Genomic DNA, 57,671 nt, shown 5'->3' on the forward strand with positions numbered 1-57,671 from the left:
TACACTCGACGATAACATGTTCGCCACGGTAGCAAAATATCAAGTTCCGTATATTCTCATGCATATGCGCGGTATTCCCGAAAATATGCAGGAAAAAACCGATTACAACGATATTGTAACTGACGTAGCCACCTTTTTAGGTGACCGCATTGCGACGCTAAGAAGTATGGGGGTGAAAGATATTATTCTTGATCCGGGATTTGGTTTTGCAAAGACAGTGGAACAAAACTATGAGTTACTCTATCGTGTCAATGAACTTCATTACTTTGAATTACCAATTTTGGGCGGAATATCCCGTAAATCCATGATTTATAAAAAAATCGGAATCACTGCCCAGGAAGCTTTAAACGGCACCACTGCTTTAAATACGCTACTTCTCGAAAGAGGTGTACAAATTCTCCGCGTACATGATGTAAAGGAAGCGAAGCAATTGGTTGATCTCTTCTATTCGTAAATCAGCATTATTTGCCTACAAATTTCGGATCACTTAATGTTTTAATAAAAGCGATGATCGCTTCCTTTTCTTCTTCTGTCATAGGAATTCTTTTTCCATTTTCTTTCAAAATCGGATCAAGGTTAGCTGCATCCAAAACACCCTTGTCGAAATAATCCAGCACAGATTTCAACGTTGGGAACTGCCCAAAACTTCCATAAGGCGCTGTATACTCCGCATTTCTTAAAGAAGGTACCCGAAAAGCCATATAGTCTGTATCAATACCTGTGATACGTGCTCGCCCGGCCTCATCTGGATGTTTGTTTAACGGAAACCCGACATTTCTAAAACTCTGATCGGTAAATAATTCTGATGCATGGCAGCTTTCACATTTCAATTTAAACAGCTGATACCCCCGTTCTTCCTCAATAGTGAATTGCTCCCCTTCACCTCGTTTTACCTTGTCATATTTACTGTCGGCTGAAATTAGGGTATACTCATATTGTCCAATGCTTTTATAAATTCGTTCAGGTGTAATATTCTCATCGCCAAAAGCCTTCTTGAACAATACTTTGTAGTCAAAATCCCCATTAATTTTGCCGATAACCTCCAAGATAGAAGAGTTCATCTCTTCATGCGTGATAATTGGAACTAAAGGTTGCTTTTCCAGTTCGAGTATATTGCCATCCCAATTATAAAATTTCATAAAAGCCAAATTCTGCAAAGGCGGCGTATTCCGAAATCCAACACGATCATCTATCCCTACCGCCTGCATTTTTCCATCGGAAAAAGCCAATGCGGGGTTATGGCAGCTGGCACATGATATCGTATTATTTCCACTGAATCTTTTCTCATGAAACAGCTTTTCCCCCAATTCAACACCATATTTTGTTGGCTTATTGCTCTTAAACGCATTATTTAGACTCGGAAAATCCGCAGGAATATTGAAAGTGACTATAGGGTTATCTTCCAGCTTAGAACCAACAATATCATCCCTACTACAGGATAAAGCAATCACTATAATGGTCAGGATTAAGATGACTTTTTTCATCCTATTAATTTTATCAAGGGTTGATGAATATTCAAAATGCAAACAAGAGTCTAATGCAGAAAGCATCCGTTCGCTTTTATGCCTAATGTATTTTCCATAAATGGCTACAATCGCATTCCAGATCATAGCCATTTATATCATATTTAGTTAGAAACACCTTCAACAGTGAACATCCCTGCTGTATCGCTGCTTCCGTTGCCGCCAAGATTATCAACAAACTTCACCATTTCCACTGCTGAATGAATACTAGGTGTAGCATTATTGGCCCCCAAGGTGATGGTATTCGTTTTACCGCTTAGGAGTTTATCGAAATCTGCCCTGATGTTAATCTGTGGTATACTTTTTCCAACAGTAACTATGGAAGGTAAATTCAAGGTAATGTCCCGGTAAGCATCTACGCCCTGTTTATAAGTGGATTCATCGCCGTTTGTACCGTTGACCGTACTCCCTGTGTGAATAGACAACTCTTTATGATCAACACCATAAAAGCCCTCCAATTTCGTAAATCGGTAACCTGTCCCCCATTCCCAATGCATTTTAGTATCATTCGCTCCTGCTGTTGCATAGAAAACTGGGAATCTCAGTTGATCCAGCGTATTTATTTCCTGTTTTACCCCCAAACCGAATTTGATCTGTTTATACTCGCCAACAGGTATATTACTCAGTACATAATTTAAAGTTGCTGCTTTCGCCTGATCAATTACTGTAGCCCCTTTATCCAGGTCATTTACATTATAAGGGATCTCAGACCCATCGGCTTTAATAAGTCTGATATTGCTAATTACATACTTTAGCTCAGAAAACTGATACAGTTGTCCGCTGGCGGATGTATTTGTCGTGGCAGCTGGGGAATCTGCACTACCCAGCACAATTGTTGTATTTTTAAATGTATTGTTGAAATGTAAGTTAACACTGTTAGCGACGTCTTCACTTTTGCTACAAGAAACCATAACCAAAGAGATCATCAGGAGTTTAATTGCATTGTTTTTCATTTTATTTTTAAGTTTTAAGGTATTTAAAAATTGATTTTTAAGGATGTAAAAATATTCCTACCCATGCGTGGTATATTTCCCCAATCCGCATAGGTACTATAGTATTCATTGAAAAGGTTCTCCGCACCGACCTGAAACGCGGCATTTAATTTCCCAATATTGAAGTTATAATCTGCCGAAACATTCCAAATCTTATAGGATGCAGTTTGGTCCTCTCCGTATTCAGGACTAAAATTGACTTGACTAAAGTCCCCGTTCATTGAAGTTTGCACGCCGATCATTTTGTATCGGTAATGCAGTGATGTTTGATAACTTAAGGGACGTATAAAGGGCAGGTTTCCGCCCATATTGTCTTGCCCTCTGGCATAGGTAAGTATAGCTTTCCAATCTAGACCTGGCAAAATTTGATATTGCGCATTGAGTGCCAGATTAAACAGCGTCGCATGATCTAAAGAGGTATAGCCTTTTACGCCTACCGATTGATAGTTCATGGGGCTACCCAAACTCAAAATCCGGCCAATAATGTAGTCTTGTATAAAGAAATAATTGGCCTTGGCCCCAATGCTTAGCTTTCCGGTCTTAAATCCGGCACTGGCATTGGCTTCATAAGAAACTTCATTTTTTAAATTTGGATTTCCGATATAGTCATAACGATCGAAACTGTTATAGATGTAGTAACCATACGCTTCCGAAACAGAAGGAGCACGATGCCCAAACCCTGTTCCTAGAGAAAAGTCAAACTGACCAATATTTAACTGATAGCTAGCATGTAGGCTCGGCAGAATTCTATTTTTCTTCTGTGGAGAACCCGGATGGAAGATCCAGTTGAATTCAACGTATTTCGAATAGTTATAGTTCAAACCCAATGAACCCCCAAAGACAAGTCTACTGATATCAGAAAGATCTAACGAGTTATTAATGGCTACACTCGCGAATCGTGTGGTCACCCATGGCCAGCTATAGGCAAACATGGTCTGTTTGGATCGATCTTGCGGATACATACGCATCTCAGCTATCGATAGATTATCGTAAGCATTTACCTGTATTTCCGAAGAATAACGATCTTTCTGCAGATTAATTTTAGATAAAAGACCGTAGGTCGTACTCCAGCCTGGCATATCCATATGGACCAAATTCTCCGGACGGGTTGTATCATCCATATAGTGCTCAACAGCATTAAAATAAACTTTGGTGTCCCATACTTTTACCAAGCCCTCTTCAAACAACTGTTTGTATGTAGCGGAAGTGATGATCGCTCTGGATAAGGATAGGTCCATTGGTAAAGCTGGAAATCCCACATCTTTTGCCCGATCAAAAATAGCATCCACCCTAACGGCAGAGAGCGGACTTGTTTTATAGGCCAAGCCCAAAGACGCATTGAATTTATTATATTGCGAATGCCGTACTTCATCGTCATTTCCATCATAATAATTTCCAGCCTTCCGGAAGGCAATACTTCCATCTGCCACAAATTTGTCGCTCGAGTAATATAAATTTCCAAGATTGAACGTCTGCTTATTATTGAATTCAAAACCTGTCTGATAGGCTCCGCCAATTTTTTTCTGCAGCCCAAACGAGGTATTCCTTCTTTTTAGATCTATACTGCCCGCGACCGTAGCGCCATGCAGATTACCCTCCTGCCCCGATTTAATATCGATGGCAGCAAGATTATTACTTTCTACATAAGAGGTTATCGGGTCCATTTTATCCGTACATGCTCCAAAGACATGCATCCCGTCGATCGTAATTATCGAACGCTCGCTACTCATATTATTGAGTAGGGGTTCCCAAGCGTAGGCACCACGTTTGATGAAGCTGATATTACTTGCAGAAGCCAAATATTCATCCACGGAGACTGTCATCTTTAGATCGTTTTCGATCCTCCTTTTAGTAGCTGCGGTGACTGTAACCTCCGCTAGACGTCTCGTGGTATCGCGCGTAATAGGATTGTTTTGTCCGTGTACGTTCCATCCCAAAGACAACATAAAGAGCATAACACTTATTTTCTTCATAGCCTCTAAAATAGAATGTCGATGTATAACTCACTTTTACGCCCTTCTACCCCAGGTGTAAAGTCTTTGGGTACCTCAGTTCCTGCTATTACCCTTCCATTTTGGTTGACCAAAATAAAATTCAACGTCCAGTTGCCTGTCATGGTGTAATTCACAACACCTTGGTACAATCCGTTGGCCTGTTGGACCAAGTCCTTATTATTGGGGGAAGAATGGTTACCCATCGAAGGTTCTGGCATACGCGGATCTAACTGCAAGGTGTATCCGTTGACTCTTGTATAAGACAATTGCGCAGTGTCTAATTTATAAATACCTGCGACCAGTTTATTTTCAGCAACATTTGGTTTCCAAGGAGCAATCAAGGCGATTAAATAGTGTTCGCCATCTTTCCCGGTAAAGGTGGTTATATTACGATTTTTATTGGTCTGCGGCATTACAGTTACATGCTGTGCAGCAGAGAAAGTCTGATCGCCAATTTTAAAATCGATTTCCAAACTCCAGTTTGCTGCTGCAGAACTTTCATCTGTAAACACACTGTAACCCGAAAAGTAGCTCCCATCCAACGTATGGTCCATTACGGACTGGTTTGGACAAACAATTTTCATTCCTTGCATATTGGTTTGGATGGGCAGCAATTTGACTGCGGAAACGGCTACAGATTCATTATTTTGCTGCTTATTGATTTTCACGCGGATATCATTATAACCGCGGTACAATACCCCTCCCGGGGCTTCAATATGAATATTGTACCCTGAAGAAATAAGGCTTGTAACCTCTTTAAACTCCATATTCTCTTCAACAGTATTTCCTCGTTCGGCCTCATAGTCTGTTTTCGCCTTGGTACAGCCGACTACAAGAAGACCTATAATCGCGATATAAAAACCCGCTTTTTTTATAAATAAATCTCTCATCTATAATATTTCATGTATAAGGAAGCTTTCCGATTTACTTCGTGAACTCGCAAGCCCGGTTTAAATAAATCATGCTGGCATCCTATATGACAAATGGATATATTTTTGTAGCGAAATGAAATCATCCTGTTGATTTTAAGTAGATTACTAACCACGATCAACATTATAATGATTCAGAGCCACATCGAAATGTAGTCCAAATAACCATATTGGTTTCTTTGAAATAAATACTGAATAAGTAGTTTAATCGGAGGATTGATTACTTTGACAAGACATCGCTAAACGCATTTTCACAACGCAATTATAAAGCGATACTAGCCCTAGCTTACACTGTAAACCATCATCAGCGATCGATTACTTATTCAAATAAATTACTAGCTGGATTTAAACCAAAGGGGGGTGAAATATTGTAAAGATGGGATTATAGGAATAATCTTCTTTATATACTGGAAGCAGGCGCTCCACAGTGTCTTCATAAAGAGCCGTGTTTTTAAACGTAAAATCTTGCGTATTATTTATAAAAACAACATCAATAATACGTAATTCAAGATTTTTTTGTTCCTTTTCCTCATGTTCGCGCATTTTCTTCATCAAAATACACTGGCCTCGACAGGCAAGCGCATTATCGTTAAAACGATTGATACATTCGTAACGTGCGATATAATCTCGATTCAACTCGAAGACTGTCCATAGCCATACCGTTGAGAAGCTCTGTAGGAGCATCAAGGGTAATAGAATCCATATAAACAGTCTGATTTTCATTCGAATATTTTATTCTCAATAGCAGCTTACATCAGGAAGATTACTTCATTATCTTGTAAACTGGTCAACTCATGATAATCCGTGTGAGTTTGGGCAAATATAACAAATGAAACTTGGAATAAACAAATTCCATTCGAAAGAAAAAGTCCCAGATAGCAAACTACCTGGGACTTGGAAAAAATCAATCTTTATTATTTTGTCGCAATCGTCAAGACAGCTTTCTTATTACCTGCAGTTAAATCCAATGTAAAAACATAGGTTTTACCGATCTCTAATACTTTACCGGTTTTGATGCCAAGATTGCCTGAGTCGCGTCCATTCTTTCCATCCCCCACAAAAACGATATCACTTGTCGTTGTCAGGTCTGTGCCACCAAATTCACCGCCCCATCCCTTTTGATGGAAAAATTTGAAATTGATGTTATCAGAATTTATAGACTCTCCTGCCTTAACAGTTATCTGGTATTTCTTGTTGCCTAGCGGCACCAGACAAAGCGCTTTATCTGTGTTCCAGCCTACCTGATTACTAGATACCTTAGGTTTTCCGATTCCTTCACCAATAATCCAAACCGCCCCACTTCCGTCATCTTGTAATTTTGCTAAATCATTACCTGTCATCGCTTCAACCACAAAATATTTTAAGGTAAAGTCCGCAGTAACGCGATACTTACCGTTCATTCCGTTGAAAGCGATTGATCCGTCAGGAGCTTGTGTAAAATAGTCCGGATCAATCCACCAATTCTTCAGATCTTCTATTCCGTCAATAACCACCTTCTCGCCTTTTACCATATTCAACTCTGCCTTAAAGTGCTCATCATCAAGGCGACTGAATACCGTTCCATTAATGGCATAAGCAATAATAAACGGTGAAGCTTGATAAGTTGAGGTATTAAATGCGATGCTATAGGTTCCAGAAGTTGAATTTGAAAATGGGATTTCAGCCGTAGACCCTAGGTTTATAACATTATTGACCCAACCAAAATTCATCAGATTGCCTTGTGCGCCCACTTTTGGTGCTTGAATATAGCCCTTTACCGAAAATGGAAAATTCTCTTTTGCCGCATATTGATTACGCCCTACCCTTTCCATACGATAGGACTTAGATGCTGTGACTAAAGTTAAATATGGAAAGTCGGGTCTGCTCAGATTAATATCAAAAGATTGTTCCGTTATTTTTTGGCTAATATTCTGTAAGACAAACTTAAGGGTTGCTTTTCCATCGGGAATATCTTTCAGGAACGGAACATAAATTTTTCCAGTATAATCTCCATTTTGTTTGGTACGAATGACGGTTTCTGTTACCTTGTCGTCTGTAAAATACAATTGTGCTTTAACCGTAGACAGCGCTACTTCACTATCCGACACGTGCAGCTGAAATTCGAGACTGTCCCCAAAGTTTGCGGCTGAAATAGGTGATTTCAATTCGATTTTAGGATCCCCTATTTGATAGGTATATTTTTCATCCTTTTTACAGGAACTGACTGCGGTAATTGCAGCAGTTCCCAATAGTATATTGATGAGATATCTTTTCATTTGTTCATAATTTATGCGCTATCCATGTGATAGCGCTTAAGGTTTATCATCCTCCAATTAATAGGTCCAGCGGTAAGAAACAACCGACTTAGCTGGTACATCATAGCTAAAATGATGTTTACCATCTGCCAAGGTAATTTTACGACTATCGCCCGATTCGTTTAACAGAACAACAGCATAGGTTCCGTCTGTATTTTGGAATGCAGTATAAACCAACCCTTCCGCTGTATATCCAGAAGCGCCAATCCGTGTGGCCCCTGATTTGACCACTGAGGAAAGATGACCAACAATATAATAGTGCGAATTACGTGTTATATTCTTATAATTTGCCTTACTGATATCCACGGCGCCATAACATGTCTGACAGCCACCTTCGCGATTTGGCCCTTTGTCTGTATCAAGCATCAGGTTCCATACAATGACGCCCTTGCTCCAATTGTTGACGGTGCCCAATGCAACTTCACGCATATCCTCCATCAAACGTTTTTCAAGATTGCGTCCATCATTCCATTCCCCAATAGATGTTTCTGTAAATACCAGTTCCTTATCTGGGCGTTGATTATGAATATCGATAAGTTCAGCCTTATCCCCACCATAATTATGGTACGCCGCTCCGGCGAAGAATGAAGCCGCTCCGGCATCGTTATAGATCTTTACAGGGTAATCAGCCTGATCAGCAATGTTATCATAGTTATAATTATGATCAAATGCATAGATCTTTGTTGATAAGTTAGCCGCTTTTAACTGTGGGCCTAGCGCTTGTTTGACAAAAGCTTGTTGCTCTTGCCATGACATATAAAGCGAAGCGGAATTCTTTCTGTTCAATGGTTCATTTTGAACAGTAATCGAATAAATATGAATGCCTTCTTTCTTCATTGCTTGGATCCATTGAACGAAATACCAACCATAGTCCTGATAATACTTTGGATTTAACTGACCACTGGTCCACGAATCAAAGGGCTTTAAATCAGTCAAGTTGTTAACTTTCATCCATTTCGGTGGAGTCCATGGGGAGCCCATGATTTTTATGGATGGATTGATGGCAAGTATTTCTTTCAGCACTGGAATGATATATTGTGTTTCTTCCGACTGTAGTCCAAAATTTTCCTTTCCTTCCTTATCCCAGCAGGTATATTCACTCAAAGAGAAGTCGGAACATCCAATAGCAATACGGATGTAATTCATTCCCATTCCATCTTTATCTGAGAAAGTCTCCGTAAGAAATTTTGTTCGATCTTCCTTACTCATCTTCATCAGATTATAGCAGGTAGACCCTGTAACTGCTGCACCGAAGCCGTCCATTGTCTGAAATTTCTTAGCTGGATCTAGCGTAATTGTATTGGGCGACATGTTAAATTTGGAACTGAAATCAACAAAGCGTTTTCCAAAATCCAAAGACCGACTGCCTGTCGTCGTATAAATGGTAACATCACCACTTTTTTTAATTTCATCACCTTGTGAAGGTGTATAGCTGTCACGGTTACAAGATGTTGCCGTCACTAGACAGGACAACAAGAATGTATATATCATAGTTTTTTTATTATTGCGTTTCATCTGTTAATAAATTTTTCGCCATCCATCAAATGAGGATTTCCGTTGTTAAATCAGTTAATACCCCGGATTCTGAACTAGATTAGGATTCTGATCAATTTTTGGTTGCGGAATTGGTAAACGGTAAGAGTTCTTCGTGAAGGGATACACCTGTGCCTTTCTTCCAGCATCTTTAGCATAAACAGCATTCATGACAGATTCCACCTTATCTAAGCGCACGAGATCAAACCATCGTTGTCCTTCGAAGGCCAATTCAAGACGACGTTCTTTCAAATAAGCGTCTAATAAAGCATCCTTATTTGAACGTACGGCAGCGGATATTTTAGGCAATTTAGCACGGGTGCGAATTTTGTCAATAATGTCTGCCGCTCCAGATAGATCTGATCCCTGCTGAATTAATGCTTCCGCTTTTAACAATAAAAGGTCTGCGTAACGAAGCTTGACAATACTATTAAATGCAGAACGTAATTTAAACATGAATGGATAATGGTTTGACGGATAATAGTTGCTCCAAGTAGTGGAATAATAAACAATAGATTGCCCCAAACGAACCTGGTCCCCTTCATTCGTATACGCTTGAATCAAGTCCCGAGATGGGGTTATCCATTTGGCCCATGTGAAGTTATTATCATAATTGGACAAATCCCTTCCAAACATCCAAGTCGCCCAATTACCTCCACCCGAAGTAAACTGTGCTTCCAAAATCGATTCTTTCGTATTCCGCTGTGCAAGATCTGTGTTGCTTGCATTCATTGCATATAGATCTGAGTAATTGGTATTCAGATCAAATCCATCCGCAGTCAATGCGTCAACATATTGGATAACTTTAGCGTAATCGCGAATTGGTTTTTCGGCATAGATCTTTGCCAGCATCGCTCGTGCGACGGATTTGGTAAATAAAGTCTTATTCCCATTATTGTTGGCTGGTGCATCAGCCAATCCGTCCATCAAGTCTTTTTCGATCTGCTTATAGGCTTCTTCTTCTGTGGCTTGTTTTGGAAAATATTGCGGATAAACTTCATTGACATTGTCACCTGTAATATCGGGTGCAATTGTGGTAATGACAGGGATAGATCCGAATATACGGACCATATCAAACATCGCCAATGCTCTGAATAGTTTAGCTTGTGCCTTATACGTTCTAATATCCGTATCGCTCAAGGATTTATCAGCAACACTATCAACGTAAATGATCAATCGATTTGCACGTCCAACATCTTCCAGATATCTTCCCCAATCCCGGTCAACAACCGAGTTAGACCCTTCAATAGAATTATTTTCGAAAGGTACAACTTCCGCTCCCGTCGTTCCCGCATAGGAATTATCGGCATGGGAATCTCCGATTAGGAGCAGATCGAGATACCAATGTTCCTGCCGATCTTTCATTTGCTGATAAATCCCCGCCAAATAGGTCTCAACCTCAGCTCTATTCTTAAAAACAATCTGCGTTCCTGTCTCGGTCTTCCCTTGACTCACATCCGAATAATCTGAAAGTGGATCACGGTTCAAAGAGCAAGAAAATAAAAACAAAGAGCCGGTTAGCAAAGAAAGAGCATTACTTATATATTTTTTCATGATACAGACAATTAAAACTCAATATTAAGACCTAAAACAAATGAACGATTCTGTGGATAGGTACCCCAATCTATACCTTGGATTCTGGAATCGGATCCGCCCGAATATTGGTTTACTTCCGGATCCATACCCGAATACTTAGTCAAGGTAAACAGATTGCTTACAGATAGATAAGGCTGAATTTTATGGATACCAATACGCTTCAGTCTTTCCGGAGAAATGGAATAGCCCAAGGACACATTTTTCATCCGCAAATAACTACCATCTTCAACAAAATAGGTTGAATTCTTCATGTCAAACCCAGCTTTAGGAACATGGGTAATCTGTCCCGGTACCCGCCAACGATCCAATACAACTGTCGTTTGATTTCGACCATCATACATCCCTTCTGTTTCCATACGGCTGGCATTGAAGATGTCGTTTCCATAAGTTCCCTGAATGAATACGCTTAGATCGAAATTTTTCCAGGAGAAACTATTTGTCATACCATACACAAACTTTGGCAGGGGATTGCCGATATACGTACGGTCGCTTGACGAGATCTTGCCATCTCCGTTCAGGTCGCGATACATGAGCTCACCGGTTTCAGGGTTTACGCCATCTGAAATATAACCGAAGAATCCTGCAAGCGATCTTCCGGGCTCATTTTTCACCACAAAATCATTGACATAATCGTTCGTTTTGACATCATAATACACCTGTTGTAAGTCGAGCTGCTGAAGCTTATTTCTGTTGAAAGAGATATTAAAATCTGTGTTCCAAGTCAAGTTACCGGTCAGATTTTTCGAATTTACCGCAAATTCAAAACCATGATTATTCAACCTTCCACCATTTCTTTGGATTGTAGTTGCTTGCTGTCCTGCAGGCAAGCTCGCATTCATTAAAAGATTCTTGGTATCCTTGTTGTAGTAATCGGCGCTGATGCTGAGTCGATTATTCAACATCGTGACATCAAAACCGATACTGGTTGTGCTTGTCGTTTCCCAAGTTAAATCCTTCGCTCTTAAGATTGTTGGTTTATTGATATTTGGTACAGCATTGTCTTTTCCCTCAACAAACCATTGTTGACGTTGGATACCGCTCAATTGCAGGTAAGCATAATCGCCTAATCCGTATTGATTACCTGTCTGTCCCCATCCCCCCCGGATTTTTAAGTCGTTTATCCAGGTTACATCTTTCATAAAATCTTCAGCAGAGATTCTCCAAGCAGCCGATACCGATGGAAAATAGCCCCAGCGTCGTTCTGGACTTAGCTTGGAAGAACCATCGGCACGCATATTTGCGGTCAATAAATACTTGCCATCATAATTGTACATTGCGCGTGCGAAATAGGACATAATCCCCCAATTGGATGCTGTAGATCCTGTTCTATCCCAAGAGATCTTATTTGCAGCATTAAGTGTCTCAATGATTCCATTTGCATAGTTTGAACCATAGATATAGCTTCTGGAGTACTTAGAATCCGTCCATGACGAACCGCCCATTACTTCCAAATTATGCTTTCCGAAGCTCTTCGTGTACGTCAAGAAATTGTCCCACGTTAACACGGTATTTGTATTACGAATATCCGAAGCTTCCCCGAATTGATTTCTTCCCCACGCTGTCGTCCAAGGATCCAAAAAGGTGGTCATCACCCCGGATCTTCGATCTAATGAAAATGAAGTTTTCCATGTTAAGTTAGGCATAAAGGAAATCAATGCACTTCCTGTGGCAACAAGACGGTTTTCGCGGTTATTGTTATTCCTTGTCCGGGCTAAGTTTTCCAATGGACTTGTAATGTTGTTGATCCCATAAAAATTATTATAGAATCGATCTGGATTTGTTGGATCCCATACAGGGGCGTAAGTAGGTGTTGTGATTACAGATGTAACTACTCCACCACGGTTAGAACCCAATCCGGAGGTAATTCCATTATCATTGTTATCGGAATAATTGATATTCGCATTCACCTTTAGCCATTTTCGAACTTGGTTATCAATATTAGCACGAAAATTATATCGTCTAAAAAAGGATCCTTGTAATGTTCCTTTTTCGTTCAAGTACCCTCCACCTAAATAGTAACGAAGCTTCTCATTACCATCCGAGATGGATATTTGATGATTTTGTTGAATACCTGTCTTGTAGGTTTCTTTGAACCAATCCGTTTGATCCAACAATCCCTCCGGCAGATTGATCATACCTATTTCATCCTGTAAGTCTTTGTATTGACTGGTATTTAAAACTTTAACCGTGTTATTGACAACATTGGCCGTCCACTGTGTTCCAAGCGTAATTTTTGCTTCGCCGGCTTTTCCTGATTTTGTCGTAACCAAGATGACACCGTTTGAACCACGCGAGCCGTAGATCGCTGCCGATGAGGCGTCCTTTAGAATTTGAATGTCCGTGATGTCATTGGGAGACAAGAACTTAATATCTTCCACAGGAACTCCATCAACAACATATAAAGGAGTGGTATTACTATTAAAAGACGTTATCCCCCGAATTTGTATCTGAGGTGCTGCACCAGGCTGGCCACTCGGTTGAATAACAGTGACGCCGGCAGCCTTACCTTGAATGGCTTGTCCAAAATTAGTCACAGGTCGCTTTTCAAGGTCTTTCGTGGAAACAGAAGAGATTGCAGTCGTGACATCTTTTCTTTTAACACTACCATAACCGATTACAATGACATCCTCCAGCATATTGGTTGATGAATTCAATTGGACGACCATGGTACTGTTGGCAGGTAATTCTTTGCTGTCGTAGCCAACAAACGTAAATTGGAGTATACTGCCGATGCTAGCAGAAATTTGAAAACGCCCATCTGCATTACTGGAGACTGCATTATTACTTCCTTTTTGTGTAATGGTTACTCCAGAGAGTGGTTTCTGATCTTGAGCATCCAAGATACGTCCACTGACTTGAACTCGGTCTTGGGCAAATACCAAATTCACCAAAGTAAACAAGAAAGCTAGCCCCATTGAAAAGGCAACTTTTCGTGTAAAGTAAATCATATGAAATAAAAAAATTGGTTATTGTTTAATCTTTTGGTTATTCCAAAATGGCAATGAGTTTCCCCTGCTTCATTGCTCAAAACAAAACTAAGATCACCAAGACGGAGAAAAAAGAGCTAGTACTGAAAAAGTACCAGAAAAAAAATGCAAACAGCTAACATAAAGATTATTACAAATTAAATACAGCATTAAAAAGTACCTACAGGAGCGTACAATCGTCTTTAAAACAGCCAATTTTCGGGTATTACCCTACATTTTAGGCCCGGTCGATCACCGCAATCTGACACACAGCAGCTTCAAAAGCATCGCGGTTTCCCGCAGCCTTATTACGCACTTTTGTTCTATAATTATAAACTGTCCGAAGAGAATATCGAAGGAAACTTGCAATCTTCACAGAATCATCGATCCCTAATCGAATCAATGCGAAAATCCGAAGTTCAGTATTTAACAATTCAGTTTTTTTGGGATAGATTTTCTCGTCCTCCTGAAGTAAGGCATTGAATTCATCAACAAAGGTTGGATATAGATTTAAAAAGATACGGTCAAAATTAACATAGAGTTGCTGCACCTCTCTTTCTTCCATTTGCGTTGACTTTAACTGTTCGCGTAAGGCATCCCACTGCTGATTCGTCGCTTTTTTCAACAGTGCTTTTCTGATATCTTCCATTTTATCGATATAACTCGAACACATATCAAAGAATTGCGCAATATATTCTTCTTTAATATGATTGGATTCAGATAATTTAAGGTTAGTCTGGTTTATTTCATCATTCAATGATCGAAGTTGTTGGTTTGTAGCCGATAATTCCGATCGTATCCTTCTCAAATGTTGCACTTGTCTATAAATAATGACAAGTCCAATGATTACACCAATCAATAAAATACTGACGATAATGACCAAGCCTACCAGTTGCCGATTTTGGCTACTGATTTTCTGCTGATAGGCGGCATTGATTATAGGATAAGAAGAGGTACCTTCAATAATGCGATACCGCACTTTACATAACATCGCATCGTCTATGGCTTTTTCAATAAACTGAAAAGCGCGATCGAAATCCTGTTGGTCGTAATACGTTAGCGCCAGATCATGAAAAGATGCGTTGTCGCGATTAGCCATTTCAATATCTGCACTGGCTGATATGGAAAGATAGTAAATTTGACTTTTTGTATCCTTTTCATATTTGTAAATGAGCCCCATAAAATAGGCTATCAGCGCGCGCTGCTCAATATCCTTTTTGTTCTCATTCCAGAGGACCAACAATTGCTTTTTAGCATCCTCACGATTACCATTAAAAAGTGTTTTTATAGCAATGGTTGTACGATACTCCAAGGAAGACTTTGGTAGTACAGTTAACAGAGAATCACGATACTTTTCACTTGCCTGGTAATATTCCGATCGATTATTGCTCTGACCGTAATGACTATAAAAGGAGCTGTAGGTATCGTAATATTTCGCCAAGAGATCCCGGCCAAGATGAGCGGGCTCAACTTGCTTTAACAATTGTGAAGCTTCTATATACCGTCCAATGGTGGAATACACCCAGGCCAAATCGAGATGAATAACCGCCTGTAAGGAGTCATTATTCGGTGGAGCGAGCTTTTGACACAGTAAAATATAAGTAAGTGCTGCGTCAGAATCAAACTTCTTATAATTTTCAAAGATTTCGTAGTTCTTCTTCAAAAATTGAACAGGATTACTTTCTAATGCTTTGGCCTCCTGTTTTAATTTCTCCAATTTATCTTCACGGTTCTTGATGTAAATTTTCTGATTTTCCATCAAATATTCCAATCGTTGCAAAACCCGGGTACTATCGGAATCTACTTGCGCAGATAGGTAAAGACTAAAATGAGCAAAAAGAATAAAAAGAAAAATGCGCTGCAACATAATAAACTCGGTTCAACATCGTGTAGACTAAACTACATAAAAATAACAACAAAAAAGAGGACGTCTCCCGACGGCCTCTTCCCCCGACCCAGTTAAGGGTCCAAGAATTAACAAGTTAATTCTTTATCGCATGAAAAATAGTTTTCTTTTTAATGTATGGCAACCTATTGCCAACCTCCTCCCAAGGCTTTGTATAGTAGAATCTGGTTTAACGTGTTTTCTTTCTCCAATTCTACTTTTCCGATTTGGGCTTCCAGCGACTCCTTCTGGGCTGTAACGACGTCCAAAGAGGTCACCCGTCCAGCAATAAATAGTTCCTGTGCGGCCTCGATAGAGAGCTTTAATGCTTGAACATGCTCATCGACAAAACCACGTCGTCTGCCTATTGCCTCTTGCGTCATAATCACATTAGAAACCTCATTATAAGCATTCAGAACCATTTTTTCATAATCCAAAAAAGCAATCCCATAGTCCGCTTTTGCAATCTCGTACTGCGTTTTCAGTTGCCTTTGGTTAAATATCGGAAGCGTAATACCGCCAAATAAGTTATAAGCAATAGATTTATCCAAATTAAATAACTTGTTAAAGCTAAAGCTCTGCAATCCGATAAATGGACTTATTGCTACAGAAGGCAGAAAAGCCAAACGTGATGCTTCCTGATTATTCGAAGAGGCAATCACTTTCAAATAAGCAGCCTTGATATCGGGACGTTGGTTGACAAGATCATCCGGTGTACCAAAATGCATTGCATGATATAAATCCGCATTTTCAGCATATGTACTTCGTACAATAGGTTGATAAAAACGTCCTAATAAACCGTTTATATGGTGTTCCCAAAGTGCTATCTCTTGGATCAATTGTTCTTTAGCAGCTTTAGAATTGGCCAAAAGCGCTTTAAACTGTTGTACAGAAAGCTCAGTCGCATAACCAGCATCTTTTTTTACTTCAACAACTTCCAGTGCATTCTTATGCAATTCAATATTCCGATTATATACTTTTATCTTTTGATCCAAAGCAATTAGTTCATAATAAGCTGTTGCAATATTAGAGACTAATTCCGTTTCCAAGAGACGCTTTCCCTCCTGCTCTGCTAGGAAGCTAAAATAAGCAGCTTGTTTTTGGCTCTTTAACTTTCCCCAAAGATCAATCTCCCAAGATGAACGAAGTCCGATAAAATAATCTGGGATAAATGGTTCGGGTAATTTTTCATCATTTTTCAAATTCTCCGAGAAATTTGAATCGTAATTACCGATCCCTGACTCAGTATAGTGGCCATACTTCCGTATTCCTCCTTCTACTGTGGCCTCGACCCTAGGACCTAAAGCGGCTTTCCGTTGCTTAAAATAAGCTTGCGCAGATTCCAAACGTAGGATGGATTGACGAATATCCAAATTGTTCTGCAACGCCGAATCAATTAAGGAAACCAACTGCGAATCTTTAAAAATTTCCTTCCAAGGCCGGCTTCCCACATTTAAACTATCTGGCGAAAGATGTTTAGAAAAGGAATTCGGTACGTTTACTTTCTCCGGTTGGAGAGCTTTTTTGGGAACCGAACAACTTCCAAATAAAATAAGTGCGGCAATAACCAAAGAGGCTTGTTTCACAACTTGTTTCTTATTCTCTTTTTTTGAAAATAAGATCACTAAGCCTGGGATGACAATTACCCCCAGTATGGTTCCAATGAGCATTCCACCCACAGCAGCAGTACCGATACTTCGATTACCCAATGCTCCCGCTCCACTGGCCATCATCAAGGGTATCAAACCTGCAATAAAAGCAAAGGAAGTCATTAATATCGGGCGTAAGCGGGCAACTGCTCCTTCGATCGAAGCTGTCACGATATCCATTCCTTGCTTATATTTCAAATTGGCATATTCCACAATCAGAATCGCATTTTTACCTAACAAACCAATCAGCATGACCAATGCGACCTGCGCGTAGATATTGTTTTCCAATCCAAAGACCTTCAAGAAAATGAAAGCACCAAAGATCCCCGCCGGAAGACAGAGCAGAACTGGTAACGGCAATAAGAAGCTTTCGTACTGTGCACATAACAACAGATAAACAAACAGAAGACAAAGTGCGAAAATATACAAAGCCTGATTTCCAGAGATTTTCTGTTCCCGAGTCATACCAGACCATTCGATACTATAACCTTGAGGAAGAGATGACGCTATTTTTTCCACTTCTTCGATCGCTTGTCCAGAACTAAAGCCTGCTGAGGATTGTCCTGTAATCATGGCCGAACTAAACATATTGTAACGGGTAATTTGTTCAGGACCATAAATTCTTTCCATCGAAATAAAGGCATTGTATGGTACCATCTCACCCGTCTCATTCTTCACATATAAACGTAATACATCTTCTGGTCTTTGGCGATATTCGGGACCAGCCTGTACCATGACCTTATACATCTGTCCGTAACGGATGAAATTTGTCGCATAAAGACTTCCCATTAAGGTCTGCAGCGTATTCATGGCATTCTCCACCGATATTCCTTTTTTTGCAGCCATATCGTAGTCCACCTTCAGCATATACTGTGGAAAGTTCACATCAAAACTGGAGTTGATATCCTGAAGAACATCACTTTTTTCCATATCGTCCATAAACTTCCGCAGCACTTCGGCCGTCTTATTGAGATCTTCATTACCACTACGGTCCAATAGACGTAGTTCAAAACCTGATGAGTTACCAAAGCCTGGAACTGTTGGTGGAGGAAAGAAATCAATTTCCGCATCGGCAAAGTCCTTGGTTCTCTCGCGTAAATCTTTAATGACATCATCTACTGTCTGATCTCGCTCTTTCCAGGGCTTCAGATTGATCATCCCCATCCCGTAGGAAGCGCCGGACACTTCGGTAATAATACTATATCCCGATAATGTAGAAACGGTTTCCACAATATCAAGCTGACGTGATACAGAGTCAATTTTATCCAAAACACGTTCGGTACGGTCCACCGTTGCTCCAGGAGGTGTGGTTACAGCGACATAAATCATTCCCTGATCCTCGGTTGGAATAAAGCCCGAAGGTAAGATCGCGCTACTTCCCCAGGTGGCGACAAAGAAAACGCCAAGTAAAAGCAAGGTCAATCCGCGCCGTGCACTTGTTTTTACCAAAATCCCCTTGTAACCAAAGGCTGTCTTATCATAAACTGCGTTGAATTTTTTAAAGAAACGATCGAGCCAATTATTCGATGGTTTGCGATCGTGAGGCGATTTCAAGAAAAGCGCACATAAAGCGGGTGTCAATGTCAACGCGTTGATACCTGAAATAACAATGGCAGCCGCGAGCGTCAATGAAAATTGACGATAAAAAATCCCTACTGGCCCCGATAGAAAGGCAACCGGAACAAATACCGCAGACATGACAAGTGTAATAGCCACAACAGCGCCACCGACTTCTTTCATTGCTTCCAATGTAGCTTCCATAGGCTGCAAATGTTCTTCTTCCATCTTTGCGTATACAGCTTCGACGACCACAATACCATTATCGACCACAATACCTATTGCCAGTACCAGTGCAAATAAGGTCAGTAAGTTGATCGAGAAACCGAGCATCTGCATAAAAAATAAAGCCCCAATTAAACAGACCGGGACAGCCAAAATAGGAATAATAGTCGCCCTAAAATCCTGTAAAAAGATAAATACAACAATAAAAACCAAAAGAAAGGCTTCCAGTAAGGTCTTGATAACGGAAGAAATCGAAGCATCTAAGAAACGTGATACGTCATAGCCCATTGTATAGGTCATTCCGCTTGGAAATTGTGTCTGTTTCAATTCTGCCATGCGATCTTTCACACGTTGAATAACCTCCTGTGCATTTGACCCTGGTAATTGCTTCAACATAATGGAAGCTGAAGGCCGACCATCGGTTTTGGAAACCATTTCATAGTCCAACGAGCCAAATTCGACATCTGCAACGTCTTTAATACGGATAATGGAACCATTGGAATTCGCCCGAATAGGAATATTAGCATATTCCTCTATTTCGGTGAATTTACCAGGATAACGTAACACATATTGTTGCATATTGCGCATCTTATCCGAGCTAATCCCTGTTTGCCCCGGTGCAGCCTCAATATTCTGCTTTCGCAATGCTGCCACCACATCTTCGGTGGAAATATTATACGCTGCCATACGATCAGGTTTAACCCAAACACGCATAGCGTAATCCCGCATTCCCATAATCTGAGCGAGACCGACGCCTTCGATCCGTTTCAGTTCCTTTAGAATGTTGATATCTGCGAAATTGTAAATGAATCTTTCATCCGCAGTTTCATCATCGGTAAAAACATTCAGATACATCAGCATGGAGTTGACCTCTTTTTCGGTGGTTACCCCTGCTTTGATGACCTCTTCAGGGAGTTCATCCAATACCGTTGTTACCCTATTCTGTACGTTTACAGCCGCAATATCTGGATCTGTACCAACTTCAAAAAAGATTTGAATAACCGTGCTGCCGTTATTGGTAGACACTGAATTCATGTAAGTCATCCCAGCTACACCGTTGATTGCTTTTTCCAAAGGAATAGCGACAGCATTTGTACTCACCTCAGCATTGGCACCTGTATAATTGGCATTGACGACGACCGAAGGTGGTACAATGTCCGGAAATTGCGTGATGGGCAATGTAAATAAGGCCAACAACCCTAAAAGTGTAATAAACACCGAAATAACCAACGACAATATGGGTCGTTTTATAAATGTTTCAAACATAATTTATCCTCCCCTACAGTTTCCTCATTTTTGGATTAATCTTCATTCCACTCCGCAGTCCCTGTACTCCCTCATAGACAATCTTGGCGTTGGGATCTAAACCTCCATCCACAATGTAATAATGCCCCACACGTGGGCCCGCTGTAAAAGGTGTCATTTTTACGGTACTATCTGCCTGTACAGTATAAACGTATGTTTTGTCCTGAATTTCAAATACTGATTTTTGGTGTACAAAGGTATGTTGCCCTGTCTGCATTGGCACTGCAATCTTACCTGTTGCACCATGCTTTAGGATATGCTCGGCATTGGGAAATTGAACCCGAAGGGCAATGGATCCAGTATTGGCTTCAAATTCACTTTCTACCAAATGGGCAATTCCCTCGTGTGGATACAGTTCACCATTAGCCAAAATTAACTTGACCGATTTTTGCGTCTCCTTACCGTCCAACTTATCACGCATAAGTGTCAGATACTCCCTTTCAGAAATATCAAAATAAACGTTCACTTTGCTTAAATCGGAGATCGTCGTAATTAAGCTACCCTCGGTCAATAAAGAGCCTTCTCTCAATAAGATACGGTCTATACGACCGTCAAAAGGAGCCTGTATAACAGTATAGTCCAATCTTGTCTGTGCCTGATTTACCAAAGCTCGGGCTTCTTCGATTTTAGAATTGGCCGCTTTTAATTGAATTTTCAATAAATTATATTCGGAAGAGCTCACAATATTCTTGTCAACCAATTTTTGAGTTCGTTCCATTTCCAGCTTGATCTTTTGTGCTTCGGCAATGGCATTATCATACTGTGCTTTGGCCTTGGCTAATTCCGAACGATATTCCTCATTATTATATTTAAATAAAATCTGTCCTTTCTTTACCCAAGCACCTTCATCGACATAAATTTTATCCAGAAAACCATTTAATTTCGAGCGAATCTCGACGTTTTTCAAGGCCTGGATATCTGCAATATATTCTTGATAAACAGTTGTGTCCATCACCATCAAAGAGGCGACGGGTATATTTTTGAGTTCTTCTTTTTGGTCAGCATTAGCATTTGTGGAGCGGCATGAGGCCAACATCCCGACCGCGCCAAGCAAAAGGCACAGTATTCGTAATTTGTTCATATGGGAATAATCTTTTTTTAAAGGTCATATGGAATACCCAGTTGTTTTTCATCCACGTTGGTGTTTGCCAAACATTGGTATTTCATAAACGATAAAAAATGTAAAATGTTAAACCCTCCTACGGCATTTTAAAGTCAGTCGTTAGGAGAATGTATTAGATAGGAGCTACAGCAATTGTATAGGGCAAAGAGCGGCCTAAGGCCTTCCAAACCATAGATAGAAATAAAATAAAACTATTGCAGCCTCCGATAGAAAATTATTGGAGGTAACTAGAATGGCCTAAAGCGGGATAGGAATCGATAATACCCTGGTAAGCATAGGGTTTTAGATCGATAAAAAGGATGTTCATCATCTTTTGCAAAACATAATGCCGTAAAGACGATTCCAAAAACAAAAATAAAAATTGGTAGTACTTGACTATTGAGCGAAAATATACGATAATCATCTTGCAATAGTACTTTTTCTTCTTGGGAAGAATGAATGGGTTCCAAATCCAATACGTCATCCAAAAAATACTCCACAATGGTCTCACCAGCATGCAACACCTGTCCAGTTGCCGAGGAGAAAGACTCATAGGTCAACAGATTAAGGTATGCAAAGAGTGTTAAAAAATGAAATATTTTGCCTAACATATCGAAATTTCGAATCACAAAGGTATGACTTTAAATAGCTAAGATTATTTTATTCATGTAAAAAAACCATGACAGCCTAAAAAATTAGCTGTCATGTCCTTAAATATCTCTAGTTTATTAGATTAAAGTCGATAAATTTCAAATGTTACAATTTGATTTTCACCACTAATGGAAAATGATCCGATGGTAATCTTGTCTCGTACTGTTTAAAAGAAAGTTCTTTAGGGAAATCCCCCTTTTTAACCTCTTCACTATTTTCTTTAGCACTACGATAAGATTCTGTTAAAACAGCATAATGCTTTACTTTAATCCGAGGAGTTACGAATACATGATCTATACGGCTGTCTGTCCAAAGATTATTATCGAAAGCATTAAATGTACCGTTCCATGTAAATTTAGTCGGAGCAAGATCAAAACTATCTTCTATAAAATCGGATTCTTGTAGGATGTTATAAATTTCATTATTTTGATCGACATTGAAATCACCGGTCAATATAGCTAGTTCCCCTTTTACAAACTCTTTCATTTTTTTGACAACCAACCGACTACTTTTTTCCCGGGCTTTGACACCAACATGATCCATATGCAAATTAAAGTACCAAAATTTCTTCCCAGAATTAATTTCCTGCAACTGCACCCAAGTACAAATACGAGGTAAGGCAGCATCCCAACCTTTTGAAGGGCGATCTGGCGTCTCAGAAAGCCAGAAGACGCCACTTTTTAATTTCTTAAATTTCTTCTTTTTGAAAAATATAGGCGCAAACTCTCCCGCAACTTTACCGTCATCCCGACCAACACCAACATAATCATAATCAGTAAGACGTTTTTTCAAATCTACCAATTGATTTACCAAAACCTCCTGTGCTCCAAAAACATCGTAATCCACAAAATCAATTAAAGAAGTGATTACTGGAAATCGCTGATCCCAACCGTTACCATTTTTACGATCTCCGTCATTGTCATAACGGATGTTGTAGCTTCCTACTGTAAGACCTATTGAATTTTGTGAAAAGGCATTTAAAACAAATAAATTGATTACAAAAATAAGACTTAGCGATATAATACGTAATTGCTTCATAATATATTATTTTATTTTTTCGTTACTAAAGGAATATGGAGCATCTTCTTTTTTTGTACCTCTATTTTTATTCGGTTCTTCGCTCATTTTGAAATCAAGTTTGGCACCCTGCAATAAATCTTTATAACGGATATAATTATGATTATAAGGCTTTCCATTCCAAGTTAGTTGATCTACGTAGACCTGATTTGCTCCCTGTTGTTTAGCTTGGATATTCACTTTTTTCCCATTTTCGAGATTTAGTGTCACCTTATCGAATTGTGGTGAACCAATCACATATTCGCCCGAGGCAGGAGAAACTGGATAAAATCCCAGCGAAGAGAAGACATACCAGGCTGAAGTCTGCCCGTTATCTTCATCACCACAATAGCCATCTGGTGTAGGCAAATAAAGTTTATCCATTATTTTGCGTACCCAATATTGTGCTTTCCAGGGCTCTGCAGCATAATTATACAGATAAGGCATATGTTGGATAGGCTGATTTCCATGCGCATACTGTCCCATATTCATCACCTGCATTTCACGCATTTCGTGGATCATTCCGCGACTTTTCATACCCTCATAACTCGGAATAACAAACACCGTATCCAACATGGACACAAATGATTTATTACCACCCATCAAATTAATTAAACCTTGAGGGTCATGGAACACACAAAAACTCCAATGCCAAGCATTTCCCTCCGTATATTCTCTTGACCAGGCACTTGGATCAAAATCTGAGACGAACGATCCGTCTGCTTTTTTCCCACGCATAAGTTTTGTACTTGGGTCAAACAGATTTTTATAGTTCATCGCGCGTGTTGCATAAATAGCTGTTTCAGCTTCCGGTTTGCCCAATGCTTTGCCAAATTCATAAATACACCAGTCATTGTATGCATATTCCAATGAACGTGCTACATTTTGGTCTACTTTTACATCAGCAGGTATATAGCCCAATTTATTGTAATATTCATAACCGAAGCGTCCCGTCGAAGAGTGTTTCGGATAGGCACTATTGGCCCCATGCTTGAGCGCTTCCCATAATAGGTCTTTATCATAGCCTTTCCGATCAGTGATCAAGGCATCTGCGACAATAGAAGCGGAATTGTTTCCAATCATCGATGCACGATGTCCTGGCGAAGCCCACTCCGGAAGGTAACCACTCTCCTTATAAGCATTGACCAAACCTTCTTGCATGCGATTGTTCATGGATGGATATAATAAATTCAACAGCGGAAACAAACTTCTGAATGTGTCCCAAAAACCTGTATCTGTAAACATTTCGCCAGGCAGGACCTGCCCATTGTAGGGGCTATAATGCATACGCTTGCCTGTTCCATCAATTTCAGAAAAATCCCTTGGAAAAAGTGTTGAACGATAGAGGCTGGAATAAAATGTACGTAACCGGTCAATATTATGGTCTTCAACCTGTACACGTCCGAGGATTTCGTTCCACTGTGCTTTACCTTCGTCAACAACCTGTTGAAATGTTTTGGACTTCACTTCTTTTAAATTAAGTTCTGCCTGCTCAAAACTTATAAAGGAAGAAGCAATACGGGCTGTGACCTTCTCCCCTCTTTTCAAGGAAGAGAAGCCCACAACTGCTCCGGCGTGATTGTCCTGAATTTCCAATTCATCTTTACTTATCGCTCCGCTTTTAACAGCAGCTTTGTAGGAGAATGGTCTATCGAAAGTAATGACGAAGTAATTCTTGAAATTCTCCGGAACACCACCGCTATTTTTTGTTGAATACCCGATAATCTTATTTTCCTGCGGAATTACTTTAATATAAGACCCCTTATCAAATGCATCAATAATAACATAAGCACTGTCTGTTTTGGGGAAGGTGAACTGAAAGATTGCTGCCCGTTGTGATGGAGACAATTCTGTTGTCACATCGTGATCCGCAAGGTAGACGCTATAATAATAAGGTTTTGCAATTTCCGCCTTATGTGAAAACCAGCTCGCTCGTTTTTCCTGATCAAATTGAGGTGTACCTGTAACGGGCATAATTGAAAACTGTCCATAATCATTGTTCCAAGGACTTGGCTGATGCGTTTGCTTAAACCCCTTTATTTTATCCGCCGTGTAAGTATATACCCAACCATCGCCCATATTTCCAGTCTGCGGGGTCCAAAAATTCATACCCCAAGGCCGAGCGATCGCAGGATAAGTATTGCCATTAGACAATTCATACTTCGATTCTGTACCGATCAACGGGTTAACGAAATCAACAGGTGAGGTTTGTTGCGCCATTCCAGCATGCGTCGCGAATAGAAAAAGAATACTACCTGTTAGTTTTTTAATATTAAACATAAATGAAGCGTTTGGTTAAGCTTAAAATTATTAGCAAAAAAGCTAAAACGTATTAGTAAATATAGGTAAGAAATTTAAATATAGTAGATTACCCAGGTCTTTTTCACAAGATGGTTACAAAAAAAACCGCAATCAAATGATTGCGGTTTTTATATCACACTAATACTACCACCCAGGGTTCTGCCCTAATGAGGGCGATTTTTGGATCTCTGAGTTTAAAATAGGAAATAAGTAATGAGTTGGAGCAGTAAAAACTCTACTTTCAACAAAGAAACGTTCCATTTTATAACGTTTATCACCGATTTGGATTTTACCATTTACATCTTCAACAGCTCTCATACCATTAATCATATTTTGAAGTTTCGGATAAGCTGTATTATTATTCTTCCAGTAGTTTATACTTCGTTCATTATTTGTACTACCTGATGCAGTAAAGGTCTGGTATTTAGTTTTCTCCACCGAGCTACTGGGCTCTAGATATAGGCGACTATCAAAAGCTCTCTTATTCTCATAGAAGAATTCGACCCTTCTTTCACGGTAAATGTACTCACGCATCAAATTTTTATCAGCAAGCGTTGTCATAGGCATTGGTGCCATAAAGGATCTAGATCTTACCTGATTAATTAAATCATAGATCTCTTGTGTTGGTCCATCAACTTCGTTAACCGCCTCAGCATAAATGTAAATAAAGTCTGGCAAACGCCAAACTGGAGGCGCACTAATGATAACACTGCCATTCTTATTCCAGGCTTCCTGCAAAAATTTCCTCAGATAATATCCCGTGCGCGTTGCATTATTCGCTCCGATCTGATCGGCACCACTCGCAATATTTGTCTGGGATGGATTATTGTTACCGCCGCGGAATGCTGCACCATGAAATATAATGTCGCGATAAAAACGTGGATCCCTTTTTACTGAAGTATAAGGATTTGCGTCATCATACCCGTCCTGTTTAGCCTTGGTACTATAAATCGGGTAACCAAAGCCATCTGGCGACAAGTACTCATACTCATCTACTTGTTCTTGAACGGGCATCTGACGAGCTCCACCACCGCGGCTTGGCGGATATACATCACCAAACCACCCTTCACCCTTATAGCGCGTAAAAAACAAAACATACTCATTTTTGAACGCCTCCATATCATAAAACATCTGCCATAAGCGTGTATAAACTGTTGAGTTACTCGTGTTTTGACCACCACTATCTCCAAAATCGGTATTTGAGTATTTCTGGTAAAGACTATAACGTTTTCCACCTGCAACCTTACTTTCAAGAACTGCCTTAGCAGCCTCTTTAGCTTTCACCCAACGCTGAGGATCATATGTAGCGTATTCGGACTCAAACTTACGTGTCCCATTATAACCTTTTGCGGCAGCTCCATTCCAAAGTGGTGTAGCGGCCATCCACCGTGCTTCTGCTATCAGCCCAAGACATGCCCCTTTATCGATACGTCCAAAATTCTGCCCCTCCCATTTTTCCGGGACAGCATTATATGCTGTTGTTGCATCAGCTACAATTTTGTCAATAACTTTATGAACTGACTCACGCTCGAAATTCATGTTCTCTGTTGCCGTAACAACATGATCTATGTAAGGTATCTCACCATATATACGAACAGCCATTAAATGAAAGTAAGCTCTTAAAAAGTAGACCTCACCCACGCGCATAGGCAGTGAACCTGGTTCTAGGATATCATCTGGTGTACTATATTTTTTTATTCCTTCCAAAATAACGTTTGTTCTACGGATCCCGTCAAACATACTATTCCAGAATTGACCATTGTCTCCGGGTAGTTCATTGATATTCCAATCACCTGTATTATATCTATTCGTAATATTTCCCTCTACTGTAGAGCCTTCGGCCTCATCGGTTATCGCAGCACTCGAAAAATGATAAAACCACGAAATCGGTTGATTGACATTCTTCGCTTTAGTATATACATCCGTAACGAGCTGATTTACTTTTTCATAACGAGTAAAAACCTCATCTTCCCGGATCTGATCGTCGGGTAATTTGTCCAAATATTTGTTGCAACTTGCGATCATAAAAGCAACCACACCTGCCATAAAAAAAAGTATTTTTTTCATCTTCAATACATTCATAAGGTTAGAAATTAAGATTTATTCCAAAATTGTAGACTTTTAGAATCGGGTACCAATAACCGCTCGTATTTCCCATCTCAGGATCTATACTTAAATCCTTCAAACCTGACCAGGTAAATAGGTTCATTCCTTGCGCATAAACGCGCAATTGATTTAAACCAATTCTTTTAATAAGATCTTTCGGCAAATTATAACCGATCTCTATATTTTTAAGTCTTAAATATTTAGCATCATATAAAAACAGACTACTATTGCTATTTTTATTATTTTCAGAATTACCTATATGTAAAGCGGGGTAAGTTGCAGTTTCGGCCGTTTCCGGGGTCCAACGTCCCATATGAATTGGTCTAACCGAGCCGAGTTTATCTTGATCAAAAGTTGGGAAATCCCATACAGCCGCATCTTTCAATAAAATTGAAGAATTTAACGCTCCTTGAAACAAAAGACTAAAATCAAAGCCCTTATATTGGAGTGATATTGGTAAGCCAAATTGAATCTCTGGGCTCCTAGGATTTCCCATAACTGTACGATCCCCTAAATCTGTAATTTTACCATCACCGTTCAAATCCTTATATACGACATCGCCTGGTCCTACTGTTCCCCAAGGTTGAAAATTACTCTGATTTAATTTGTCCGCCTCGGCTTGATCCCTAACGAAGTGATCGAAAACATAGACAAAATTTTCATAAAGTCGTTTACCTGTTGCTTGCCTGTATTCATATAGTCGCGGAACCTCTTGTCGGTAGATCAACTTATTTCTGGAAAAGGTGAAATTAGGTTTTAGAGAGAATCTGAAATTATCCCCGATCATATCTGAATAACTCATTTCAATATCGATACCACGGTTGCGGACCTTTCCAATATTGATCAGCGGAGAACCTTTACCAACTACGCCTGGAAAACCAATGTCATCCGCCCCAAGTTCGGTAATAATGTCATAACGATAATCCTCAAAAACATCAATGCTAAAGTTCATCTTGTTTTTTAAAAAGCCCATATCGAGACCTACATTAGTTTTTCTAGATTTCTCCCATGTTATATTTTCATTTGCTAGGCGCCCTTCACGAAGGCCACTTAGTCCATTGTTAAAATTCTGTTCGCCAAAACTATAACCGTCTCCTCGCTGAAAAAATGCCAGATATCCGAATCGAGCATCACCTGGCATTTTATCATTGCCCACAAGGCCCATCGAGGCCCTAAGCTTCAAAAAGCTTAGCCAATCTTTGGTATTCGACATAAATTTCTCCTTGCTAACCACCCAACCCAATGCTCCAGCCGGGAAAAATCCATAACGTTTTCCCTCTATAAAATTTTCGGATCCATTGTAACCAAAGTTAAATTCCGCCAAATATTTTTCTAGATAATTATAGGTAAACTGTCCTGTCATACCTTGATAACGGATATCAACACTGGCTCTTGAATTCGCCGCATCATAAACAGACTGGCTCGAGCGATTGAAAAGCAACATTCCAGTAACATTGTGTTTATCTTTAAATAGACGGTTATAGTTTATTTTTCCTTGAATGAAGGTTCTATTAAAAGGACTACTTTGTGTAAATGAATTTCCAACAGTTTGATCTACCGTATATTTGTTCCCATTTCTATAAGTACCCTCATAGTATTGCGGATTCATAAATAAATCTATACCATCTGTAGGCTGAAAAGTCGCATAATTGGGATATACCCTATATCCTTCACTATAGGTACCCAACTCGCGTCTGACCCATTGTTGCTCTCTTGCATCATAGGAAAATATTCCGTCAACAGAAAGTCCCTTCGTAATAAAATCCATATTCCAACCGGCGGCAAAACTCCCTTCCAGATAGGTGTTTTTTTCTGTATGATATCCTGATCTAGTCAATTCTCCAAGAACATTAAATCGGTAAATTTGATTACCAAACAACAAACCCGAGGGATTATTTAGCAGATAAGCTTGTGTTGAAGGTTGGCTATTGGCTTCGAGAGTGATGGGCAAATACGGCGGCTGTGTCATCGCCAATGTCATCAATCTACTAGCAGAAGTTCCAGGCGAGGTTCGATTGGTAATACGGGCACCTAAATTGAGCTTAACCCACAAGTTTTTTGTAATGTTGACATCAATATTGGATCTAAAGTTATAGCGTTGAAATTTAGGAGAAACATTATACTTAGATAAATCAACATGGTCATAATTATTATCTTGCCCCATATAACCGCCCATCACAAAATATTTCGCGATATCATTGCCTCCTCGTATAGATAGATTGTATTCATGTTGAGGTGCAGTTCTAAAAATATAATCAAAATAGTCCCAGTTATAGCCTAGCCCATCCGAATTATCTCCCTTTGCCCGTCTAAATTTATCTATAGCATCCTGACTAAACAATTTTAAGTTATTGGTATTTCCCCCGGATAGCTTCGCATCATTCGTTAACGCTTCATTGTAGAGAGTTGCATAATCTGCAGATCCCAAAAGCATCGGCAATTGTGCGGGTGTATTTAGGCCATAAGACGCTTTGAAATCCACCGTCGCCTTATCTGCGGATTGCCCACGTTTTGTTGTAACAACGATAACACCATTTGCTCCCCGAATTCCATATGGCGCTGTAGCTGCTGCATCTTTCAAAATGGAAACCGTTTCAATTTCGTCTGGGGCCAAATAGCTCATATCACGCTCAATTCCATCTACAATTACAATGGGTGATTGATTGCCATAAGTTGACTTACCACGAATAAATAATTCTGAACGATCTACCCCTGGTTCTCCTCCAGCATATTGGTTGACGACCAGTCCTGGTAATCTCCCAGCGAGCATGTTATTAATATTTGCAGCAGGGCTCTGCACCAGGTCCTTAGTCGTAATTGTTGCTACCGCACCTACTACATTTCTTTTCTTCTGCGTTGTATATCCAACAACAACAACATCCTCTAATGCTTTTACATCTTCTATCAGACTAACCTGTAGCGCCGATCTTCCAGCGGCAACAATTTGTTGAGGCTGAAAGCCAATATACGAGAAAGTCAACACCGCATCCTTATAGGGAATTTCTATTCGATATCGGCCTGATGCATCTGTTTTCGTTGATTTTCCACTTGCTTTAACGACAATGGTAACACCTTGCAAAACTTTACCTGTCGAACTGTTTAAAACTGTTCCCTCTACAATAATACCTTCTTGTTGGAAACTGAAGTGGCTAGACGCAGCTTTCAATTCGGTCCACAAATTGAATGTGCTACACACCGAAAGCGTAAAAAATAATGGAATTACCTTTCTTTTCATAAATAATAATTAATGATTGGTTTACTAATACAAAAATTGGTCGTTAATTAGTTATTTCTTTGGAATGAACACCTCCAAAGAAATCGACCTTAAGCTGATAAACTAATTCGTTTTAGTAAAATTAAAAAGAAAGAAAAGAGAAAGTTGTTAATCGATTGTTAATGACAATTATTGAAATCGACCTCTAAAATAAATCCCACCTTATAAACAGTTTTAATAGCAACATACCGCGATCTTTTCAGCATTTTTCTAATCTTGCATATAAAAACATCAAGACTTCGTCCTAAAAAATAATCGTTATCTCCCCAAAGAGCAAGTAAGATCTCTTCTCTTTTCAATACAATATTCGGTTTGCTGGCTAAGAAAGTCCAAAGTTCAAATTCACGTGGTGATACAACCTGCCGAGATTTATCATTAAATTCTATTGCAAGTAAATTACGGTCAAGCTTAATGTCACCAATATTGAGTTGCAATTGAGAAACAACAGGCTGCTTAACAATATAATTTTGAAGTTTCAGAGACAATTCTTCAACATCAAACGGTTTTGTTATGTAATCATTACCCCCTAGACGGAGTCCCTTTAATCGATCTGTTTTAGACAGTCTGGCTGTGAGAAAAAGTACAAATTGGTTTTTATTTAACTGTGAAATATATTCAACAAATTGAAATCCGTCCCAAGTAGGAAGTTGTATATCTACTATAAGGATATCATATTTATTAATCTCATAATAGGATATCCCCTCTTCAGCAGACATAGCATGACTAACATCAAATCCAAAATTTGATAGATAATCTATGAGCATTGTCGCTAAATCAAGATCATCTTCAATCAGCAATATATGTCCATATTTTAGTATCATCTATTGTATTATTGGTATGGAAACCGAAAACGTTGTTCCAGACTGGGTTCCTGATTTAACGTTTATTTTCCAACGATGAATCCGCATAACTTCCTTTACGAAAAAAAGTCCCAAACCTAGCCCATTTGAAGAAGCTTCTTGCTTACCCCGATATCCCTTCGTAAAAATATACGGCAGTTGGTTATGTGAAATACCTATTCCATTATCGTGTACAGTCATCATCACAGTATTTACTCCGTCCATACTCAAGCGAATATGGATACATTTTATTGGCTCTTTATTATACTTCAGCCCATTATCGACCAAATTGTTTACAGCAGTGACGAACATAAATGGATTGACAAGCGCCTTTACGTATTTAACGTTTTCATCCATCAAAATTTGAATTACTGTACTTTCTGATACTAAAATCCCTAGGTCCTGTTCTAATTGAACCATAAGTTCTTCCAAAAAGTGTTCTTCGAGAATCACCTCTTCCTGATTAAACACGCTCAAATCAATAGCCTTGTTAATTAATCGATCCAAACGGTTTACCTGACGCATCAACGTATCCAAAGTTGTTGCCATTTTTAGTTTATCTTCTTTAGAAACCTTTACCACCAAGTTAGTTAAACCAATTCGTATGGTTGTCAGTGGTGTATTGAATTCATGGGTGACATTGTTAATAAAGTCAGAAGCCATTTCCGCCATTCTTTTTTGCTTTATCCAACTACTGTAGGTCATCAAATACAACCAAACAATACCAATTATACAGCAACCCGACAGTAATAATAAGGGGAAAATGGATCTTAATACAGAAAAATTTGTATCAATATTTCCAACGTACAACGTAAAAGCCACACGATTTGACATCTTACTATTTGCAGTTATTGCAATCGACGATACGATATTGTCTTTGTCAATAAACCGAAATTCCCCTCCAATAGGAATATGCTGATCTATTCCAAAGTCCATAATTGGTATAAATGTCTTCGCATCAAAAGTCACCGAAACATCTTTCAACACAATGGCATAACCAAAACCTTCACCCAAATTGACTTCGGATCTGATCTTATGAAATAGGCTGTCCATGGCTGGATGATTTCGGAGCCTCGCTACCAACTTCTTTGCGATACTATCTTTCAGATTATTGAAAGCATTACTATCGTCTTGGTAATAAGCTTTCAGACGAACTAAATGAGGCATTAAGGTTGAATCGATAAGTTTCTGCCCGCCCGGAAATATCTTATCGTTCGAGATATACTTATCGTAAACAACCTTAATTGCCTTTTTTTCTTTCTGAAATAGTTCGCTTCTTTTAATCTCATATGATCGTGCGATCATGAGATACTGTAATATCAGAAACAAAACTAAGCAACAGATAGCTATCCATTTGTACACACCTGATCGTCTCATCTTTGTGGGCAGGCTTTTATTTGTTCGGTTTATTACTCATCTCGAAGATTAATTCACCGCCATTTATAATGCTGCTATAGGGTAATAGAAAATCAGCCAATTTCCGCCCATTTAAAGAAACGGATTTAACGTAAACATTCTTCTCAGACTGGTTACGGGCAACTATAGAAAGACTGCGTCCGTTTTCAAGATTAACCTTTGCCGATTTTACCAAAGGACTGCCAATCCAATAACTATCTTCCCCAGGTGCCACCGGATAAAAACCCAATGCAGTAAATAAATACCAGGCAGACATTTGTCCACAGTCATCATTTCCCCCTAAACCCGCATGGCCATTGTGATACTGATTCCGTATGATCTGTCTGACGCGGGCCTGAGTTTTCCAGGGACTATTGGTTATATTGTACAAGTATGCCACATGATGTGAAGGCTCATTTCCATGCACGTAATTTCCGATAATGCCATCGCGGGTAATATCCTCCGTATGTTCAAAATATTTATCCGGTAATTCCATGGTAAACAGGGAATCCAAATAAGACGCTAAACGTTTTTTGCCTCCCATTAATGCCATCATTTCAGTAGGTTGATGCGGTACATACAGGCTGTAATTCCATGAATTTCCTTCAATAAATCCTTGTCCATGTGTATCCAAAACATCAAATTTCTCCTGAAATTTACCCACGGAATTCTTGGGACGCATAAATCCAATGGAGGAATCATAGAGTGATTTCCAGCTTTCAGCTCTTTTGGAAAAAGTCGTGTAAATATCCTCTTTTCCCAATTTTTTCGCCAATTGCGCTATGCACCAATCGTCATACGCATATTCCAATGTATTAGAAACTGATGTTCCCGATACATCTGAAGGAACATACCCCTTATCAATGTAAGCGCCGATTCCCTCATACTGACGTGTATTTGCCGTTTGTACGCAAGCCGCTAGTGCGGCTCCTGCATCGCCTTTGTAAACGCCCTTAAGTATTGCATCAACAATAACAGACACCGAATGATAGCCGCTCATGCACCAATTATCATTCGCATAATGCGACCAAATCGGCAACATCTTCAATACACTCTGGTCATAATGAGCCATCATGGATGCTACAATATCAGCATTACGAGAAGGGTTAATTAAATTCAACAGCGGATGAAAAGCCCGATAAGTATCCCACAGCGAAAATGAAGTATAATTCGTAAAACCTTTGGCGCGGTGCACCTCCTGATCCAAGCCTTTATATTCACCATTCGTATCCATATAGACTGTCGGCATTAAGCTTGCATGGTACATGGCTGTATAAAAATTGACAAGGTCTTCCTTGTTCAACATTTCAGCTTCTATCTTATGCAGCTCCTTTTCCCAAGCTTCTTGGCCTTTCTTAACGTAGCCATCAAAATTCCAGTCCGGAGCCTCAGCCTCCATATTGGCCAATGCATTCTTCATGCTTACTGGACTTAAAGCTACTTTCAGAAGGATGGATTCTTGTGCTTTTGTATCAAAATCCAAGTGTAGCTTAATATTGTGCGCCGTAAGGTCGGGGAAATTATTTTGTTGATCAAACTTACGCCAGAAACCATTATACACAGATTTTCCATCTTCATACTTGGCGCCATAATTCTTAAACGCTTTTGAGGTCTTTATTGCAAAGTATACGGTGCGCGTTCTCGACCAACCGTTTGTTTGACGGTAGCCTACCAGGGTTGAATCGTTCAATACCTTGACAACGGTCCAAACATTCTTGCCATCATAATTATAAATCCCAGCAGTTAGATCTACGATAAGATGTGAAGCGTCAGACTCTTTGAATGTATAACGGTGGAGCCCTACACGTGTTGTAGTCGTTAATTCAGCTTTAATCTGATGTTTATCCAGTAGAACACTGTAATAATTGGCCTCAGCTCGTTCATTGGCATGCGAATAGGAAGATCGATAACCATCTTGTGGTCGATCAGCTGTACCCGGATTCAATTGAACTTTTCCTTGTGTCGGCATGATCTGTATGTCACCAAGATCGGAGTGACCAGTGCCACTAAAATGCGTATGACTAAACCCGACAATCGTAGGATCATCATACTGATAACCGGCACAATATTTATAAACATCGCCGTTATACCGTCCATTGACGGCATAAGATAATGTATCCGTATCAGGGCTTAATTGTACAGCACCGAATGGAACTGTCGCCCCTGGAAAAGTATGTCCCATTTTCGCCGTTCCGATGAGTGGTTTGACATACTGAACTAATTTAGTTTCTTGTGCCTTTAATAGATATGGGACACTAATTAATCCCAAAAAGACTAAACTTCTGATATTCATCGCTTATGAATTATAGTGTGGGATTTTGGCTATAATCGGCCCATAGCTCATCAATAGTTTTACCCGTCTCCGCTTTCCAAAAAGCATCACTATAGCTTTTGCTACGCATCGCTGCATCCAATTTTTTGACAAAATCCTTCTTTACATGTAGATTGATCCAGTACAAAAAGCGCGCTGTAATACGATAAGAATCGCTGTATTTCTGCTTTTCGTTATATTCTGGCAGCTTCCAGTTTGCCCCCGCATTATCTATGCCATCATCAAATCGGACAAAATCGGCTATCCCTTCCGTAATCCACCACGGGCCCGCCCCATCGGGGTATGCTTGGACAATATGCATGACCTCATGGGTAACCACATCAATATCGCCCGGATTTTTGGCAAACCAAGCTGGACTGTAACGGACAATCCCGCCCGCTGTCGCTGCCACACCTTTATAGTCCGGATCAATCACGAAAGACACCTTTTTTATGGTCTTTTTATTATATTTCTTGGCTAGTTTAGGATAGTTTGTAAAATATGCCGCCACCAACCTTTCTTTTAAAGGAGCACTAAAATCTTTGTCTTTATTTATCCAAATCAGGGTGTACCCACCTTTACTGATACTATCAACATCCACAGCCACTTTGCGGTCGTTTTCTGTATGTTTCCAGTTGTCCTGCGCGAAAAGTGAACAAGAGTATGCCAAACCAAATAAGGTAACAACTACTTTTAAGTTTTTAAAGTTTATCATAATCAAATGATTATTTCTTTTTGTTCGATTTCAACTTGATATTTTTTTGCAAATCCGTTGTCATTGAATAAGGCGCTGAATTTTTGGACGATCCCCTCGTATAATTGGGTTTTGCCGCCATGTCAAAATTAAGTGTACCGCCTTCATGCAATGCTTTGTGACTTAACCAGTTTTTACCATAATCCTTACCATTCATTTGCAATGTATTTACATATACATTTTCAGTAGAATTCTTTGGAGCATCTATGGTCAAGGTCTTACCATTTTCAAATGTTAAGGTCGCTTTTTTAAATAACGGCGCTCCGAGTACATATTCATCCGTTGCTGGACAAACAGGATAGAATCCAAGCGCAGAAAAAACATACCATGCAGAAGTTTGACCATTATCTTCGTCACCACAATAGCCATCAGGTGTAGGCTTATACATGCGATCCATCACTTGACGCACCCAATATTGTGTTTTCCAAGGCTGGCCAGCGTAATTGTACAAATATGGCATATGCTGAATTGGCTGATTACCATGTGCATATTGCCCCATATTCGCAACTTGCATTTCACGTATTTCATGAATAATACCACCGTAATAGCTATCGTCGAAATCCGGAGATTGAACAAACACCGAATCTAACATGCTCACAAAAGTCTTTTCCCCTCCCATTAGGTCGATCAGCCCCTGAACATCGTGGAATACGCTCCAGGAATAATGCCAGCTATTGCCTTCGGTGAATGCGTCACCCCATTTTAATGGATTAAAAGGAGTTTGGAATTTCCCATCTTTATTCTTTCCACGCATAAGATTGGTCGATGGATCAAATAAATTTCTGTAGTTCTGTGCACGTTTTGCATACAAATCAATTTCAGCTTTGGGACGGTTCAGCGCTTTTGCCAATTGGTAGATCGTGAAGTCGTCATAAGCATATTCCAATGTACGGGCCGCATTTTCATTGATTTTAACGTCATAGGGCACATAGCCTAAGCTGTTGTAATATTCAACACCTTTTCTTCCAACAGCACTCATTGGTCCTTCATTATTAGCACCGTGCTGTAAAGCTTCGTATAACTTATTGATATCATAACCGCGCAATCCCTTCATATAAGCATCCGAAACCACCGAAGCAGAGTTATTACCCACCATGATATCGGCATATCCCGGACTGCTCCATTCAGGAAGGAAGCCTCCTTCTAAATAGGCATTGAGAAGACCTTCCTGCATTTCCTTATTAATGGAAGGATACATAAAATTTAAGAATGGGTACAACGCCCTAAAAGTGTCCCAAAAACCTGTTCCTCCAAATAAATAACCAGGAAGTGTTTTTCCATTATATGGACTGTAATGTAGAGCCTTTCCTTGCGCATCAATTTCATATAACTTGTTCGGGAAAAATAAAGTCCGATACATGGTCGAATAAAATGTACGCAGCTGATCGATATCATCACCTTCTACTTTAATTTTCCCTAAGGTCGAATTCCAGATCTGACGTCCGTCTTCTTTTATTTGATCAAAAGATTTGTTACCTAACTCATTTAAGTTTAATAAGGCTTGTTCGGCACTGATAAAGGAAGACGCTACTTTCACCTGCACTGGTTTCGTTTTGTCTTTTACCTTAAACCCGACGATTGCACCAGTGTGATCACCTTTGATCTGAAGTTGCCCATCCTTCTTCTCTTTGCCTTCCCAAGTAGCGACACTTGCAAAAGGTTGATCAAAAACCAAAACAAAATAATTCTTGAAATTAGCTGGCAGTGGACCGCGTGCATATTTCGAAGAATAGCCAATTATCATATTTTTTTCTGGAATAATCTGAACTTCAGACCCCTTTTCATAAGCATCCAAAACAATATAAGCATCGTCTGTTTTATTAAACGAGATCCTAAACATGGCTGCGCGTTCTGTTGGTGTCATCTCTGCAGTCACATCGTGATCCGCTAGATAAACCGAATAATAATACGGTTTTACAATCTCCGCTTTATGCGAAAACCAGCTCGCACGCTCGTCTTGATCAAATACAGGCTTTCCAGTTACAGGCATGATAGAAAAAACACCGTAATCATTCATCCAGGGTGATGGCTGGTGAGTCTGTTTTAATCCACGAATCTTATCAGCGGTATATTGATACTGCCATCCGTCGCCATTTTTTCCTGTTTGTGGTGTCCACATATTCATTCCCCAAGGTCTCGCAATCGAGGGATAGGTGTTACCATTGGACAACTCAAATTTGGATTCGGTACCCATTAATGGATTAACAAGATCGACAGCTTCTAGCTGCTGTCCTCTAAATTTCTGAGCCAAAACCGGTTTTGCGTAAAACAAACCCAAAGACAATAACGACCCTAGAAAAACACTTAAAGATTTCTTCATTATTTAGGATATATAAAAATATTTCTACTAAAACGTATTAGTAAAGATATAAAAAAGAATATTAAATCAAAATAAAGACCAGGAATTGGACAAACACGTCTTATGATTTTTACAATTCAATTTCTATATATTCATTTGCTGTCCCATTTTAGCGTCGCATCAATTTTGTTGAGATGATATATTCTTTTGGTGTGGATATCCCTTGATCTATTTCCTTTAACAAAACTTTCACACAAGTCTTAGCCAGAGGTTCCAATGGTTGTTGTATACAGGAGATTTTAGGGTTTAAAAGATCAAACAACTCATGGTCATCAAAAGAAAACATCGGAAAATCATAGTTATTTTCATCCGCTGACCGCAAGGCCTTCAAGCCGAGAATACAAAGGTAATTTGTTGTAAAAAAGAGACCATCTAATCCAACCTGCTTAGCTGCCCAATTTTTCAACGTACGTGAACCTTTCTGCTTCAGATGCTGATAAGGTAATTGCAGTATGCGAGGCTCCATTCCGTATGTGTCACAAAAATCTAAATAGGCACGTTTGCGCGCCAACATTTGTGGTTGATCCGAATCGATGGTCACCAGTCCAAAATTTCTACAACCAATAGATTTCAAATGGTCACATGCATTCTTCCCACTAACTTCATTGTCAATATGCACATAATGGGTTTCCACTGCTGGAGTATTCCTATCAAAAACGACCAATGGAACTTTATGCTCCAATATTTTGCGTTGGTATTCTTCCAAATCTACTGTCGGAGCCAAAATAATACCCTCTACTTTCTTTTCCAACATCGAATCAATGATATCGCGTGCATTTTGTGAATCGCCAAGCGTACTACTGTAGAGGACGTGATAATTTTTCTTTCGGAACAATTCCTCTACATATAAAGCAAATGGACCAAAAAAAGAATCTCCAATATTCTCTACAATTAGACCGATGGTATTTGACCGCCCCGTAGCTAAACTCTTAGCGAGAGCATTGGGCTTATAGCCTACTTTTTCAACGTATGCAAGTACACGGTTTTCCAATTCCTTGCTAATGCGTGCTCGCTCGGCTTTGTGATTAATGACTAATGAAACAGTTGATTTAGACACATTGAGTTCTTGTGCTATTTCTTTAATTGATTTGGCCATAAGAGCATTTTCATAAAATTAGGGTGAAATTAGAAAATAAATATGAACATATCGGAGATTACAATATATAGCACACAATAAATTATTACACAATCGTATGCGTAGACAGTAAAAAGTAACATATTATCAAATTAAGGCTCTTTCATTACCGCTATTATCGCTCAACCAATGCGAACTAGTACGATCAAAAGCTATTTTTGAGTAAATTTAACCCTCATTCTTTTTAAATAATTAGAATAATATACTTTTCAAAAATAGAAGTACAAAAAAGCATACGAAGCATAACCAATAAAACTAAATTAGGACCATCTGACTGTTTTAATGGATTAAATTGGACTACTATATAAACTAGTGGACAGTCTTAGCTAAGAAAAAATTAATTTGAAGAAATAACCTAATGCAAATGAAAACATCTTTTATCTTGTCTCTTCTTTTGACTCTAGCCTCTCTTGCGATAGCTCAACAGAAGGACCAAAGACCGAATATTGTACTTATTATGGCAGATGATCTTGGTTATGGAGACCTTGGTGTATACGGTCAGCAAAAAATTGAAACGAAACATATCGATTCATTGGCTGCCAAAGGAATGAAATTTGACAACTTCTACGCTGGGACATCTGTGTGCGCTCCGTCGCGATCATCTTTAATGACAGGACAGCACACTGGCCACACCGATGTACGCGGTAACAAAGAAATTGAACCCGAAGGACAACAACCGCTAGCCGACTCTGTACAAACTTTCGCTATGCTTCTACAACAGGCAGGATATACAACCGGTGCATTTGGAAAATGGGGCCTTGGAATGGTCAATACAACAGGGGCGCCCGATCAAAAAGGATTCGATGAATTTTATGGCTATAACTGTCAACGTCAATCCCATCGTTACTACCCCACTCACCTCTGGCATAATAAGGAAAGGATAGAACTCCATGGCAATGGTTTAATGGCCAAAAGGCAGTATGCACCAGCATTAATCCAAGAAAAGACCCTGGAATTTATCGATGAAAATAAGGAGAAACCTTTTTTCCTTTATGTACCTACCGTTCTTCCACACGCCGAATTATCAGGTCCGGATGACAAATATTACCAATTATATGCAGACCGGTTTGATGAAAAACCGCATAAAGGAAATGACTATGGACCACAAGCAACTGTTCCCGGTTACACTTCGGTTGAAAAACCACATGCGATGTATGCGAGTATGGTAAGCCGTATGGATGCTTATGTCGGTCAAATTGTTGATCGGCTACGTGAAAACAAGCTATTGGACAATACAATTATCATTTTTACGAGCGACAACGGATCGCACAAGGAAGGCGGAGCTGACCCCAATTTTTTCAATAGCTCCGGTGGGTTGCGTGGCAACAAACGCGACCTCTATGAAGGTGGCATCAAGACCCCTTTCATTGTGTACTGGCATGGTAAAGTTGCCGAAGGGAAAACTTCAAACTACCTAGGCGCCTTTTGGGATATTATGCCTACGATGGTTGAGCTTGCCGGAGCAAACAAACCGCATTATACAGACGGTATTTCATTTGTGCCAACGCTACTAGGTAAAAACAAGCAACAAAAACAGCACCAATACCTGTACTGGGAATTTCATGAAGATGGGGGACGTCAAGCCTTGCGTCAGGGAGACTGGAAACTTATCTTACAAAAAGTCAAAAGTAGCCAATCTACAGCCGAACTATATAACCTCAAACGAGATCCCAAAGAACAACACAATGTTGCCCCGGGAAATCCAAAGAAAGTAAAAGAATTACGCCAGCTGATTGAAAAAGCGCATGTCGAAAGTAGTATTTTCCCATTGACAAGTATAACTCAGCCATAAAAAATAAAACAACGATTTGGGGGGTAGCTAACTGAGTTATATTCCCCCAAAAAGCTATTAAAATCCTTGAGAATATAGGAAGAACGTTAAAAAATAGAGATTATCTTTCCTGTAAAAAGAAATCATATTTTTTTCACTAAGTTTACTGACTACCCCAAGTGGATGCTCATACCTATGCAAAAAGATCCCAGTCAAAATAAAAACTGGGATCTCTCACCCTAGTCAGTAATATATTAATTATATACCCTTTGGTCAATTATGTAGGAACGGATTATTATCCCAATTGTGGATCAGTTTTCGAATGATTGCCCGTTTCCACACGACCCGCAAACTGGCGCACAAATTTGGTATTCTCAGCATGTACCGTAATATCATACCACCCATGGATTTTATGAGATTCCACAATCCACTTCGTAGCTTTCCCGGCAGCAAGTACAATGGATTTCTTCCATGTACTATAAGCATTATCCTCCGCATGTAGACGGAATGATTTTTTACCATGATTTTGAATCTCCACAACAAGATTACCCGTTAAGTGCCCTTTCCTCCCGATTTCATAAGTTGCACGAACAGTCAATGGTTCCTCATGTCCTTTAAATCCCCGCATAAACCCATTTGGGCCATATACGGTTAGATCGTAATGCCCATCTTTAAAGTCAGCCAGATTCCAGTCAAAGCTCAGATTACGACCAGCAACAACTGCAAAAGGCCAAAATTTAACCCCTTCTTTATAACTTGGTCCACTATAGACATTAAAAGGGCTACTGAGCGATTTATCACCAAACACCTTATTGCCCGCTTCTAATGTTAAATGAATTCGGTTGCCTTCATTAGAAAAGGATTCTTGAACATAGAGCTCATAGGCCAACGCGCTAGAATTTTTCTGACCTTTCTCCTGTCTCGCCAGTAAAGTGGAATGCCCCTTAGACCGTAATGCTGCGGCATCCTCTTTCGACCAAACGTGAAAATTATTGGGTAGTGGTTTCGATTTGGCCTGATCAATCGCATAGATCTGCTGATTCCGATCAAGGAAAGGCAAATCAACAGCATTCGATCCCTCAGCTTTCCGAAATATCGATGTCAAGTCACCTGTAATAGCTCGACGCCAGGAGCTTATATTTTCCTCTTTTACCTGCTTACCCAACTTTTTCTCGAAAAAATACTCCATAAATTGAATCGTCGACGTGATATCACAGATCTCCGAATTGACCCAACCGCCTTTTGACCAAGGGGAAGCCACAATCAAAGGGACGCGGTAACCAAGCCCCACTGGACCTTCCGTTGCATTATCTTTTTCTTCACCATCGGCAAGCTCCTGTGCTAAACTCACATATTCACCACTATAATCTAATTCCGGCGAAGTTTTTCCAGAACGGCTGTCTGCGGGGTTAGGTGCTACAAAAGGAGGAATATGATCAAAGTAACCATCATTCTCATCATAGTTCAGAATAAAAATGGTCTTCTTCCAGATTTCCGGATTTTCTGTCAAAATATTCAATAGCTCCGATACATACCAAGCGCCATACATAGGTGCACTCGGATGATCTGAAAAGCTTTGTGGTGCTACAAGCCACGACACTGCTGGCAGTTTCCCTGACTTCACATCATGTCTAAATTGGTGGAGTACATCGCCCTTAGGAACGGTAATTTTTTCACCCTCATGTGTCACAACGCTTGTCTCCCGATAGAAGGAGTCCCCCTCATTCGTTTGAAACGCACGTTCATGCAAAGCACGCTGCTCTTCAGGAAGCTGATGAAAAGCATGCTCCGTAAGGCGTGCCAAATGTTTTTGGTAGCGATTCAGCTGTTCCTGCTTCTGCTTGAGTTTATTCTGTGTTTTCTGGACACTCTCGGAGCTATTATTAGCTAATGCTTTCTCAAGTTCTTGAATCTCCGCCGGTAATTCCGCGACACGTTTCCGCATAAAATCAAGATGGCTTTTCTTGAATTCAATATGATATTGCGCAAACCATTCCAAATTGTTGTCCGTGAAATTTCCCAACAGATCCTCACCCTCTAAGCCACTTTCTATGCTGACCTCATTTTGGTAGACTTTCCAGGAGATCCCCGTTTCTTCCAGGCGTTCAGGAAAAGTCTTCCAATGTGCCCAACGGTTAAAATAGATATCGGAATTCCGCACCAATGGCTTCGCCCCTTTATGTGGCACACAGGTTCCAGTCCAGAAGAAATGCCTATTGGTTGTTGTACCTGTGATAGACGAACAGAAGTGCTGATCGCAGATCGTAAAGGCATCAGCCAATGCATAATAAAAAGGGATATCTTCGCGTGTATAATAACCCATTGTTAGCGGAATCTCTTTCAGAACCTTTCCTCCTGGCCGTTTTGCTTCGATCCAATTATCGTGTTTTCCCTCATTACGGGCTGCCATCTGGTTTTCCCAGGAATGTGGTAAATTTCCGGTCCACGCAGCATTGGAGTTTTTGATATCCAGTCGAAACGGCGAATAGGTCTTACCTGCAGCCGACGACTGCAACCATACGGGATTACCGCTAGGCAATTTAATCGCCCGTGGATCATTGAATCCCCGAACCCCACGAAGTGTTCCAAAACTATGATCAAAAGAACGATTCTCTTGCATTAATAAGACAATATGTTCGGCATCTAAAAAGGTACTTCCTGTTATAGGTTCAATTGCCAATGCGCGATGTATGGCATCTGGCATAGCACTCTGTAAGCCAAAAACACCAGCTAACAACGAAGCCTTCTTAATAAAATCTCTTCTGCTATCCATAAATAAATTTGTTATCTCTCTGCTAAATTCAATGGTCTAAAGCGAATATATCCATTCGCTGTCGTTTTTAATGTAACGTTTTTAACAAAAATCCCCGCAAACGATTGATCTCATCCTTCCCCCCATATTGGCGGGCGAGCGCTTCATCCAAATTTTGTCCGTTATAAGTGTACTCACTGGCTGGATAGCGCCAACGAACAGGTATTTTGGTTAGATCATCCGCATTTAAACTGAATGCGGGGTTGATTTTCCATTTTGGGTAACCTGTTGACGAGTTTTCTCCATTTTGTTAAGTCTCCGCCATACAAGGGATCACCCGCAAATTTTGCTCCGCTTGCAAAGAGCTGATCTGCTTTTTCTAATTCATCAAGAATACCCTTTTTAACGTATAATGCATCTGCAGAATAAACGGGATCAAGCTTGTGGAAGAATGCCAAGTTTTGCGACATATTTAAAATAATATCCCATTGGAAATTTTCCTTTTTTATAGCAGCTGTACCCAATGTAATTCCATGACATCTGGTCATTTTCTCCTCATGCGTATTAATCAAACGCGAAGTAAAGCCTGACGACCCCGATATGGTTAAGTTTCCCCCAATCAGAAACCTTATAATTCAAGGTCAAGGCAGCGTTCATCTTATTAATCAGCTCAGGGGTAACCTTCTCATAAGCCGTCAAATACGGATTGTCATACCAGGCTTTATACATTCAATTTTGAGATTGGTCGTTAATCTACCAATAATCTTTGTAATCCTGTAAATTATACTCAGGCCCAGTCCACACGAGAATATTGGAAATATACCCCTGATCATTATATCCTGCGCCAAAATTACTTCTTGCTGAACGACGATTATAGGCAAGGCGTGTTTCTATATCAACTTTTTCGCTAATCTTAGTCTGCCCAGCGACAGACATGTTTGTCATATTCATCTTTTTGGTTTGGATACTGTCCTTTTTTATAAATATGATTTATCGATGTTCTAATACTTCCATGTTCACCCTGGTTGGTAAAACGAACGGAGTTATTGGATATAAATCCCCGCTCAAGAAAATTCTTAAAACTGTCCTTGCCAAGGGAAAGCAATTTCATCTCTTCCAGTTGTTTTGTCAGTGGATTCCATTGCTTGGCTGAACGCCCAATATCCGGTTTATCCCCCCCCCCCCCACATAGTCATCATTATTAAACTTTCCCCTTTCACCTGACGGGTATCCATGTTGTACTTCGGGCAAAGCTAGATAACCCGAAAAAAACATGTTATTGCTATGACTGAGATCTCCGTTCCTTATTCCGCAAGTCCCTTTTTTGTCGTAATCATAATGGCCACACCAGCCCCCATACTACCGTACAATGCCGCTGCGGTTGCTCCCTTCAGCACATTCATATCTTCGATATTATCTAATGGCACATCACGTAGGGTAAGATTTTCATAGGCAACTCCAACCATCACCAAAATAGGTGTTAGTCCCCTTACTTAGATTTGGTGTGTACTGTTAAACTCCGTACTGTTCAAAACTCGGATACCATAAATGCGTGGGATATGCGACATGTAGACCCAGATTCACAAGTGATAACAATTTAATTATAATGAATTTATATTAAATTAATACTAGTATCATGGGATTTTCGATCAACAAAATAATAGCCAGAAGACCGCGCAATCTTATACAACAAAGAATAGCCTGACTTAAATACATAAAAAAGTTCCATTGCAGGTAGGCAATGGAACTTTTTATGTATTCCTATAGTTCTTTAGTCGACTACACAAGTTATTTTAACAACGGAAATGGCCCCAAGAAGTAAGTTCCTCGTTTATAAAAACGGAGAAAGAAATCAAGGACCTCGTCATTCACTGGAAAGAAGAACTGCTTATCCACCTCCGCCTTAAATAGATTAACATAATACTTAGGCAACTCACTTGGGAAAAAATCTTCGACCAAAAGATTCAAAAAGTAGCGTGCATAAGGCACCTCAATTTCACCATCTTTCTCCGCGAAGTCGTTATTCTTTAATGGGAAAAATTCCGCTATACCGCCAAAAACTTCTAAACCCGTTTTTGGATTAAAGAATACCGTAACTTGGGCATCTTCCGTAAGATCCAAATTTGATTCTGGAAGTGGAGATTCTTCTTTGCTCGGGTATTTTTGTTGATACTTCTTAAAGAAATCTGTTGCAAACTCCTTCACTTCTTTTCCTTCCATAAACGCAACAGCCGCCTTATGTTCTGACTGGAACAATTTGCCCATATCTTTCAGCTGCTTTTCCGTTTTCTTCAAACTCTTATCCTTACCATTCAAGGCCTCAATGCGATAAGTCATCTCATACTGCTCCGGTAAATCAAAATTTACCTCATCGGTATTCACAACGGTCATGATTCCAGAGAGATTCCAAGCATCTTTCCATGGCACAATTTCCATATAGAAAGATAAGGTTTCCGTAGGTTCAACAAATTGCTGTATAGAGTCCTTAAAGATTTTAAATGCTGTCTTTGTACCGATATGTTTTACATGCACATAAAGCTTGTCCGCTTTTACATATTCAAAAAAACTATTAATACGATTACCTAAAGTTTTGACAATACCATATAGCGCATGTTCTTTGCCAACCACCTCAGCTACAAATTCAGATGCCTTCAATGCAAACAGATGCAGTCTGTAATTATTGAAATGGTTATCTCGAACGCGATAGATCATCTGTTGTAACTGATTCTGATCGTGTTGATATCGCCCTATCTCCGCAACTTGCATCAAATGATTGAGATTGGTGTTATATTCACCCGCTGTCAGGTAATTTGTGGCAACAAGCTTTTCAATAAAATTACGGACTTCAAAATAGTTCGCCCCTTCGTCCAAAACATATTCTAGTTTTAACTTTTCATTTTCAGGAGCAACTTCATAATGTTCTTCCAAGATCGAATAGGCCAAATCTGTAACCAATTGGATCAAACGACCACGGGGATCAATAAATAAATGTGGATTACGTTCACTGAAAAATAACCAGGTCAATACAGCTATATCTTCACTATTAATATCCTCAGCATAATAATCCGTTAGGTCATTATCATTATAAAAAGGCAAAAGTTGATTGTATAGTTCTGTATGGATCGTTCTAAAAGCAGCAAAAATTCCTGTTTTCGCAATAACGTCTTCTAAGTAACACGTTAGATAGATACTCAATGTCTTTAAAGTATCGGTATGGATGAGATCATTTGTCTCTTGCTCCTCAAACCATAGTGTAGATAAACTATCATTGATTTCATTTGCAACGCGTAAGTAATAACTATCTATTTCGTTTGTTTTTTGATAAGTATGGTGTGCTATCCAGTCTTGAATAAAAATTCTGTTTCCTCTCATATGAAAAATGCTAAAACCAAAAGTAGCCAAATTTTCGAAATATCCATACGGGCAAAACACAAGATAGCAGAAATAGGACTCACTATTCGCCACTTTTCTTAACAACAAAATATATTAAGACGAATTAGACTAATTATTTTAGGAATAATAACTTCAAAACTACTAACCAGCAACGTTCACACTATCAAGTGTTAAGTGATCTTGAAGCGACGAGTTAATTATATTACAAGTTTTAAGTAAATCTCTAACAGGATATTTTGCAACGACCTCTTCCAATGCAACTAGATGGCGTTGGTGATGAGTATCTGTTCCGACAAAATCATACATACCCGATTTGATCATGGTTAATGCAGCAGATTTAACTTCAACACCGTAATAACGACTTATCGATAACAAATTTAATTGTAGCATACATCCTGCATCCTTAATCTGCTTATACATATTAAAATTATAATGATAATAGTTATAACGCTCCGGGTGAGCTAAAATTGGTTTATATCCCAAATTCTGAATATCAAGGATAGTTTTAAATAACGCTCTAGACTCTTGAAGATATGACATTTCAATAAGCACATAACCGCCCGGCATTACACACAACTCATTTGAACCGATTAATTTCTCAATCCCATCATCTACCATATGTTCAGCAGCATGAAATATCTCTGGAGAATTTGGTATCTTTTTCAATTCTTTGACCAACAAATCCTTTGATTTTTCAATTGTACTCAAAGTGTTAGGATGAACACCTTCTATTATATGCGGCGTACAGATAAATTTATCAAATCCCATTCTGTTTAAGCCTTTAATTAACTCTATCGACTGATCAACAGATTGACTTCCATCATCAATTCCTGGTAAAATATGGTTATGCATATCGACCTCTAGAAAGGCTAATTTTCCTACAACCTTTATCTTTGAATCCTTTTTCTTGCCCGTAAACAATTTTGACAATATCCCCATATACTAATCAAATAATTTTAAAGTAATTTAATAGAAACTACAAATATAACGGAAAACATAAACAAAACGCTACAGTTAAACATAATTTATTTAAAAAACCAATTCCTTTCTATAGAAAAAACTAATTTAATAGTTGTAACTAATTTTTGTAAAAGCTCAAAATATTACATTATAACCTTTTATTTACAGTTTATGCAGAAATGCTTTGAAACTGCTTTTCAAAAAAACTCCAAATTAATACAGCAAAAAGAGTACCAACAAAAAAGCACCAATACTAAATATTGATGCCTTTTAATAATTGATATAATATCTGATAACTAGCTACTTTTTAGCAGATTTAAATAAATTTCGAAGAAAGTCGAATCTTCTACTACTCTTATCTTCTCTCTCACCATAACCATAACCGTAGCCATAGCCATAGCCATAACCTCTGGCAAAATCGACATCATTAATTACAAAAGCCATATTTTTCAATTTACTTTGTTGATAAAGCTCTTTAGGCACTTGTAACAATCTTTTATCGAGATAATTTGCTCGTGACACATAAATAGTTAAGTCGGCATTATGGGCAATTAATACAGTATCAGTCACTAAGCTCACGGGAGCCGTATCAACCAAAACATAGTCATAATTTCTACGTCCGTACTCAATAACGTCGTCAAAATGACCGTTCATTAAAAGTTCCGCGGGATTTGGAGCGACATAACCCGAATAAATAATATCAAAATTGTAATTCCCAGGTTTCTTTATTACGATATTATCAAGTTCCATGTCGGGATTAATCATATACTGCGTGATACCTATATTGGTGTGTTGAAGGTGAGCAAGTCCCAAATAATCCAAAACTTTAGGACTTCGGATATCTGCACCGATCAGAAGTACCTTTTTCCCAGACATGGCAAGAATTTTCGCTAGATTAGTTGACACAAACGACTTCCCTTCTCCAGACGTTGTTGAAGTAATAAAAATAACTTTCGAATCATTTTTATTAGGTCCCAACATGAAGGACATATTTGTACGGAGTATTCGAAAAGCCTCGGCTAATGAAGAACGATCATTCTCCTGGATGATAGGATGCTCACTTCTAGGAATCTCTCCCAATATAGGAGCTTTTATAAGATCTTCAATATCCTTCCTAGACTGAATTTTGTTATCCAATAAAAACTTTAAATATAATATACCAAATGGCAAGATCACGCCAACAATTAAAGCTCCTAACAACACAATACTTTTCTTAGGAGATACTGGAATATTTGAGCCAAAGGCTTCATCAATAATCTTTAAATTGTCCGGTGTTGCTGCGGCCTTGATCTCATTCTCTTCTCTTTTTTGTAATAAAAAAAGATAAAGAGATTCGACAATCTGCTGCTCTCTTGAAATATCTTTAAATCCACGTTCTTGTTTAGGAAGATTACTCAATTTACCTTGTAACTCCGATTTCTTAGCTTGGGCAGAATTTAGGGCTAATTGTGTAACGTTTCGGTAATTATTTAATGACTTTATCACATTGTTATTCAAGACCCTAATATTATCATTGATATTTTTAATGACAGGATTATCAATAGTAGAAGACTTCAATAAATCATCTCTTTCTAATACCATCTTATTATACTCAGCAATTGTCTTTTCAATTGAAAGATCCTGAAGGCCGATATTTGTAGGCAAAAGTTCGGTATTGTTGGATTGCACATATTGCTTCATATAATCAACCAACTGAAGCTGAGTTCTTTGTTCTACAACTTTCTTATCTGATTCTGAAGCATTTTCAAGAAAAAGCTTCGCTTCAGATTCAACATCAATTAGACGATTCCCTTCTTTAAAACTTTCAGCTTTACTATCGACATGAGACAAGTCCCCAGAAATTTTATCGAGTCGCTCGTTGATAAATTTAGACGTAGCCTTAGTAAGTTTATCTTTATCTTGAGTAAGATCTATATTATATTGATTAATTAATTCATTAATAATTTTAGAAGCCTGTAAGACTGAGGCAGAAGTAGTTGAAAAATTAATAATATAGGATTGCTTTTCTTGATTGGGAGTCACATTTATCTCTTTCACTAGATTCTCTAATGCATTCAACCTAGGAAGAACTGTAATGTTTATACTTTTATTAATAAAAGACTGAATAATTGGAGTTTGAGGCAAAAGAATAATCTCACCTAAACTCGACTTAACTTTTGTTCCAAGAAGAATCTCTTTTGTATTCTTTCCCAATTCATCTTCGAGAATTACTTTTGTGGAAGAGAGTATATCCACACGAAATCGTCCTTTTATTGTATCTTGGTAAGATATATTTGAATTTACCAAAAAGAGGCGAATTGGGGATTCTTGTTGTGCTAACATTTCTTTCTTAAATCTACCTTCAGAATAAGAAATGTTCAAATTTAGCGTATCGACAACTTTTCCAGCCAATCTTCTAGATTTAAGAACATCAATCTGATCCATTACTTTAGCCGTATTACCAGCACTACCAGTGATAGATGCGAGATCCGCTAGGCCAGCCAACTCACCTTTACCTTCATTTTCATTTGGCAGCAGTATTTTAGCATCTACTTTATATTGCTTAGTTGCAAATTTAAGATAAAGAAATGCACTAAATAATACGATTGAAATAGACAAAACAAACCATTTCCAATAGTAAAAATATTGCTCAAAAAGGGCTTTTATATTTATTTGCTGGTCTTCTTGTGAATCAGAACTCAATTGCGATAAATTATCAGGCATAATAAAATTTGTAAATTTTTAACGTACAATAACAGAAATAACAGTGATAATCAAACCAACTACTGAGATCAACACATTCGTATTCTGACCATAATTAGCATTTCGAATTTGAGATTTATTTGGTTCAACATACACAACATCATTTTGTGCTAAATAATAAAAAGGGGAATTTAAAGCACCTTGTTTAGAAAGATCCACTCGATTAACCGTTTTTTGTCCATTTACCTCTCGTATGACCAAGACGTTATTTCTTACCCCTTTCATCGTCATATCTCCAGCCATACCTAAGGCCTCAAGCAATGTTATACGCTCATTTTGTAATGGAAATGAGCCCGGACGAGCCACCTCCCCAATCACCGTCACTTTGAAATTATTGAATGACATATTAACCCCTGGATCAACAATATATTTCTTTAATTCTCCCCGCAATTTATCCATCGCTTCCATTCTTGTCAAACCCTCCAAACGAATCTTACCTATTACAGGGAAATCAATCATACCCATTTGGTCGACGGTGTAAGTTGGCTTCATTGCCAAATCGGTACTAGTAGCACTATTCATTTGATAGGGGCTAACTTGATTAAATGGCATAGCAGCTTTCAAATCAGCAGCAGAAACAGCTATTGATAAAATATCATTAGGTTGTATGCGTGGAATGTATTTTTCGTAATCATTAACAATATTTGTCGAGTCGGATTGCAGGTATATTATACTCTTTCGAGAGCCACAGGATGTTAGCCCTAAAATTATGCTTGTTAGCAATAATATTTGAAAATAATGTTTAAACTTAAAATAAGTATGCATGAATGAAGTATTATTTGTATAATTCGTGGTAAAAATATCATTTTTTTATTAGATAATCATCTCTAGATTACAATTAGGTTGCTACTTGAACCCCATCATTATCAAAATCCAATACACTAAAATCTGAATTTTGGGATTTAAATTCTGGAACAATCTCTTTTAAAACTTTTACCAAGGACATTGCGTCCACTTTTTGCAATGAGGTCATAGTAACAAGTTCTTTCAATTTTTCACATTTAAATGCTAGGTTTTCATGATTAATTTTTGCAATCATAATTTTAGGATGGTGAGTTTCCAAGGTATTTTCACCATTAGCTAACAGCTCTTCAAAGATTTTTTCACCAGGTCTAAGTCCCACTATTTTGATATCAATATCATCAGGATACCGATATCCTTTTAAACGAATCATCCGTTTTGCCAAATCCATAATTTTGACAGAGCTACCCATATCAAAAACAAAAATCTCCCCGCCTTGGCCCATAACGGCAGCTTCCTGAACTAATTGACATGCCTCCGGAATAGTCATAAAATAACGTGTAATATCAGGATGCGTAAGGGTAAGTGGACCTCCTTCAGACATTTGCTTCTCAAACAAAGGAATAACTGAACCATTTGAGCCTAATACATTTCCAAACCGTGTAATAACAAACGATGTATTACCCTTACCATAACAACTGCTGACATAAATCTCAGCAGCTCTCTTCGTTGCTCCCATCACATTTGTAGGATTTATCGCCTTATCAGTAGAAATCATAACAAATTTTTTGGCATTATACTTTAAGGCAAGGTCTGCAAGATTCTTAGAGCCAACAACATTTGTCCAAATAGCTTCATAAGGGTTATCTTCCATTAGAGGAACATGTTTGTAAGCAGCAGCGTGAAAAACGATATCAAAATTATACTGATTAAATAAATGATCTAAAAATACAATATCCCTAACATCGCCAACAACACACTTTACTTTATCAGAATTATTCAGGTTTAATGATTGCTGCAAATCATAAAGTGGAGATTCGGCCTGGTCTAATAAAACCAGTTTTTTAAATCTTTGTTTTGCAATTTGACGAGAAAGTTCCCCCCCGATAGATCCTGCAGCGCCCGTTATCAGAATTACTTTATTCTCAGTCTCAGCTGTTATTGCAGGATTGTTCAATTTTATATTTTTCCTCCCTAATAAATCTTCTACTTTAAGAGGCCTAATTTCTCTCTTGATACCCGAATTTAACAATAAATGGGCCGGAGGCATAATTTTCAACTCAACTTTCAATTGCTGAAAAGCATCTGTTATTTTCGCCAATCTTTCGGGATCGTCATTTTCAACCGCTATAATAACATCAGAGATATCATTCCCTCGAATAAAATCTTTTGTTAAACTAGAAATATCGATTATAGGCAACCCCGCAATACGCTTCCCCACACGCGAGGCCTTATCTTCAACAAATGCGATAACTTGATATTTTGTCCTCTGATCTTCTTTCAGTAAAGAGAACGCAACCAAACCTGGTCTTGAAGCGCCAAAAATCAACACTTGCTTCATTTTTCTATTCCTCAGAAACAAACTTTCATATATTGTACGATAAAAAACTCTGGAGGCAACCAAAGAAACCATCGTAAAAAAGGTATGCATTAAAAGTACACCATATGATAATCTAAGAAAACCAAATATATTCTGATCTTCACCGAAGAAAACCCGAACTATCGCACTTAATAATGCCAAAATCATAAAAGCAAGCCAAGATGTTTTAAATATCTTAACGGCATCACTTAACCCTGTTTGCCTTACAATACCTTTGTAGGTTTGCATTATGACAAAACAGCTCAGATAGATGATCAATACAATAGGTGCTTTCCACATCATATCAAATATATCTAGACTTCCCTTAAAGCTATTAACAATAAAATTCGAGAAGATATAGCAAAACAAAACTATACCCAAATCAAATATTAATACAACCCATCGTGGATTTTCTTTGCGAAGCCTTCTTCTTATATATGATAAATTCATAAAGATCAAATTTTCCTTGGATTACAAAACCGCCTCAGAATTATCAAAAAACAAACCAAAAAAGAAGGTTATCAATATTTTCTTTGAACCGAAAGCACATTGCATAAAACGAACAAATATACACCAAATTTAGAATTTGATGTATACTAAAAACGACACTTCGTAACTAATTATAGAATTTCATATACCTTTTATACTTTCATAACACATTTTTATCACAACAAAATAAATAATCCACTTTGGGGAGCCGCTACATTTTATTTAATTCCGCCAAAATTTGATCGAGTAAATAACTGATCGCACCATCACTGGTCTGCGGCAATTTTGTCGACATTTCAACCTCAGCACGGTTACCAACCACACCTTTGGAAGTAATTGCGGTACTGCCATATTGATTGAGTTGTGCCAGTGTTGTTTCCCATTGTTTATCCGGTGTAACCCCCATTTCCTTTAACATTGTCGGTAGCTTTTGTAGGTCAATAGCTGCTGACATCTTGTTTTGCTTCATCAGTTTTACAAAGTCTTTATTTCCGGGAGCATTCATCTTATTCTGACGGATATCATTTAGGGACAATGAGTCATTACTAACCATTACCAAATCTTCTTTCAAGAGAACATACATTGGAAAATCCTTGGCTTTCTGTTTTGAAAACGCATAAATGCCATCATAGACCTGCCCAACTTGCTTTGAAACAGCCATGTCCAAGCCTTTTTTTATCAGACGTTGATCCTTTGATGTGAACATCCAAATAAATACTGGAAGTGTTTCTTCCTTGGTCTTTTTCACTTCGATTGCATTGTAATCATCGTCGTAGGTGTAATCGATATAATCTTTTTTGAACTTACGAAGACCGTTAACAACCACGAGGTGGTCTCCTGGCATTACCTGGGCAATGGCCTTTTCATCTAGTGCTATTTCAAGAGCCATCAGTCCCCATTCGACAAGGTCCTGTTGAGGCCCCAATAAACCGCTATAATATTTTGCCATATAGGCAGGCATTTCTCTCAGATAAGCCTCTGAATTAATATTCACATTAAAAAAACCTAAGGTTTTATCCGTTAAATATTTACTGAACTTCGAATTAGGTTTTCGCGCATACATTCTTTTGGTCATCTCAGCAAGGGCCTTATCTAAACCCACAGATCCCTTTAATTTCAGCACATTCCCCTCTTGCACTAAATCCAATAGACCGTCTTGATAACCCGTCTTGAACTTATCCAGTTTAATTCCCATATAATAATAAGGAAGAGAGGTGGTATAAGGCAATAGACCACGGTACAGATCCTCTACATGAGGAACATACAATCGAATAAGCCCGAGATTCTTTAAAACCTTCTCCTGATCTGCAATTGACAAAGACTTATAACTCCCTGAAACCAAACGGGTAACTTCATTCAATAACCATTTATCACGTAAGCCGTTACGAATCGAATCGTTTTTCCGATTTTGATCTTCATAGGCCGTATAAAGCGAATCATAATAACCGGGATCATGCATGTCTGCCGCGTCAGCCGCTGCATCCGCAGCCGCAGCCGCAGCAATATCAACAACTGGTGGCAGTACTTCTGTAGCACCTACTATCGTATCAGGTTCCGCAGCTATAGCAACCGGTGGGGATACTGGCACCGCTAGATTTTCATCCGCATCCCAGACTACGGCAGCAGAGTCCATTGCGGCTACAGTTGTATCTGCCCAAGCATCTTCGTCATCAGCTGGACGCCCAACGTAATCCACCTTTTGGATTCCATAACGACTAGCAATCGAATCATTGTCCAAAAAGCTGGTATTTGTCGTTGCCGAAACAAATCTAGCGATAAGATCGTTGTATACTAACATACTCCCCGCCTTGAGGCCTATGCTCGTATAACCATTGGCAAATGCCTTGGGTTCACCCGCCTCATGAAGCAGTTTCTCAAATTGCCCCCTGTTGTTCAAAGAAAATATAAATTCCGTAAAACTGATACTATCGGTCTTTCTGGTATAAAAATAGGCCGTTTGAGATAGGTCTACTCCCAAATTTTTAATATCATTGCTCGCTGATATTCCCGATTTCTCAAAAAAACCAGTCTTTTGGAGTAACTCGTTCAGTTTATTGGCATTTGCTTTCTGCACAATGTCTTTCATATGGAAAGCTGCAATCATTTCTGCATCTTCGGGGATCTGTTTGATCAAGTCCTGCGCCTTTACAATTGTCCCAAAAGACAAACAGGCTAATCCTAGCAGTATAAATTTTGATTTCATCTTATAAATAATTTTTCAGCTACACCGAACCTGCTCTATAGAAACGCTTTCAGCAACTAAATGAAGTCCCGGTTTCACCAATGTTATAGGTTATTTTGTTAATGTGATTTTATTTGCCAAGCTCGATTTACCATAGACCAAATCCATAAATGGTAGTTTTAGCAAGACCCCTTTCTTATTCCCGGCAACCTTTGCAAGACTGTTTGCCTGAGATACAACCGGTTTTTCAAAACGTACAATCTGCGTATAGAATGCGTCCGCAAACTGAGTTGTATTATCGTTTCCCAGTTGATTAAATTTTGCTTTCCAGTCAGCAGAAGCCATAAATTTGCGTTCAAATACGTGGCTTTGTGCGTTATAATAATAGCGGTTTGAATTCGATATCTTCGTTTTAAACCGATTTGCCAATATATCCGAAAAGGCGTTCAAGGATTCTATCTGGCTAAAATCACAGGAGATATTAACGATATAATTGGTAAAATCTGTGCTGTACTGTACATTAGAAATTCCTTTAGTTTGTTTGAGTAGCTGAACAGCAGATCGAATCTCTTTCTCCATATCGGCTTGAGAAGGGATCTGTATTCCCTTGATACTTTTCATCTTCATTAAAGAAGCTACCTTGGTCTTGCTTTTACTCAAATTTAATGTGGCGGCAATATGTCCGGAACCGTCTGATTTTAAGTCGATCTGCTCAACAAAATCAAAGCAGCTCGATGCCGTCAATACCATGACAACAGCACAGATAATCACATAAAATCTATTCAATTTTCCTTTTACTTTAAATACTTCTTCCATTACAACCTCGTAACGATTAATAATTTGTCAAATCAATATATGTTTTGACATGAACAGCAAACATTGTGCTATTTTTTTCCTATTGACAAATTTATTAGAAACGAGAATATATTTTACTACCTGATTTCAGGGAAAAATGAAGAAAATCAACACCTTCGTATTAATTTTTTCCAAAAGGAATTAAAAGCGTTACCCTAGTACTACACATAATAGCACAACAGCAACCTAAAACAAATGATTTTTAAACAAGTATGGAACACATACTGCTAAATATTGTATCAATTACCTATATTATTGTCTTAACAACTGTTTGAGATCTTTAAATATACTACAAGTGAGATACTATAAAAACCGAAATAGTGCCTAAAATATCTATCTAAAGATCAATCCAATACAAACCTTATAACCGGGATTACTAAAAAGATCGCTGTAACTTCTAGCGAACTTAACTATTTTTGCCATCACTTTATCAATATACACTAGCTATTCATATGACGAACAAGACCAAAGCGATA

The 57,671-nt window shown here is 38.9% G+C and carries 38 protein-coding genes (2 of these 38 cut by a window edge); 3 read left to right on the forward strand and 35 right to left on the reverse strand.

Features of this window, described 5'->3' with window-relative positions; all coding sequences use genetic code 11:
* Positions 1-454: the 3' portion of a dihydropteroate synthase gene (gene folP, locus B3H30_RS00885; RefSeq protein ID WP_112373988.1), read on the forward strand. Its footprint begins 389 nt before the window's first position; the window shows 454 of its 843 coding nt (coding positions 390-843); the start codon falls outside the window, past its left edge; the stop codon is at positions 452-454.
* A gap of 7 nt (positions 455-461) precedes the next feature.
* On the opposite strand, the gene B3H30_RS00890 is transcribed toward folP, so the two are convergent.
* From B3H30_RS00890 to B3H30_RS01000, 23 genes are all read right to left on the reverse strand, one after another.
* The gene (locus tag B3H30_RS00890; RefSeq protein ID WP_286709471.1) at positions 462-1,484 is read right to left on the reverse strand and encodes a cytochrome-c peroxidase; all 1,023 of its coding nucleotides are present in this window, start codon (positions 1,482-1,484) and stop codon (positions 462-464) included.
* A gap of 143 nt (positions 1,485-1,627) precedes the next feature.
* Positions 1,628-2,476: an MbnP family protein gene (locus B3H30_RS00895; protein ID WP_070561724.1), complete on the reverse strand. Its 849-nt coding sequence runs from the start codon at positions 2,474-2,476 to the stop codon at positions 1,628-1,630.
* Between the two features lie 23 nt (positions 2,477-2,499).
* Complete coding sequence (locus B3H30_RS00900) at positions 2,500-4,488, reverse strand: TonB-dependent receptor plug domain-containing protein (protein ID WP_112373990.1); 1,989 nt, start codon at positions 4,486-4,488, stop codon at positions 2,500-2,502.
* Between the two features lie 5 nt (positions 4,489-4,493).
* Positions 4,494-5,399, reverse strand: coding sequence for a FixH family protein (locus B3H30_RS00905; RefSeq protein WP_236560103.1), 906 nt, complete (start codon positions 5,397-5,399; stop codon positions 4,494-4,496).
* A 384-nt stretch (positions 5,400-5,783) separates the two neighbouring features.
* Positions 5,784-6,161 (reverse strand): hypothetical protein, encoded by a 378-nt coding sequence (locus B3H30_RS00910; protein WP_075990767.1) that lies wholly within the window; start codon positions 6,159-6,161, stop codon positions 5,784-5,786.
* A 191-nt stretch (positions 6,162-6,352) separates the two neighbouring features.
* The gene (locus B3H30_RS00915; protein ID WP_286709473.1) at positions 6,353-7,693 is read right to left on the reverse strand and encodes a DUF5125 domain-containing protein; all 1,341 of its coding nucleotides are present in this window, start codon (positions 7,691-7,693) and stop codon (positions 6,353-6,355) included.
* Positions 7,694-7,750: 57 nt separating this feature from the next.
* Positions 7,751-9,223, reverse strand: a complete 1,473-nt coding sequence (locus tag B3H30_RS00920) for a glycoside hydrolase family 30 protein (RefSeq protein WP_236586132.1) — start codon at positions 9,221-9,223, stop codon at positions 7,751-7,753.
* 78 nt (positions 9,224-9,301) lie between these two features.
* Positions 9,302-10,819, reverse strand: a complete 1,518-nt coding sequence (locus B3H30_RS00925; RefSeq protein ID WP_286754751.1) for a RagB/SusD family nutrient uptake outer membrane protein — start codon at positions 10,817-10,819, stop codon at positions 9,302-9,304.
* Positions 10,820-10,830: 11 nt separating this feature from the next.
* Positions 10,831-13,809, reverse strand: coding sequence for a SusC/RagA family TonB-linked outer membrane protein (locus B3H30_RS00930; protein ID WP_286727357.1), 2,979 nt, complete (start codon positions 13,807-13,809; stop codon positions 10,831-10,833).
* A 256-nt stretch (positions 13,810-14,065) separates the two neighbouring features.
* Entirely contained in the window at positions 14,066-15,694 is a 1,629-nt protein-coding gene (locus B3H30_RS00935) for a DUF6377 domain-containing protein (protein WP_070561736.1), read from the reverse strand.
* A gap of 164 nt (positions 15,695-15,858) precedes the next feature.
* On the reverse strand, positions 15,859-20,409 hold the full coding sequence (locus B3H30_RS00940; RefSeq protein ID WP_286833003.1) for an efflux RND transporter permease subunit: 4,551 nt from the start codon (positions 20,407-20,409) through the stop codon (positions 15,859-15,861).
* A gap of 13 nt (positions 20,410-20,422) precedes the next feature.
* Entirely contained in the window at positions 20,423-21,529 is a 1,107-nt protein-coding gene (locus B3H30_RS00945; protein WP_201639782.1) for an efflux RND transporter periplasmic adaptor subunit, read from the reverse strand.
* Positions 21,530-21,798: 269 nt separating this feature from the next.
* Positions 21,799-22,161: a hypothetical protein gene (locus tag B3H30_RS00950; protein ID WP_070561742.1), complete on the reverse strand. Its 363-nt coding sequence runs from the start codon at positions 22,159-22,161 to the stop codon at positions 21,799-21,801.
* A 145-nt stretch (positions 22,162-22,306) separates the two neighbouring features.
* Positions 22,307-23,239: an endonuclease/exonuclease/phosphatase family protein gene (locus tag B3H30_RS00955; protein ID WP_286777136.1), complete on the reverse strand. Its 933-nt coding sequence runs from the start codon at positions 23,237-23,239 to the stop codon at positions 22,307-22,309.
* Between the two features lie 6 nt (positions 23,240-23,245).
* Positions 23,246-25,537: a GH92 family glycosyl hydrolase gene (locus B3H30_RS00960; protein ID WP_286833007.1), complete on the reverse strand. Its 2,292-nt coding sequence runs from the start codon at positions 25,535-25,537 to the stop codon at positions 23,246-23,248.
* A 165-nt stretch (positions 25,538-25,702) separates the two neighbouring features.
* The gene (locus B3H30_RS00965; RefSeq protein WP_286727354.1) at positions 25,703-27,625 is read right to left on the reverse strand and encodes a RagB/SusD family nutrient uptake outer membrane protein; all 1,923 of its coding nucleotides are present in this window, start codon (positions 27,623-27,625) and stop codon (positions 25,703-25,705) included.
* Positions 27,626-27,644: 19 nt separating this feature from the next.
* A complete protein-coding gene (locus tag B3H30_RS00970) occupies positions 27,645-30,899 on the reverse strand; it encodes a SusC/RagA family TonB-linked outer membrane protein (RefSeq protein WP_286709480.1) in 3,255 nt (1,084 codons plus the stop codon).
* Between the two features lie 158 nt (positions 30,900-31,057).
* A complete protein-coding gene (locus tag B3H30_RS00975; RefSeq protein WP_112374000.1) occupies positions 31,058-31,759 on the reverse strand; it encodes a response regulator transcription factor in 702 nt (233 codons plus the stop codon).
* A complete protein-coding gene (locus B3H30_RS00980) occupies positions 31,760-33,082 on the reverse strand; it encodes a sensor histidine kinase (RefSeq protein ID WP_286709481.1) in 1,323 nt (440 codons plus the stop codon). It abuts the gene before it with no gap.
* An 88-nt stretch (positions 33,083-33,170) separates the two neighbouring features.
* Positions 33,171-35,465, reverse strand: a complete 2,295-nt coding sequence (locus B3H30_RS00985) for a GH92 family glycosyl hydrolase (protein ID WP_286709482.1) — start codon at positions 35,463-35,465, stop codon at positions 33,171-33,173.
* Positions 35,466-35,475: 10 nt separating this feature from the next.
* Complete coding sequence (locus B3H30_RS00990; RefSeq protein WP_286709483.1) at positions 35,476-36,198, reverse strand: basic secretory protein-like protein; 723 nt, start codon at positions 36,196-36,198, stop codon at positions 35,476-35,478.
* A 10-nt stretch (positions 36,199-36,208) separates the two neighbouring features.
* A complete protein-coding gene (locus B3H30_RS00995) occupies positions 36,209-38,557 on the reverse strand; it encodes a GH92 family glycosyl hydrolase (RefSeq protein ID WP_286774665.1) in 2,349 nt (782 codons plus the stop codon).
* Between the two features lie 148 nt (positions 38,558-38,705).
* Complete coding sequence (locus tag B3H30_RS01000) at positions 38,706-39,692, reverse strand: LacI family DNA-binding transcriptional regulator (protein WP_286774666.1); 987 nt, start codon at positions 39,690-39,692, stop codon at positions 38,706-38,708.
* Positions 39,693-40,095: 403 nt separating this feature from the next.
* On the opposite strand from B3H30_RS01000, the gene B3H30_RS01005 reads away from it, so the two are divergent.
* Positions 40,096-41,523, forward strand: a complete 1,428-nt coding sequence (locus B3H30_RS01005; protein WP_286774667.1) for an arylsulfatase — start codon at positions 40,096-40,098, stop codon at positions 41,521-41,523.
* A gap of 274 nt (positions 41,524-41,797) precedes the next feature.
* On the opposite strand, the gene B3H30_RS01010 is transcribed toward B3H30_RS01005, so the two are convergent.
* The 12 genes from B3H30_RS01010 to B3H30_RS01065 form a co-directional block, all read right to left on the reverse strand.
* Positions 41,798-44,275 carry a phosphocholine-specific phospholipase C gene (locus B3H30_RS01010; protein WP_286774668.1) on the reverse strand — a complete coding sequence of 826 codons (2,478 nt, stop codon included), beginning with the start codon at positions 44,273-44,275 and terminating at the stop codon, positions 41,798-41,800.
* A gap of 215 nt (positions 44,276-44,490) precedes the next feature.
* On the reverse strand, positions 44,491-44,724 hold the full coding sequence (locus B3H30_RS01015) for a SusD/RagB family nutrient-binding outer membrane lipoprotein (RefSeq protein ID WP_286767427.1): 234 nt from the start codon (positions 44,722-44,724) through the stop codon (positions 44,491-44,493).
* Between the two features lie 94 nt (positions 44,725-44,818).
* Complete coding sequence (locus B3H30_RS01020) at positions 44,819-44,983, reverse strand: hypothetical protein (RefSeq protein ID WP_286767428.1); 165 nt, start codon at positions 44,981-44,983, stop codon at positions 44,819-44,821.
* A 24-nt stretch (positions 44,984-45,007) separates the two neighbouring features.
* Positions 45,008-45,205: a hypothetical protein gene (locus B3H30_RS01025; RefSeq protein ID WP_286767429.1), complete on the reverse strand. Its 198-nt coding sequence runs from the start codon at positions 45,203-45,205 to the stop codon at positions 45,008-45,010.
* A gap of 353 nt (positions 45,206-45,558) precedes the next feature.
* Positions 45,559-45,720 carry a hypothetical protein gene (locus tag B3H30_RS01030; protein WP_286774673.1) on the reverse strand — a complete coding sequence of 54 codons (162 nt, stop codon included), beginning with the start codon at positions 45,718-45,720 and terminating at the stop codon, positions 45,559-45,561.
* A 322-nt stretch (positions 45,721-46,042) separates the two neighbouring features.
* On the reverse strand, positions 46,043-47,626 hold the full coding sequence (locus B3H30_RS01035) for a DUF3843 family protein (RefSeq protein WP_286833018.1): 1,584 nt from the start codon (positions 47,624-47,626) through the stop codon (positions 46,043-46,045).
* A gap of 162 nt (positions 47,627-47,788) precedes the next feature.
* Positions 47,789-48,586, reverse strand: coding sequence for a tyrosine-protein phosphatase (locus B3H30_RS01040; RefSeq protein ID WP_112374014.1), 798 nt, complete (start codon positions 48,584-48,586; stop codon positions 47,789-47,791).
* Between the two features lie 321 nt (positions 48,587-48,907).
* Positions 48,908-51,310, reverse strand: a complete 2,403-nt coding sequence (locus tag B3H30_RS01045; protein ID WP_286833021.1) for a GumC family protein — start codon at positions 51,308-51,310, stop codon at positions 48,908-48,910.
* Positions 51,311-51,328: 18 nt separating this feature from the next.
* Positions 51,329-52,114 carry a polysaccharide biosynthesis/export family protein gene (locus tag B3H30_RS01050; protein WP_286833023.1) on the reverse strand — a complete coding sequence of 262 codons (786 nt, stop codon included), beginning with the start codon at positions 52,112-52,114 and terminating at the stop codon, positions 51,329-51,331.
* A gap of 73 nt (positions 52,115-52,187) precedes the next feature.
* Entirely contained in the window at positions 52,188-54,119 is a 1,932-nt protein-coding gene (locus B3H30_RS01055) for a polysaccharide biosynthesis protein (protein ID WP_286833025.1), read from the reverse strand.
* Positions 54,120-54,369: 250 nt separating this feature from the next.
* Positions 54,370-56,361, reverse strand: a complete 1,992-nt coding sequence (locus B3H30_RS01060; RefSeq protein ID WP_286833028.1) for a hypothetical protein — start codon at positions 56,359-56,361, stop codon at positions 54,370-54,372.
* Between the two features lie 90 nt (positions 56,362-56,451).
* Positions 56,452-57,156: a hypothetical protein gene (locus B3H30_RS01065; protein WP_286833030.1), complete on the reverse strand. Its 705-nt coding sequence runs from the start codon at positions 57,154-57,156 to the stop codon at positions 56,452-56,454.
* 491 nt (positions 57,157-57,647) lie between these two features.
* Between B3H30_RS01065 and B3H30_RS01070 the strand changes: the two genes are divergently transcribed.
* Positions 57,648-57,671: the 5' end (the start) of a DNA/RNA non-specific endonuclease gene (locus B3H30_RS01070; RefSeq protein WP_286833033.1), read on the forward strand. It continues 1,581 nt past the right edge of the window; only the first 24 of its 1,605 coding nucleotides appear in the window; its start codon is at positions 57,648-57,650; the stop codon falls past the right edge of the window.

The organism is Sphingobacterium sp. UBA7038, from assembly GCF_002494055.1.
GTDB classification, from domain to species: domain Bacteria; phylum Bacteroidota; class Bacteroidia; order Sphingobacteriales; family Sphingobacteriaceae; genus Sphingobacterium; species Sphingobacterium multivorum.

Excerpts from the sequence above, each read along its gene's own strand:
- B3H30_RS01045 (WP_286833021.1), bottom strand. The coding sequence starts at position 51,310 with ATGCCTGATAATTTATCGCAATTGAGTTCTGATTCACAAGAAGACCAG.
- B3H30_RS00900 (WP_112373990.1), bottom strand. The coding sequence starts at position 4,488 with ATGAAGAAAATAAGTGTTATGCTCTTTATGTTGTCTTTGGGATGGAAC.
- B3H30_RS01050 (WP_286833023.1), bottom strand. The coding sequence starts at position 52,114 with ATGCATACTTATTTTAAGTTTAAACATTATTTTCAAATATTATTGCTA.
- B3H30_RS00950 (WP_070561742.1), bottom strand. The coding sequence starts at position 22,161 with ATGTTAGGCAAAATATTTCATTTTTTAACACTCTTTGCATACCTTAAT.
- B3H30_RS00925 (WP_286754751.1), bottom strand. The coding sequence starts at position 10,819 with ATGAAAAAATATATAAGTAATGCTCTTTCTTTGCTAACCGGCTCTTTG.
- B3H30_RS01035 (WP_286833018.1), bottom strand. The coding sequence starts at position 47,626 with ATGAGAGGAAACAGAATTTTTATTCAAGACTGGATAGCACACCATACT.
- B3H30_RS00890 (WP_286709471.1), bottom strand. The coding sequence starts at position 1,484 with ATGAAAAAAGTCATCTTAATCCTGACCATTATAGTGATTGCTTTATCC.
- B3H30_RS01040 (WP_112374014.1), bottom strand. The coding sequence starts at position 48,586 with ATGGGGATATTGTCAAAATTGTTTACGGGCAAGAAAAAGGATTCAAAG.
- B3H30_RS01025 (WP_286767429.1), bottom strand. The coding sequence starts at position 45,205 with ATGAATATGACAAACATGTCTGTCGCTGGGCAGACTAAGATTAGCGAA.
- B3H30_RS00995 (WP_286774665.1), bottom strand. The coding sequence starts at position 38,557 with ATGAAGAAATCTTTAAGTGTTTTTCTAGGGTCGTTATTGTCTTTGGGT.
- B3H30_RS00910 (WP_075990767.1), bottom strand. The coding sequence starts at position 6,161 with ATGAAAATCAGACTGTTTATATGGATTCTATTACCCTTGATGCTCCTA.
- B3H30_RS00985 (WP_286709482.1), bottom strand. The coding sequence starts at position 35,465 with ATGAATATCAGAAGTTTAGTCTTTTTGGGATTAATTAGTGTCCCATAT.
- B3H30_RS00905 (WP_236560103.1), bottom strand. The coding sequence starts at position 5,399 with ATGAGAGATTTATTTATAAAAAAAGCGGGTTTTTATATCGCGATTATA.
- B3H30_RS01005 (WP_286774667.1), top strand. The coding sequence starts at position 40,096 with ATGAAAACATCTTTTATCTTGTCTCTTCTTTTGACTCTAGCCTCTCTT.
- B3H30_RS00980 (WP_286709481.1), bottom strand. The coding sequence starts at position 33,082 with ATGATCGCACGATCATATGAGATTAAAAGAAGCGAACTATTTCAGAAA.
- B3H30_RS01055 (WP_286833025.1), bottom strand. The coding sequence starts at position 54,119 with ATGAATTTATCATATATAAGAAGAAGGCTTCGCAAAGAAAATCCACGA.
- B3H30_RS01010 (WP_286774668.1), bottom strand. The coding sequence starts at position 44,275 with ATGGATAGCAGAAGAGATTTTATTAAGAAGGCTTCGTTGTTAGCTGGT.
- B3H30_RS00960 (WP_286833007.1), bottom strand. The coding sequence starts at position 25,537 with ATGTTTAATATTAAAAAACTAACAGGTAGTATTCTTTTTCTATTCGCG.
- B3H30_RS00920 (WP_236586132.1), bottom strand. The coding sequence starts at position 9,223 with ATGATATATACATTCTTGTTGTCCTGTCTAGTGACGGCAACATCTTGT.
- B3H30_RS01000 (WP_286774666.1), bottom strand. The coding sequence starts at position 39,692 with ATGGCCAAATCAATTAAAGAAATAGCACAAGAACTCAATGTGTCTAAA.
- B3H30_RS01020 (WP_286767428.1), bottom strand. The coding sequence starts at position 44,983 with ATGTATAAAGCCTGGTATGACAATCCGTATTTGACGGCTTATGAGAAG.
- B3H30_RS00945 (WP_201639782.1), bottom strand. The coding sequence starts at position 21,529 with ATGAACAAATTACGAATACTGTGCCTTTTGCTTGGCGCGGTCGGGATG.
- B3H30_RS01060 (WP_286833028.1), bottom strand. The coding sequence starts at position 56,361 with ATGAAATCAAAATTTATACTGCTAGGATTAGCCTGTTTGTCTTTTGGG.
- B3H30_RS00990 (WP_286709483.1), bottom strand. The coding sequence starts at position 36,198 with ATGATAAACTTTAAAAACTTAAAAGTAGTTGTTACCTTATTTGGTTTG.
- B3H30_RS00940 (WP_286833003.1), bottom strand. The coding sequence starts at position 20,409 with ATGTTTGAAACATTTATAAAACGACCCATATTGTCGTTGGTTATTTCG.
- B3H30_RS00970 (WP_286709480.1), bottom strand. The coding sequence starts at position 30,899 with ATGAAAAGAAAGGTAATTCCATTATTTTTTACGCTTTCGGTGTGTAGC.
- B3H30_RS00975 (WP_112374000.1), bottom strand. The coding sequence starts at position 31,759 with ATGATACTAAAATATGGACATATATTGCTGATTGAAGATGATCTTGAT.
- B3H30_RS00965 (WP_286727354.1), bottom strand. The coding sequence starts at position 27,625 with ATGAAAAAAATACTTTTTTTTATGGCAGGTGTGGTTGCTTTTATGATC.
- B3H30_RS00930 (WP_286727357.1), bottom strand. The coding sequence starts at position 13,809 with ATGATTTACTTTACACGAAAAGTTGCCTTTTCAATGGGGCTAGCTTTC.
- B3H30_RS00895 (WP_070561724.1), bottom strand. The coding sequence starts at position 2,476 with ATGAAAAACAATGCAATTAAACTCCTGATGATCTCTTTGGTTATGGTT.
- B3H30_RS01065 (WP_286833030.1), bottom strand. The coding sequence starts at position 57,156 with ATGGAAGAAGTATTTAAAGTAAAAGGAAAATTGAATAGATTTTATGTG.
- B3H30_RS00955 (WP_286777136.1), bottom strand. The coding sequence starts at position 23,239 with ATGAAGCAATTACGTATTATATCGCTAAGTCTTATTTTTGTAATCAAT.
- B3H30_RS01015 (WP_286767427.1), bottom strand. The coding sequence starts at position 44,724 with ATGTCGCAAAACTTGGCATTCTTCCACAAGCTTGATCCCGTTTATTCT.
- B3H30_RS00915 (WP_286709473.1), bottom strand. The coding sequence starts at position 7,693 with ATGAAAAGATATCTCATCAATATACTATTGGGAACTGCTGCAATTACC.
- B3H30_RS01030 (WP_286774673.1), bottom strand. The coding sequence starts at position 45,720 with ATGGTTGGAGTTGCCTATGAAAATCTTACCCTACGTGATGTGCCATTA.
- B3H30_RS00935 (WP_070561736.1), bottom strand. The coding sequence starts at position 15,694 with ATGTTGCAGCGCATTTTTCTTTTTATTCTTTTTGCTCATTTTAGTCTT.